The sequence below is a fragment of the Aeromonas sp. s7(2024) genome (assembly GCF_040907825.1).
GTDB lineage: Bacteria > Pseudomonadota > Gammaproteobacteria > Enterobacterales > Aeromonadaceae > Aeromonas > Aeromonas veronii.
On sequence record NZ_JBFOCM010000036.1, the window covers coordinates 130,579 to 178,902 of the forward strand.

General features: G+C 59.6%; 45 protein-coding genes and 4 tRNA genes (1 of these 49 only partly in view). 30 read left to right on the plus strand and 19 right to left on the minus strand.

The window, feature by feature from the left end; all coding sequences use genetic code 11:
- The 3 genes from AB5Y73_RS16345 to AB5Y73_RS16355 all read right to left on the minus strand — a co-directional run.
- Positions 1 to 679, minus strand: partial view of a PAS domain-containing methyl-accepting chemotaxis protein gene (locus tag AB5Y73_RS16345; RefSeq protein ID WP_107682783.1) — the 5' end (the start) only. The gene continues 881 nt to the left of window position 1, outside the view; the window shows 679 of its 1,560 coding nt (coding positions 1–679); its start codon is at positions 677 to 679; its stop codon lies beyond the left edge, outside the window.
- Between the two features lie 136 nt (positions 680 to 815).
- Positions 816 to 1,115 (minus strand): hypothetical protein, encoded by a 300-nt coding sequence (locus tag AB5Y73_RS16350; protein ID WP_005335795.1) that lies wholly within the window; start codon positions 1,113 to 1,115, stop codon positions 816 to 818.
- Between the two features lie 118 nt (positions 1,116 to 1,233).
- Positions 1,234 to 2,838 (minus strand): ABC transporter substrate-binding protein, encoded by a 1,605-nt coding sequence (locus AB5Y73_RS16355; protein ID WP_107682782.1) that lies wholly within the window; start codon positions 2,836 to 2,838, stop codon positions 1,234 to 1,236.
- 184 nt (positions 2,839 to 3,022) lie between these two features.
- On the opposite strand from AB5Y73_RS16355, the gene AB5Y73_RS16360 reads away from it, so the two are divergent.
- The gene (locus tag AB5Y73_RS16360) at positions 3,023 to 3,730 is read left to right on the plus strand and encodes a ParB-like protein (protein WP_075115998.1); all 708 of its coding nucleotides are present in this window, start codon (positions 3,023 to 3,025) and stop codon (positions 3,728 to 3,730) included.
- Positions 3,731 to 3,824: 94 nt separating this feature from the next.
- Here AB5Y73_RS16360 and AB5Y73_RS16365 read toward each other — a convergent pair whose 3' ends face one another.
- A complete protein-coding gene (locus tag AB5Y73_RS16365) occupies positions 3,825 to 4,484 on the minus strand; it encodes a CatB-related O-acetyltransferase (protein ID WP_019445722.1) in 660 nt (219 codons plus the stop codon).
- 282 nt (positions 4,485 to 4,766) lie between these two features.
- On the opposite strand from AB5Y73_RS16365, the gene AB5Y73_RS16370 reads away from it, so the two are divergent.
- The gene (locus AB5Y73_RS16370) at positions 4,767 to 5,195 is read left to right on the plus strand and encodes a DUF2753 family protein (protein WP_005335785.1); all 429 of its coding nucleotides are present in this window, start codon (positions 4,767 to 4,769) and stop codon (positions 5,193 to 5,195) included.
- Between the two features lie 18 nt (positions 5,196 to 5,213).
- On the opposite strand, the gene AB5Y73_RS16375 is transcribed toward AB5Y73_RS16370, so the two are convergent.
- The gene (locus AB5Y73_RS16375) at positions 5,214 to 5,963 is read right to left on the minus strand and encodes an enoyl-CoA hydratase-related protein (protein ID WP_005354812.1); all 750 of its coding nucleotides are present in this window, start codon (positions 5,961 to 5,963) and stop codon (positions 5,214 to 5,216) included.
- A gap of 90 nt (positions 5,964 to 6,053) precedes the next feature.
- Here AB5Y73_RS16375 and AB5Y73_RS16380 point away from each other — a divergent pair, with 90 nt between their 5' ends.
- From AB5Y73_RS16380 to AB5Y73_RS16390, 3 genes are all read left to right on the plus strand, one after another.
- Positions 6,054 to 6,503: a copper chaperone PCu(A)C gene (locus tag AB5Y73_RS16380; protein ID WP_005335782.1), complete on the plus strand. Its 450-nt coding sequence runs from the start codon at positions 6,054 to 6,056 to the stop codon at positions 6,501 to 6,503.
- A 95-nt stretch (positions 6,504 to 6,598) separates the two neighbouring features.
- Positions 6,599 to 7,231: a TIGR04219 family outer membrane beta-barrel protein gene (locus AB5Y73_RS16385; protein WP_005354809.1), complete on the plus strand. Its 633-nt coding sequence runs from the start codon at positions 6,599 to 6,601 to the stop codon at positions 7,229 to 7,231.
- Positions 7,232 to 7,262: 31 nt separating this feature from the next.
- Positions 7,263 to 7,943, plus strand: a complete 681-nt coding sequence (locus AB5Y73_RS16390) for an SDR family oxidoreductase (protein ID WP_100652769.1) — start codon at positions 7,263 to 7,265, stop codon at positions 7,941 to 7,943.
- Between the two features lie 92 nt (positions 7,944 to 8,035).
- Here the strand turns inward: AB5Y73_RS16390 and AB5Y73_RS16395 are convergent, their stop codons facing one another.
- On the minus strand, positions 8,036 to 9,760 hold the full coding sequence (locus AB5Y73_RS16395) for a proline--tRNA ligase (RefSeq protein ID WP_107682781.1): 1,725 nt from the start codon (positions 9,758 to 9,760) through the stop codon (positions 8,036 to 8,038).
- A gap of 274 nt (positions 9,761 to 10,034) precedes the next feature.
- Between AB5Y73_RS16395 and rlmD the strand changes: the two genes are divergently transcribed.
- A complete protein-coding gene (gene rlmD / locus AB5Y73_RS16400) occupies positions 10,035 to 11,387 on the plus strand; it encodes a 23S rRNA (uracil(1939)-C(5))-methyltransferase RlmD (protein WP_107682780.1) in 1,353 nt (450 codons plus the stop codon).
- A gap of 195 nt (positions 11,388 to 11,582) precedes the next feature.
- On the opposite strand, the gene araA is transcribed toward rlmD, so the two are convergent.
- Genes araA through AB5Y73_RS16415 form a run of 3 tightly spaced genes read right to left on the minus strand, consistent with a single transcriptional unit; the run spans position 11,583 to position 15,484 of the window.
- Positions 11,583 to 13,082, minus strand: coding sequence for an L-arabinose isomerase (gene araA / locus AB5Y73_RS16405; RefSeq protein WP_107682779.1), 1,500 nt, complete (start codon positions 13,080 to 13,082; stop codon positions 11,583 to 11,585).
- 15 nt (positions 13,083 to 13,097) lie between these two features.
- Positions 13,098 to 13,796 carry an L-ribulose-5-phosphate 4-epimerase gene (locus AB5Y73_RS16410; protein ID WP_107682778.1) on the minus strand — a complete coding sequence of 233 codons (699 nt, stop codon included), beginning with the start codon at positions 13,794 to 13,796 and terminating at the stop codon, positions 13,098 to 13,100.
- Complete coding sequence (locus tag AB5Y73_RS16415; protein ID WP_107682777.1) at positions 13,793 to 15,484, minus strand: ribulokinase; 1,692 nt, start codon at positions 15,482 to 15,484, stop codon at positions 13,793 to 13,795. Before AB5Y73_RS16415 ends, AB5Y73_RS16410 begins: the two co-directional genes overlap by 4 nt.
- Positions 15,485 to 15,845: 361 nt before the next feature.
- Here AB5Y73_RS16415 and AB5Y73_RS16420 point away from each other — a divergent pair, with 361 nt between their 5' ends.
- The 4 genes from AB5Y73_RS16420 to araC all read left to right on the plus strand — a co-directional run bounded on the left by AB5Y73_RS16420 (position 15,846) and on the right by araC (position 20,507).
- Complete coding sequence (locus AB5Y73_RS16420; protein WP_107682776.1) at positions 15,846 to 16,829, plus strand: arabinose ABC transporter substrate-binding protein; 984 nt, start codon at positions 15,846 to 15,848, stop codon at positions 16,827 to 16,829.
- A 72-nt stretch (positions 16,830 to 16,901) separates the two neighbouring features.
- Positions 16,902 to 18,401 (plus strand): L-arabinose ABC transporter ATP-binding protein AraG, encoded by a 1,500-nt coding sequence (gene araG / locus AB5Y73_RS16425; protein WP_107682775.1) that lies wholly within the window; start codon positions 16,902 to 16,904, stop codon positions 18,399 to 18,401.
- A gap of 48 nt (positions 18,402 to 18,449) precedes the next feature.
- Entirely contained in the window at positions 18,450 to 19,451 is a 1,002-nt protein-coding gene (araH, locus tag AB5Y73_RS16430) for an L-arabinose ABC transporter permease AraH (RefSeq protein WP_107682774.1), read from the plus strand.
- 144 nt (positions 19,452 to 19,595) lie between these two features.
- Positions 19,596 to 20,507, plus strand: a complete 912-nt coding sequence (gene araC, locus AB5Y73_RS16435; RefSeq protein WP_042081551.1) for an arabinose operon transcriptional regulator AraC — start codon at positions 19,596 to 19,598, stop codon at positions 20,505 to 20,507.
- Positions 20,508 to 20,635: 128 nt separating this feature from the next.
- Here the strand turns inward: araC and AB5Y73_RS16440 are convergent, their stop codons facing one another.
- The 3 genes from AB5Y73_RS16440 to AB5Y73_RS16450 are packed head-to-tail and all read right to left on the minus strand — an operon-like array spanning position 20,636 to position 24,115.
- Positions 20,636 to 21,205 carry a membrane integrity-associated transporter subunit PqiC gene (locus AB5Y73_RS16440; RefSeq protein WP_042656389.1) on the minus strand — a complete coding sequence of 190 codons (570 nt, stop codon included), beginning with the start codon at positions 21,203 to 21,205 and terminating at the stop codon, positions 20,636 to 20,638.
- Positions 21,202 to 22,851, minus strand: coding sequence for an intermembrane transport protein PqiB (gene pqiB / locus AB5Y73_RS16445; protein ID WP_005335774.1), 1,650 nt, complete (start codon positions 22,849 to 22,851; stop codon positions 21,202 to 21,204). Before pqiB ends, AB5Y73_RS16440 begins: the two co-directional genes overlap by 4 nt.
- Complete coding sequence (locus tag AB5Y73_RS16450) at positions 22,844 to 24,115, minus strand: paraquat-inducible protein A (RefSeq protein WP_058059687.1); 1,272 nt, start codon at positions 24,113 to 24,115, stop codon at positions 22,844 to 22,846. The genes pqiB and AB5Y73_RS16450 overlap by 8 nt, the downstream gene beginning before the upstream one ends.
- Before the next feature lie 176 nt (positions 24,116 to 24,291).
- Here AB5Y73_RS16450 and hfq point away from each other — a divergent pair, with 176 nt between their 5' ends.
- Positions 24,292 to 24,651: an RNA chaperone Hfq gene (gene hfq / locus AB5Y73_RS16455; protein ID WP_005335772.1), complete on the plus strand. Its 360-nt coding sequence runs from the start codon at positions 24,292 to 24,294 to the stop codon at positions 24,649 to 24,651.
- Between the two features lie 132 nt (positions 24,652 to 24,783).
- Here hfq and AB5Y73_RS16460 read toward each other — a convergent pair whose 3' ends face one another.
- The 6 genes from AB5Y73_RS16460 to AB5Y73_RS16485 all read right to left on the minus strand — a co-directional run bounded on the left by AB5Y73_RS16460 (position 24,784) and on the right by AB5Y73_RS16485 (position 32,330).
- Positions 24,784 to 25,374 (minus strand): HAD family phosphatase, encoded by a 591-nt coding sequence (locus AB5Y73_RS16460; protein WP_162895446.1) that lies wholly within the window; start codon positions 25,372 to 25,374, stop codon positions 24,784 to 24,786.
- Between the two features lie 65 nt (positions 25,375 to 25,439).
- On the minus strand, positions 25,440 to 26,543 hold the full coding sequence (locus AB5Y73_RS16465) for an EAL and HDOD domain-containing protein (protein WP_107682772.1): 1,104 nt from the start codon (positions 26,541 to 26,543) through the stop codon (positions 25,440 to 25,442).
- A gap of 4 nt (positions 26,544 to 26,547) precedes the next feature.
- Positions 26,548 to 28,188 (minus strand): sensor domain-containing diguanylate cyclase, encoded by a 1,641-nt coding sequence (locus tag AB5Y73_RS16470; RefSeq protein ID WP_107682771.1) that lies wholly within the window; start codon positions 28,186 to 28,188, stop codon positions 26,548 to 26,550.
- Between the two features lie 254 nt (positions 28,189 to 28,442).
- The gene (locus AB5Y73_RS16475; RefSeq protein ID WP_181497074.1) at positions 28,443 to 30,479 is read right to left on the minus strand and encodes an exoribonuclease II; all 2,037 of its coding nucleotides are present in this window, start codon (positions 30,477 to 30,479) and stop codon (positions 28,443 to 28,445) included.
- Between the two features lie 99 nt (positions 30,480 to 30,578).
- Positions 30,579 to 31,478: a LysR family transcriptional regulator ArgP gene (locus AB5Y73_RS16480; protein WP_118854582.1), complete on the minus strand. Its 900-nt coding sequence runs from the start codon at positions 31,476 to 31,478 to the stop codon at positions 30,579 to 30,581.
- A 201-nt stretch (positions 31,479 to 31,679) separates the two neighbouring features.
- Positions 31,680 to 32,330, minus strand: coding sequence for an acyl-homoserine-lactone synthase (locus AB5Y73_RS16485; RefSeq protein WP_042081537.1), 651 nt, complete (start codon positions 32,328 to 32,330; stop codon positions 31,680 to 31,682).
- A gap of 62 nt (positions 32,331 to 32,392) precedes the next feature.
- On the opposite strand from AB5Y73_RS16485, the gene AB5Y73_RS16490 reads away from it, so the two are divergent.
- Together AB5Y73_RS16490 and lysE are read left to right on the plus strand one after the other, a co-directional pair.
- Positions 32,393 to 33,175, plus strand: a complete 783-nt coding sequence (locus AB5Y73_RS16490) for a LuxR family transcriptional regulator (protein ID WP_005335753.1) — start codon at positions 32,393 to 32,395, stop codon at positions 33,173 to 33,175.
- A 206-nt stretch (positions 33,176 to 33,381) separates the two neighbouring features.
- Complete coding sequence (lysE, locus tag AB5Y73_RS16495; RefSeq protein WP_107682860.1) at positions 33,382 to 33,990, plus strand: L-lysine exporter; 609 nt, start codon at positions 33,382 to 33,384, stop codon at positions 33,988 to 33,990.
- 81 nt (positions 33,991 to 34,071) lie between these two features.
- On the opposite strand, the gene AB5Y73_RS16500 is transcribed toward lysE, so the two are convergent.
- Complete coding sequence (locus tag AB5Y73_RS16500; protein WP_107682767.1) at positions 34,072 to 36,081, minus strand: methyl-accepting chemotaxis protein; 2,010 nt, start codon at positions 36,079 to 36,081, stop codon at positions 34,072 to 34,074.
- 260 nt (positions 36,082 to 36,341) lie between these two features.
- Between AB5Y73_RS16500 and ruvA the strand changes: the two genes are divergently transcribed.
- From ruvA to AB5Y73_RS16585, 17 genes are all read left to right on the plus strand, one after another.
- Positions 36,342 to 36,956, plus strand: a complete 615-nt coding sequence (ruvA, locus tag AB5Y73_RS16505) for a Holliday junction branch migration protein RuvA (RefSeq protein ID WP_005335746.1) — start codon at positions 36,342 to 36,344, stop codon at positions 36,954 to 36,956.
- Positions 36,957 to 36,964: 8 nt separating this feature from the next.
- Positions 36,965 to 37,975 carry a Holliday junction branch migration DNA helicase RuvB gene (ruvB, locus tag AB5Y73_RS16510; RefSeq protein WP_005335744.1) on the plus strand — a complete coding sequence of 337 codons (1,011 nt, stop codon included), beginning with the start codon at positions 36,965 to 36,967 and terminating at the stop codon, positions 37,973 to 37,975.
- A gap of 934 nt (positions 37,976 to 38,909) precedes the next feature.
- Positions 38,910 to 40,466 carry a cytochrome ubiquinol oxidase subunit I gene (locus AB5Y73_RS16515; protein WP_005335743.1) on the plus strand — a complete coding sequence of 519 codons (1,557 nt, stop codon included), beginning with the start codon at positions 38,910 to 38,912 and terminating at the stop codon, positions 40,464 to 40,466.
- An 11-nt stretch (positions 40,467 to 40,477) separates the two neighbouring features.
- A complete protein-coding gene (gene cydB, locus AB5Y73_RS16520; RefSeq protein ID WP_019446890.1) occupies positions 40,478 to 41,614 on the plus strand; it encodes a cytochrome d ubiquinol oxidase subunit II in 1,137 nt (378 codons plus the stop codon).
- A gap of 14 nt (positions 41,615 to 41,628) precedes the next feature.
- Complete coding sequence (gene cydX, locus AB5Y73_RS16525; RefSeq protein WP_005304933.1) at positions 41,629 to 41,745, plus strand: cytochrome bd-I oxidase subunit CydX; 117 nt, start codon at positions 41,629 to 41,631, stop codon at positions 41,743 to 41,745.
- On the plus strand, positions 41,732 to 42,043 hold the full coding sequence (locus AB5Y73_RS16530) for a cyd operon YbgE family protein (protein WP_041202810.1): 312 nt from the start codon (positions 41,732 to 41,734) through the stop codon (positions 42,041 to 42,043). Before cydX ends, AB5Y73_RS16530 begins: the two co-directional genes overlap by 14 nt.
- Before the next feature lie 105 nt (positions 42,044 to 42,148).
- Positions 42,149 to 42,556: a tol-pal system-associated acyl-CoA thioesterase gene (gene ybgC / locus AB5Y73_RS16535; RefSeq protein ID WP_005335737.1), complete on the plus strand. Its 408-nt coding sequence runs from the start codon at positions 42,149 to 42,151 to the stop codon at positions 42,554 to 42,556.
- Entirely contained in the window at positions 42,546 to 43,235 is a 690-nt protein-coding gene (gene tolQ, locus AB5Y73_RS16540; RefSeq protein WP_005335735.1) for a protein TolQ, read from the plus strand. Before ybgC ends, tolQ begins: the two co-directional genes overlap by 11 nt.
- The gene (tolR, locus tag AB5Y73_RS16545; protein ID WP_005335733.1) at positions 43,235 to 43,681 is read left to right on the plus strand and encodes a protein TolR; all 447 of its coding nucleotides are present in this window, start codon (positions 43,235 to 43,237) and stop codon (positions 43,679 to 43,681) included. Before tolQ ends, tolR begins: the two co-directional genes overlap by 1 nt.
- Positions 43,682 to 43,686: 5 nt before the next feature.
- Positions 43,687 to 44,820 carry a cell envelope integrity protein TolA gene (gene tolA, locus AB5Y73_RS16550; protein WP_013723471.1) on the plus strand — a complete coding sequence of 378 codons (1,134 nt, stop codon included), beginning with the start codon at positions 43,687 to 43,689 and terminating at the stop codon, positions 44,818 to 44,820.
- A gap of 95 nt (positions 44,821 to 44,915) precedes the next feature.
- Complete coding sequence (gene tolB, locus AB5Y73_RS16555; protein ID WP_005335728.1) at positions 44,916 to 46,241, plus strand: Tol-Pal system beta propeller repeat protein TolB; 1,326 nt, start codon at positions 44,916 to 44,918, stop codon at positions 46,239 to 46,241.
- 49 nt (positions 46,242 to 46,290) lie between these two features.
- Positions 46,291 to 46,815: a peptidoglycan-associated lipoprotein Pal gene (gene pal / locus AB5Y73_RS16560; RefSeq protein WP_005304908.1), complete on the plus strand. Its 525-nt coding sequence runs from the start codon at positions 46,291 to 46,293 to the stop codon at positions 46,813 to 46,815.
- Positions 46,816 to 46,973: 158 nt separating this feature from the next.
- Positions 46,974 to 47,774, plus strand: coding sequence for a tol-pal system protein YbgF (ybgF, locus tag AB5Y73_RS16565; protein ID WP_064339412.1), 801 nt, complete (start codon positions 46,974 to 46,976; stop codon positions 47,772 to 47,774).
- Positions 47,775 to 47,948: 174 nt separating this feature from the next.
- Positions 47,949 to 48,024, plus strand: a tRNA-Lys gene (locus AB5Y73_RS16570).
- A gap of 31 nt (positions 48,025 to 48,055) precedes the next feature.
- Positions 48,056 to 48,131 (plus strand) — tRNA-Val (locus AB5Y73_RS16575).
- 24 nt (positions 48,132 to 48,155) lie between these two features.
- Positions 48,156 to 48,231 (plus strand) — tRNA-Lys (locus AB5Y73_RS16580).
- A 17-nt stretch (positions 48,232 to 48,248) separates the two neighbouring features.
- Positions 48,249 to 48,324: transfer RNA gene (locus AB5Y73_RS16585), tRNA-Val, on the plus strand.

A 48,324-nucleotide genomic window follows, 5' to 3' on the forward strand; every position in this document is an offset into this window, starting at 1 on the left:
CGACGGCCGCCAAGGTGTCGCGCCGTCGGGTGTAGAGCACCTGACAGAGGCGGGTTCCCTTGTCTTGATCGGCAAGGGTGAGCAGATGAGCCAGCCGCTGTTGCAATCGCCAGCCGTGGATTGCCTGTGCCAACAGCAACAGGGCGGTGGGTAGCAGCCATAACAGGTTGCCGGTGGCAAAGGTAGCAAGAGTGGTGAGCAAGGCAGAAGCGGAGAGCCAGAGGGTCAGCTGACCCGGTTCAATGTGAAAGCGGCTCAGCCAGGGAAGCGCCTTGCCGCTGCGCAGCAGGCCATAGAGCTGCTCGGCCCAGGCCACATCGCTGGCGGCGGGTTTGGTGCGCACCGACTGGAACTCGACGATCTCCTTCTGCGCATTGAGGATCGGGGTGACGTAAGCGTTTACCCAATAGAACTGACCGCTTTTGGCGCGGTTCTTGACCAGCCCCATCCAGCTTTTTCCCTGTCGCAGCCGCTGCCACATGTCGGCGAAGGCCACCTTGGGCATGTCGGGGTGTCGCACCAGATTGTGGGGTACCCCTTCCATTTCGGCCGCACCATACCCGGCCACATCACAGAAGTGCTGGTTGGCATAGGTAATATGACTGGCGGGATCCGTGGTTGAGATGAGTGCGATGTTGTCGGGGAAGTGTATCTCCCCCTCCTGATGGAGTTTGGTCATGTGTCGTTCCTGAAAAAGCCAACTAACTGATAACTATGTTTTTATTGTCGTTCTCAGTTAATCATTCTAAGGCTCTTCAGTGCCCCGAACTTGGCTTGGGTCAATTAATCAACACAATGAATTGATGAAGTGAGGGTTAGCTGGCCGGTGTGAAATCGTGAACTTCGCCGCTTCTCGGTTTAAAGCGCGGATCGCTATCTTTGTAGCTGCGCACCAGCTCCATCGTCTTGCAAAAGCTGGTCTGCTTGTCGTACTCCTGACGAGCCAACTCGATGGCCCGCTCGGCCCGGCGCCGCTCCATCTTGTCAGACTTGCGATCGCTGAACTGTTGCTGCTGATGCAGCATCCAGCCGACAAACTCTTGCTGGCATTGGGATTCGCTGTTGGCCTGTGCAGGCAGGGTCCACAACAACGAGAGCAGTATCAAATAACGCATGTCTGACTGGGTATTGAAGATTAATTGAACAGAAGGGGCGGCATTTTAGGCTGGAAATCGAGGTGTGAACAGTATCAATAGCGAGGCCCTGCGGGGCCTCGCATCGTTGTGGCCGGTCTCAGTGTTTGACGAGGTACAGCTGGCGGCTGTAGGCCACATCTTCCGGGTTGTTGATGGGGTAGCCCTTGAGCCATGGCTTGATGAGGCGGGCATTGGTGTACTGGTAGATGGGGGCGATGGGGGCTTGAGCCAGCAGGATCGCCTCCGCCTCGCCAAACAGCTTGCTGCGGCTGGCGGCATCCTGAGTGCTGGCCGCCTCTGCCAGCAGCTGGTCATAACGGGCATTGGCAAAGCCAGCCATATTGCCGCTGTGACGGGAGCCCCACAGGCCGAGGAACGCTGACGGGTCGTTGTAATCTGCGACCCAGGAGGAGCGGATCACCTCGAACTGACCGCTCTGGCGACTGTCGAGATAGGTTTTCCACTCCTGATTGGTCAGCTCGACCTCGGCGCCCAGCTTTTGCTTCCACATGCTGGCAATCGCCAGTGCCATCTTCTTGTGAATTTCCGCGGTGTTGTAGAGCAGGGTCAGCTTGAGCGGCTTGCCCGGGCCGTAACCGGCCTCCTTGAGCAGGGCCTTGGCCTTGCTGTCCAGCGCCGGCTGGCTGCTGGTGGAGAGCAAGTTGGCGGCCGGGGTAAAGCTGGCGGTCACATCCGGAGTGAAGTGATAAGCCGGTTTCTCGCCGGTGCCGAGCACCTTGTCGGCGATCAGGGCTCGGTCGATGGTGTAGGAGAGCGCCTTGCGCACCCGCACATCGTTCAGTGGCGCCTGACGGGTATTGAAAGCGTAGTAGTAGGTGCCGAGCTGCTCCGGGGTGTAGACCTCATTCGGGATCTGCTGCTTCAGCTTGTCGTACTGCTCTTTGGGGAAGGATTCTGTGATATGCAGATCGCCCGCCAGATAGCGGTTGGTCGCCGCGCTCTCCTGATTGATCGGCATGAAGATCACCTTGGTCAATACGGTATGGGCCCGATCCCAGTAATAAGGGTTGGGGGTCAGCTCCAGCTTCTCGTTGACTACCCGGTTATTCAGCACAAAGGCACCATTGCCCACCAGTTTGCCGGGTTGGGTCCACAGGTTGCCGTACTGCTCGATGCTGGCTTGATGGAGCGGCGACAGGCTGGGGTGGCTCAGCAGGTTCAAGAAGTAGGGCACCGGCTGGGAGAGGGTCACCTGCAGGGTGTGGTCATCGAGGGCCTTGACCCCCAGCTCGCTGGCAGGCAATTTGCCAGCGACTATCTCGTCCACCTTGTCGAAACGGGCCAGTTGGGCAAACCAGGCGAAGGTGGCCGCCTCTTTCGGGTCGACCAGCTTGCGCCAGCCGTAGACGAAGTCGCCAGCCTTGACCGGATCGCCGTTGGACCAGCGCGCATCCGGGCGCAGATGGAAGGTAAAGAACTGGTTGCCCTTGTTCTCCCAGCTGGCCGCCACCCCGGCAACCGGTTTGCCATCCGGCCCCTGGGTCAACAGCCCCTCGAACAGATCCCGCAGTACCTGCAACTCCGGCAGGCCGACCAGCTTGAGCGGGCTCAGGCTCGCAGGTTCATCCTTGAGGTGGCGAACGACAATCTGCTCGGCGGCGAGTTGTGTTCCGGCGGGAATATCGGCAGCCTGGACAGCAGCACAGCCCAGCAGGGCCAGCAAGGGGGTCCATCCTTTCATGGGTCGGATCCTTCAAATAGTGTGAAGCGGGGAGAAAACTCGGCGAGAAAATATCGCCGACAGATGGGAAATCATGATATCCCGTTTGCTGGTCTGACCGCCAGCATTCGACTCTCACTCCCAATCGGGGTAGAAGAGCGTTCCCGGCGTCTGTGCAGTTCAATGTGGTGAGGAGTGTCAAACGATGAAAGCATGGTTATTGCTGGCCTGTGTGTTGAGCCAGGGTGCCTGGGCGTTGGCCCCGTGCCAGAGCGACACGGCGGTGGGCAACTGGTGCGAGATCGGCATCGATGCCTTGCACCCGACTCAGGGGGGCGTCGGCCAGATCCAGGTCGATGAGACCCAGGCCACATTGGCGGGCATGAGCGCAAAGCAGCTCGACAAGTTGATGAAAAAGAAAGAGATCCCCGTGGTGATTGCGCCGGATGGCAGCTACTGGCTGGTGGACAGGCACCATCTCACCAAGGCGTTGTGGCAGCAGGGCGTCAAGGATGCCCGGGTCAAGGTGATTGGCCGCCTGCAGGACAAAGCCAACTTCTGGAGCCAGATGCAGAACAACCATTGGGCCTGGCTCAAGGATGAGAAGGGGCAACCGCTGACCCCGGAGCAGTTGCCGACCAGCATCGACAAGCTGCCTGATTACCCCTATCGCACCCTCGCCGGACTGCTGCAGAATGCGGGCTACTTTCGCAAGGACAAACAGGTCTATTTCGTCGAGTTTGCCTGGGCCAGCTGGCTCGGCAAGCAGATGCAGTGGATGCCGGTGGACAGCGCCAATCTGGCGGCCCGCCTGCAACAGGCCAAACGGCTCGCCTGCGGCAGCGATGCCAAGGATCTACCCGGTTATCCCGGCAAGCAGTGCAGCCTCAACCAGTCCAAAAGCGCGCAGTGAGTGGATGTGCGATGACGGCGTCCAGAGCATGCCGGAGATAACAGAGGGCGACCCTGGGGTCGCCCTTCTGCTGTCAGCTACTGGTTAGCGGTGGTCACTCATGGCGCTCCGCCCAGCGGGCAGCCGCCTGTTCAAGCAGGGCGACGTCACCTTGCTGGATCAGCGGTAGCAGATCGTTGACCTGTTGATCCGGCCAATCCCACCAGGCGAGGGCCTGTAGCCGGGCTATCTCCTCCTCGCCAAAGCGCATTCGCAGCATCCTGGCCGGGGTGCCCGCCACCATGGCATAGGGCGGCACATCCTGATTGACCAGCGAGCGGGCGGCGATGATGGCGCCGTCGCCGATGGTGACGCCGGGCATGATCATCGCCTCCATGCCGATCCAGACATCGTTGCCGATGCGGGTATCGCCGACAGGGCGGTAGCTGCGCTTGAGCGCCTCCAGATCAGCAAACGGATAGGTGCTGATGAAGGCAGTGTTGTGGGTGTGGTTGCCCCCCATGATGATCTTTACCCCGGCGGCAATTTGCACATAGTCGCCGATATGGAGCCGGTCGATATGCCAGAGCGGCTCCCAGCCGGTTTCCGGGCTGCGGCTGAAGGGATCGCCATGGAGGTAGCGCACCGCCACCTCTTCGAAGGGGCCATCCCAGGCACCCGAGTAGTAGCTGTGCTGCCCCTTGAGGCAGATATTGGGATTGGTCACCGTCAGGTGCAGGTATTCGACCTGCGACCAGTGTTGGCAGGTGTTCATGCTGGTACTCCTTTGCTGAATGGATCGGATGGGTTGCGTTCGCGTGAGCGAAGCTAATAGATCCAGACCAGCATGCGGGGCACGCAGAGCAGGGAGCAGCCCAGCATCTGCGGGAGGCGTGGTCGCATTGTGGGGCTCCAAACAAGGGGGAAGGGCACGATCATAAGGTCGGGCACCGGGTTTGCCAAGGTTGCGCAGAGATCCTGCACTAACCCTCTGGTTGATATTTATTCTCAATTAGCCATGATAACACTCCCACCATGACGGACTCGGGAGAGCGAGATGACACCGCAAAGTTGGCAACGATACATGCTGGAGGCGGAGCGTGCCTGGCAGGCCGGTTCGCTGGGGGCGGCGATCTGCTTTTATCAGCAGGCGCTGGGTGATGTTTACGAGATGACCCAGGTCGAGTTGACCGAGCTGGCCACCATGCGAGTCGCCACCTGTCATCGGCTGGCCGACTTCTGGCGGGCGATGGATGAGCCGACTTACGAGCTGCGCTACCTGAAGCTTGCCTCCGAGCTGGTGACGGCGCTGGTGCCACAATGCCCGAACCGGGAATGCGAGGCGCTGATCAGCGAGCTGGGTTGCTGTCGTGGTGCCCTGCTCGCCTTTCTCAAGCGCCACCCCAATCCGGAAATTGCCCGGCTGATCCAGTTGCAGGACAAGGTACAGGGCTGCGAGCTGATCGGCCGTTTTCGCCTCAACTGACTGGCGTTGAGCGGCAGCTCAGCCTCGCCGTTTGAGTTTCTGGGCGATGCGCTGCTGCGCCTCTTCCCCTTGCAGTGCCTGTGCGAAGGCGCGCGCCTCCAGATCGATGACAAAGTGCACCGCCTGTTTAAGCTCCTGTTTCAGCAGCGCCTTGCTCTTTTGCAGCGCTCTGGGCGGTTTGGCCGCCAGCTTCAGCCCCTGCTCGCGGGCAAAGGAGAGCAATCCATCGGCCGCCACCACCTTGTTGGCGAGCCCGAGTCGCAGCGCCTCCTCGGCATCCATCGCCTCGGCCAGCAGCAACAGCTCGGCCGCCTTGAGGTGCCCCACCAGACGCGGCAGCAGCAGGCTGGAGGCGAACTCCGGCACCAGCCCCAACTCGACGAAAGGAAGCAGCAAGCGGGCGTTATCCCCCAGATAGACCAGATCGCAGTGCAGCAGAATGGTGGTGCCAATCCCCACAGCCGGGCCTGCAACAGCGGCGATCACGGGTTTGGGGAAATCGGCCAGAGTGTGGAGGAACTGCAGTATGGGGTCGTCGGGCTCCAGCGCGCTCTTGCCCATAAAGTCGGCCAGATCATTGCCCGCGGTAAAGCAATCCTGCTGCCCCTGCAACAGCAGGACATGCACCTCCTCATCGGCTGCCGCCTCTCGCAGCGCTGCCACCAGTTGTTGATACAACTCGGTATTGAGAGCGTTGCGCTTGTCGGGGCGGTTGAGGGTCAGGGTGAGCAAGCCATCCTGCTGCTCGGCAATGAGAATGGGGGCCATGTCTAAATCCTTGTTATTGAAAGGTGCAAAAAAGGTTGCTGCTGGGGTAACCTTGGCGCCGTTTAACAACATCATAAAAGGATTTCAACCATGTTTAAACGTGCGTTTTATTCTCTGCTGGTTCTGGGTATGACGGCGCCTGCACTGGCCAAGGTCGAGGCTGTCGACGGTTATGTGCGGCTGCTGCCGCCGGGCTCCCCCAACACTGCCGCCTTTATGGTGCTGAAGAATGACGCCGACCAGCCGGTCAAGCTGGTGGCGGCGGCTTCTGCTGCGGCCGGGCGTGCCGAGCTGCACACCCACCTGCACGAAAATGGTGTGATGAAGATGCGTCAGGTCGAGAATATCGAGATCCCGGCCAAGGGCGAAGCGGTGCTGAAACCGGGCAGCCTGCACATCATGCTGTTCGAGGTGGGCACGCTCTCCGAGCAGACTCCTTTCCCGCTCACCCTCACCATGGATGATGGTCAGAAGCTGGATCTGTCACTGCCGGTGAAGCCGATTGAGCCGATGGCAGAGATGAAGCATATGAAGCACTGACATTTGTCGTCGTTTGTTCAGGATTGACGCTGGGTATTTTGGCTGCACCGAGTAAAATAGTGCTCTTTTCCATGTATGCAAGAGGAAGTGACGTAATGAAAAAGACGCTGATTGCCGGTTTTGTGCTGGCTCTGTGCAGCCAGAGTGCCATGGCCGCTGACGACTGGCGTTTTGCCGCCGGTGCCGACGTATGGGCCGCCAAGGGCAGTGGTCAGGCTTATGGCACCAGTGCTGATGGCAGCTATGACGACAGCTACAACTGGAACGGCTATCTGCAACTGGAACACGGCATCATCTTCCTGCCGAACGCCAAGTTTGAAGTCTCCGATTTCAGCACCTCCGGCGGCAACTTCAAGAACGATCTGACTGCCTACGATCTGAGCCTCTACTACCGTCTGTTCAACAACGATCTGTTCAAGATCGATCTGGGGATGACCGGCCGTCACTACGATGGCGAGCAGGTCTACTTCGGTCGCAAGGGTTATGACGAAGATACCCTGATGGCCTATGCCGGCAGCGAAGTGAAGATCCCGGGCACCGGCATCGCCTTCTTCGGCGATCTGCGCACTCACGATGCGGACAACTATGACTACCGTCTGGGCGGTTCTTACAAGTTTTCCTCCATGCCGATCAAGCTGCGTGCCGGCTGGCGTGAAGCCAAGGTCGACTTCGCCAATATCGATCAGTCTGTTGATGGCTGGTTCATGGGCGGCGAATTCACTTTCTAATCTGCCCGTCGACTGACGACGAGGAGCGATAATGGGCCACATCATAGTGACAGGTGCCGGTTCTGGTCTCGGCCGGGCGCTGACCATAGGTCTGGTTGAGCGGGGCCATCAGGTCTCCATGATGGGGCGCCGTTATCAGCGACTGCAGGAGCAGGAACAACTGCTCGGCAGCGCGGTGATCGGCATCGCGGCCGATCTGGCGCACCATGAAGAGGTTGACGTCGCCTTCGCTGCAGCGGTGGAGTGGGGCGGGCAGCCCGATATGGTGATCCACTGCGCCGGGGTGGGCGAGTTTGGCCCGGTCGGTGTCTACACCGCTGAACAGATCCGCCGGGTGGTGGAGAGCAATCTCATCTCCACCATTCTGGTGGCCCAGCAGACGGTGCGGCTTATCGGGGAGAAAGGCGGAGTGCTGGCCAATGTGCTCTCCTCCGCCGCGCAGGTGGGCAAGGCCAACGAGAGCCTCTACTGCGCCTCCAAATGGGGAATGCGCGGCTTTCTCGAATCCTTGCGCGCCGAGCTGAAAGGCTCGCAGCTACGGCTGGTCAACCTCTACCCGAGCGGGATCCGCAGCGAATTCTGGGACAACTCGGATCACGTGGACCCGAGCGGCTTCATGACCCCGGAAGATGCGGCGGCCTATATGCTCGACGCGCTGGAAGCCAGAAGCAGCTGCCACGTGACCGACCTCTTTATCGGTCGCAATCCCTGAGGCTAAGCCAGCCATCCGGTTGCCGTCGTCCGCACACAGAAACAAAAAGCGCGCCAAATGGCGCGCTTTTTTATATCGGGAAGAGGGCGGAATTAACGGCCCAGCTTGGCCTTGAGCATGGCGATGATATCGCTGATGGCCACTTCCTGCTTCTCGCCGGTGCGGCGGCACTTGTACTCCACCACGCCGTTGTCCAGACCACGATCGCCGATGACGATGGCGTGCGGGATGCCCAGCAGCTCCATGTCGGCGAACATCACGCCCGGGCGCTCTTTACGGTCGTCGAACAGCACGTCCACACCAGCGGCTTTCAGCTCGGCGTAGAACTGTTGTGCCTGCTCGGCCACGCGCTCGGACTTGTGCATGTTCATCGGCACGATGGCCACTTCGAACGGGGCGATGGCGTCCGGCCAGATGATGCCGTACTGGTCGTTGTTCTGCTCGATGGCGGCAGCCACCAGACGGGAAACCCCGATACCGTAGCAACCCATCTCCATGGTGACGGACTTGCCAGCTTCGTTCAGCACGCTCGCCTTCATCGCTTCGGAGTACTTGGTACCCAGCTGGAAGATGTGGCCCACTTCGATACCGCGCTTGAGCAGCAGCTTGCCCTGGCCGCACGGGCTCGGGTCGCCTTCCACCACGTTGCGCAGGTCGGCAACTTCGTAGGTAGCGATGTCGCGATCCCAGTTGGCACCGGTCAGGTGGAAGCCGGTTTCGTTGGCGCCGCAGACGAAGTCCGCCAGATGGGCAGCGCTGCGATCGACGATGATGCGACCGGCAAAGCCGACCGGACCGATGGAACCTGCATCGCAACCGGCGGCTGCATTAATCTGCTCGTCGTTGGCGAAGGTCAGCGGATTGGCAACGCCAGAGAGCTTCTCGGCTTTGATTTCGTTCAGCTCGTGGTCGCCACGCAGTACCAGCGCGATAACGGCCTGCTTGCCGTGCTCATCTTCCTCTGCCAGTACCAGCAGGGTCTTGGCGATGGCGGTCGGAGCCACGTTCAGGAAGGCAGCCACTTCGTCAATGGTGTGTACGTTCGGGGTGGCAACCTTGGTCAGGGCTGCGGTGGCGGTAGCGCGCTCACCAGCCGGTGCCAGCGCTTCGGCCATCTCGATGTTGGCGGCGTAATCGGAGCTATCGGAGAAGGCGATCAAGTCTTCACCGCTCTCGGCCAGCACCTGGAATTCGTGGGAACCGGTACCACCGATGGAGCCGGTATCGGCCTGCACCGGACGGAAGTTCAGGCCCATGCGGGTGAACGCCTTGCAGTAGGCTGCGTGCATCTTCTCGTAGGTATCGACCAGAGATTCCTTGTCGATGTGGAAGGAGTAGGCATCCTTCATCAGGAATTCGCGGCCACGCATGACACCGAAGCGGGGGCGCACTTCGTCGCGGAACTTGGTCTGGATCTGGTAGAGGTTGAGCGGCAGCTGTTTGTAGCTGTTCACTTCGTAACGCACCAGCGCAGTGATCACCTCTTCGTGGGTCGGGCCCAGTACGAAGGGGCGGTTGTGGCGGTCGGTCAGACGGCACAGCTCGGGACCGTAGTCATCCCAGCGGCCGGACTCCTGCCACAGCTCGGCGGGTTGTACCACCGGCATGGAGACTTCGACGGCACCAGCATTGTTCATCTCTTCGCGAACAATGTTCTCGATTTTCTTCAGTACCCGCAGACCGGTTGGCAACCAGGCATACATGCCGGAGGCCAGTTTACGGATCATCCCGGCGCGCAGCATCAGCTGGTGGCTGACAACTTCAGCGTCGGAGGGGGTTTCCTTGAGAGTGGAAAGCAGATATTGGCTGGTACGCATCGCGGTAGACCTTAGCTAGAACGGGCGCGGGGCCCAGGATAATTTCAAGGGCGGAATTTTAACAGGCTGGGCGTTATGGCCCAAGGGCTAAATTTGCCGCAACCCGAAAGGTGGCAACGCCAAGCAGATGGTCAGGGCAATGACCATTGCAACAAGCAGGCTTTTTATGCCTGCAATTTGGCCGGATCTCCGCTAAACTCTGCCACCTTTTCTCGATGGGCATGGCTCTGCCGCGTTCATCACCCCCCCATTTTTAGTACTTTTGGAGCCGCTCATGCCGTTAGTGGGACATCAACACCAGATCGAGATCCTGGAACTGACCGACAAAGGAGATGGCAAAGGACGCCTGTTCGATCGCCCCCTGTTTGTCGAAGGTCTGCTGCCCGGTGAGCAGGCGCTGGTGGAGCTGACCGAGGTCAAGCCGAACTATCTGCACGGCAAGGTTGCCGAGCTGCTCCAGCCCTCTGCCGATCGGGTTGCCGATTTCTGCCCCAACACCGAGTGTGGTGGCTGTCAGGTACGTCCGCTGGCCTATCCGGCCCAGCTCAAGCTCAAGCAAGCACTGGTGCAAAGCGCACTGGAGCAGGCCGGGCTGGGTGACACGCCGGTCAAGGATATCCTTGGCATGGAAAGCCCGTTCGCCTATCGCAACAAGGCGCAATATGCGGTGCGTGGCTGTGACGCCGGTGCCGAGATCGGTTTTTATCGCAAGCACTCTCACGATCTCATCACCGCCGATGACTGTGCGGTGCAGGATCCGCTGCACGTCGAGCTCAACGCCCGGGTGCGCAACTGGATGCGCGAGCACGACATCGCCGCCTATGACGAAGTAAACCACAGCGGCTGCGTGCGCAACCTGATGACCCGCAAGGGCTTCAAGAGCGGCGAGCTGATGGTGGTGCTGGTAACCCTGGGTGATGCGTTGCCGTTCGAAGCCGAACTGTTGGCGGCCCTGAGCGATCTGCCGGTCACCACCCTGGTGCAGAACATCAACAACGAGCGTACCAACCGCATTCTGGGCGCGACCAACCGGGTGCTGCTCGGCGAAGGGGTGATCCGCGACAAGATCCACGAACTAGAGTTCGAGATCTCACCGCTCTCCTTCTTCCAGAACAACCCGACCCAGACCGATGTGCTCTACTCCAGTGCCCTCGAGTACGCCGAGCTGACCGGCAACGAGACAGTGTTCGACATCTATTGCGGTATCGGCACCATCTCCCTGTTCCTGGCTGGCAAGGCCGCCAAGGTCGTCGGGATCGAGTCGGTGGAGAGCGCCATCAGCGATGCCCGCCGCAACGCCGCCCTCAACGGCATCGAGCACACCGAATTCCACGTTGGCAAGGCCGAGCAGCTGATGCCCGAGCTGCACGCCCAAGGCGTGACCGCTGACGTGGTGGTAATGGATCCGCCCCGCAAAGGCTGTGACAAGGCGGTGCTGCAGACCCTGGTCGCCATGGCGCCCCGTCGTCTGGTCTATGTCTCCTGCAACCCGCAGACCCTGGCTCGCGATCTTGCCTGGCTGGTCAAGCAGGGCTTCGTGCTGGATGAGGTGCAACCGGTCGATATGTTCCCGCACTCCATGCATGTGGAAGCGGTTGCCCGCCTGAGCCTGCCAGTGAAAGCGTGATCGGACATTGGCGCGGAGCGATTGACATGTTCCTCCTCCACGCCATGCACGTCGAAGCGGTTGCTCGCCTGAGCCAGCCCGCCAAGGCGTGAGTCATCGCCTGACACTCGCCCATAAAAAACGACGCCAGCTGGCGTCGTTTTTTTATATGGGCAGAGATCCACGGTGACAAATCGTGAGTCATCCACTGGTTAATTAGTTGCACACTTTGTAGTACACCTCATTCCACAGCAGCGTCTGCTTGAGCTCGGGGATGCGAGTGTGCTCGTCAATCACCACGAACTCGATACCCATGATGTCGGCGAAGGTGCGCAGCTGCGCTATGTCCACCGATTGGGTGAATACAGAGTGGTGGGCGGCCCCGGCCAGGATCCAGGCCTCGGCGCTGGTCTGCAGGTCCGGCATGGGCTGCCACAGGGCGCTCGCCACCGGCAGTTTGGGCATGGCTTCTGGCAAGTCCACCACTTCCAGCTGATTGACCACCAGCCGGAAGCGGTTGCCCAGATCGATCAGGCTGGCGTTGACCGCCTTACCGGCGGGGGCGGCAAACAGCAGGCGTGCCGGGTCGGCCTTCTTGCCTATGCCCAGATGCTGGGCATCCAGCACGGGTTTACCGGCGGCGATGGAGGGGCACACCTCCAGCATGTGGGCCCCCAGCACCAGGTTGTTGCCTGCCTCCAGGTGGTAGGTGTAGTCCTCCATGAAGGAGGTGCCGCCCACAAGACCGGCCCCCATCACCTTGAGGGTGCGCAGCAGGGCCGCGGTCTTCCAGTCCCCTTCCGCGCCGAAACCGAAGCCTTGCTGCATCAGGCGCTGGCAGGCGAGCCCCGGCAGCTGGTGCAGGCCGTGAAGGTCTTCAAAGGTGGTGGTAAAGGCGCCAAAACCGCCGTCGGTGAGGAATTTCTTCATCCCCAGCTCCTGGCGCGCCGCCTCATAGAGGGAGGCGCGCAGAGGCCCGCCCGCTTGCACCGCCTCAGTGAGGGTATAGGTTTCTTCGTATTCGACCAGCAGCGCCTCGATGTCGCTTGCGGGAATGGCGTCGATCACCTTCACCAGATCGCCGACCGGGTGGTAGTTCACCTGATAGCCGAACTGGATCTGGGCCTCAATCTTGTCGCCCTCGGTGACCGCCACGTTGCGCATGTTGTCGCCAAAGCGGGCGATCTTCAGGTGGCGACTGTCGTGAATGGCGGCGACGACCCGCATCCAGTTGCCCAGCTTGCGGTGGGCCTCTTCATCCTGCCAGTGACCGACTACCACGGTGCGCGGCAGCCGCAGCCGGGCCCCCATGAAACCGAACTCGCGGCCGCCGTGGGCGGTCTGGTTCAGGTTCATGAAGTCCATATCGATTTCGCTCCACGGTAGATCCCGGTTGAACTGGGTGTGGAACTGCAACAGGGGTTTTTGCAACTGGCTGAGTGCCGGGATCCACATCTTGGCGGGGGAGAAGGTGTGCATCCACACCATGAGCCCGATGCAGTGCTGGTCGTGATTGGCATCGCGGGCTACCGCGCTTATCTCGTCGAGGGTGGTGCCGGTGGGCTTGAGCACGATCTTGACCGGCAGGCCGGCGCGCTCGTTGAGCTGGCTGGTGATGGTGTGGGCGTGATCGGCCACCTGCTTCAGGGTGGCGGCGCCATACAGGTGCTGGCTGCCGACCAGGAACCACACTTCCAGCTGTTTCATCAATTCCATCTTGGTGTCCTCTGTTTATGCTTTTGTCTGGCCGTAATAGGCGTGCTTGCCATGCTTGCGCTGGTAGTGCTTCTCCAGCAGGTAATCGGGCAGGGGGCGTGCCCCCGGGTTTATCTGGCCGGTGAGCCAGGCCATGCGCGCCACCTCCTCCAGCACCACGGCGTTGTGCACCGCGTCTTCGGCACTCTTGCCCCAGCTGAAGGGGCCGTGGTTGGCCACCAGCACCCCCGGCATGGTGAGAATGGGGGTCTGCTTGAGGGTCTCGACGATGAGGTGACCGGTCAGCCCTTCGTAGTCCTCCTCCACTTCGCCCGGGGTGAGCAGGCGCGAGCAGGGGATCTCGCCGTGAAAGTAGTCGGCCTGGGTGGTGCCGAAAATGGGAATAGGGCGCCCCGCCTGGGCCCAGGCGGTGGCATGGGTGGAGTGGGTGTGCACCACGCCGCCAAGCTCCGGATAGGCGCGATAGAGCACCAGGTGGGTGGCGGTGTCGGAGGAGGGGCGCAAGGCACCTTCCACCTGCTTGCCAGCCAGATCCAGCACTACCATGTCTTCGAGCAGCATCCGCTCATAACTGACGCCGCTTGGCTTTATCACCACCAGATTGCGCTCTCGGTCGATGCCGCTCACGTTGCCCCAGGTGAAGGTCACCAGCTCGTGGCGCGGCAGATCCAGGTTGGCGACGAGCACCTGCTCCTTGAGCATCTTGAGGTTCATGCCGGTACCCCCCAGTTGTAGAGCGGCTCGGCGGCGGCGCCCCAGGCGAGGTAGCGCTGGTAGAGGCGCTCATATTCGGCAACCCGTTCAGGGTCAGGCTGGTGGGTGCGTTCCACGGCGCTCGCCATGTGGTGCTGGGCCTTGGCCACATCGGCGTGGATCCCGGCCGCCACGGCGGCAAAGATGGCCGCCCCCAGGGCGCAGCATTGATCCGAGGCCACCACCTGGATGGGCCTGTTCATCACGTCGGCGCAGGTCTGCATCACGGTGGCCGACTTGCGGGCGATGCCGCCGAGGGCGATCACCTGCTCCACCGGCACCTGCTGACTGGTCATGCACTCCATGATGCTGCGGGCCCCGAAGGCGGTGGAGGCCACCAGGGCACCGAACAGATCGGGCGCATCGGTGCCGAGGTTGAGCCCGGTGACGGTGCCCTGCAGGCGCTGGTTGGCATAAGGGGTACGGCGACCGTTGAACCAGTCGAGCACCACCGGCAGGTGGGCCAGATCGCGCTGTTGCTCCCAGGCGGCGGCGAGGCTTGGCAGCAGCTCCCGCTTGTGGGCCTCGATGGCGGTGCGCAGCTCCGGATACTGGGCGGCGAGGCTCTCCAGTGGCCAGCCGAGCTGGCGCTGATACCAGGCATAGATGTCGCCGAACGCCGATTGTCCCGCCTCCAGCCCCACCATGCCCGGCACCACGCTGCCGTCCACCTGGCCGCAGATCCCGGCAATGGCGCGATCACCGATGGTGGCTTCGTCGGCGATCAGGATGTCGCAGGTGGAGGTACCGATCACCTTGACCAGCGCATTGTTGCCGGCCCCGGCCCCCACCGCGCCCATGTGGCAGTCAAAGGCGCCGCCGGCGATCACCACCTCGCAGGAGAGGTGCAGTCGCTCCGCCCACTCGGGGGTCAGGGTGCCGACCGGCAGATCGGCGGTCCAGCTGTCGGTAAAGAGCGGGGTGTCGAGATCCTCGGTCAACAGCGGATCCAGCGCGTTGAGAAACTCGGCGGGGGGCAGGCCGCCCCAGCTCGGGTGCCAGAGGGACTTGTGGCCGGCGGAGCAGCGTCCGCGCCGGATGTCGGCCGGGGCCTGGGTGCCGCTCAGGATGGCGGGGACCCAGTCGCACAGTTCGACCCAGTTGCAGGCAGCGGCGCGCACCGCTGCGTCACTGCGGGAGACGTGCAGGATCTTGGCCCAGAACCACTCGGAGGAGTAGACCCCGCCGATGTAGCGGCTGTAGTCGGGGAACTGGCCGCCGTGGCACAGGGCGGTGATGGCCTCGGCCTCCTCGATGGCGGTGTGATCCTTCCACAGCACGAACATGGCGTTGGGGTTGTCTGCAAACTCCGGGCGCAGGGCCAGCACACGCCCTTCCTTGTCGATGGGGGCTGGCGTGGAGCCGGTGCTATCCACCCCGATGCCGCGCACGGCGGCGCGCTGACTCGGGGTGAGCTGGCTCACCACCGCCACCACTGCCTGCTCCATGGACTCCAGATAGTCGAGGGGGTGGTGGCGAAACTGGTTGGTGACTGGCTGGCAGTAACGACCGGCCTGCCAGCGCGGGTAATAGACGACCTGGGTTGCCAGCTCGGCGCCGTCGTGGCAGCGCACGGCGAGTGCCCTGACCGAATCGCTGCCGAAATCGAGTCCGATGGTGATCTGCTCGGACCTGGGGTGCTCAGACATAAGTGCTCCTGACCATCAATGAGGGGTGACTGGTGAGGAACCATAGGAGATGGACCGGACGGGCGGTTAGCCATTGGCTGCTAGAAATATGGATTTAAACGCTATGCCGGCAAGAGGGTGACGGCCATCGAAGATCCGCTATGTGATTATTTTGCTGAAAACATAGACAAAACGGCTGCAATTTCATGGCGTGATCCTGCTCTCCATTTTTCCATGTGAAAACGATTACAACTTGGTTCGCTCAACTAGCAACAACAATAACGTCCTGTTTAAGCATGTTTTTATATGGCTGCGACTTGATTGACTCAACCAGCAGCACTGCGTGGATACATGGATTGATAGAACACCTGGAGACACTCGCATGAACAAAATCGTTAACAGCATGATCGCAATGGGGTTTGCCCTTGGTATGGCAAATTCTGCTTTCTCGGCCGAGGCGCTGAAGCTGGGTTATCTGGTCAAGCAACCGGAGGAGCCCTGGTTCCAGACCGAATGGAACTTCGCCGACAAGGCGGGCAAGGATCTCGGCTTCGAGGTGATCAAGATAGCCGTCCCCGATGGCGAGAAGACCCTCAATGCCATCGACAGCCTGGCAGCCAACGGCGCCAAGGGCTTCGTCATCTGCACCCCTGATCCCAAACTCGGGGCCGCCATCATGGCCAAGGCCAACAGCATGGATCTGAAGGTCATCACGGTGGACGACCAGTTCGTCAATGCCAAGGGGCAGCCCATGGAGCAGGTGCCGCTGGTGATGATGGCCGCCACCAAGATTGGTGAACGCCAGGGCCAGGAGCTCTACAAGGAGATGCAAAAACGCCAGTGGGATGTGAAGGCGACCGGGGTGCTCGCCATCACCGCCGACGAGCTCGACACCGCCCGTCGCCGGGTCGAAGGCTCCTTGAGCGCGCTCAAGGCCGCCGGTTTCCCCGAGGGGCAGATCTACCGCTCGCCGACCAAGGCCAACGACATTCCGGGGGCGCTGGATGCCGCCAACTCCATGCTGGTGCAGCATCCCGAGGTGAAGAACTGGCTCATCGTCGGCATGAATGACAACACAGTGCTCGGCGGCGTACGTGCCACCGAAGGGCAGGGCTTCAAGGCCGAGAACGTCATCGGCATCGGTATCAACGGGGTGGATGCGGTGAACGAGCTCTCCAAGTCCAGTGCCACCGGCTTCCTCGGCTCCCTGCTACCAAGCCCGGACGTGCACGGCTACAAGAGCATCCAGATGCTGCATGACTGGGTGATCAACGGCGCCGAACCGGCCAAGTTCACCGAGGTGACCGACGTGGTGCTCATCACCCGCGACAACTTCAAGGTCGAGCTGCAGAAGAAAGGTCTGTGATTGACGCCATCTAAACCCTGACACCGAGACCGGCATGGCGCAGTGCGCCATGCCGGTCGGCTGGAGTGAAACATGAATCAGTCAGTTCCTTATCTGGAGTTTTGCGGCATCAGCAAGGAGTTTCCCGGCGTCAAGGCGCTGAAGAACGTCTCCTTCTGCTGCCAGCAGGGCACGGTGCACGCGCTGATGGGGGAGAACGGCGCGGGCAAATCCACCCTGCTCAAGATCCTGAGCGGTTTTCAGTCGCCCACCACCGGGGTGGTGAAGCTGGCCGGCCAGGAGCGGGTCTTTCAGAGCACGGTCGATGCGCTGGAGTGCGGGATCGCCATCATCTATCAGGAGTTGCACCTGGTGCCCGAGATGACGGTGGCCGAGAACATCTACCTCGGTCAGCTGCCGACCCGGCGCGGGCTCATCGATCGGGAGAAGCTCTATCAGGATGCGGCCAGGCAGCTGGCGCGCCTCGGCATGGACGTCTCCCCCGAGACGCCGCTCAAGTATCTGTCGCTGGGGCAGTGGCAGATGGTGGAGATCGCCAAGGCGCTGACCCGGGATGCCAGCGTCATTGCCTTCGACGAGCCGACCAGCAGCCTGTCGTCCCGCGAGATCGAGCAGCTGTTTCGGGTCATCCGTCAGCTGCGTGACGAGGGCAAGGTCATTCTCTACGTTTCCCACCGCATGGACGAGATCTTCGCCCTGTGCGACGCCATCACGGTCTTCAAGGACGGCCAGTTCGTACGCACCTTCGGCTCCATGGCCGAGGTGGACCGGGATCTGCTGGTCAAGACCATGGTGGGGCGCGAGCTGACCGACATCTATGGCTACAGCCCAAGGCCGCTCGGCGAGGCTGGCCTCAAGGTAGATAACCTGATGGGGCCTGGGCTCAAGGCGCCGGTATCGTTCGAGGTCAAGCGCGGGGAGATCCTCGGCATCTTCGGGCTGGTGGGGGCCGGGCGCAGCGAGCTGATGAAGCTCATCTTCGGCGCCGACAAGATGCACAGTGGCGAGATAGCGGTGTTTGGCAAGCCGGTGGTCATCGGCAGCCCCATCAATGCCATTCGCAGCGGCATCATGCTCTGTACCGAAGATCGCAAGGCGCTTGGCATCATCCCCATCCACTCGGTGCAGGAGAACATCAACATCAGTGCCCGCCGTCACCATGCGTGGGGGGGCTTCTGGATCAACCAGCGGTGGGAAGACGAGAACGCGAGGCTGCGGATCCGCGACATGCGGGTCAAGACCCCGTCTCCCCAGCAGGCCATCATGAACCTCTCCGGCGGCAACCAGCAGAAGGCCATTCTGGGGCGCTGGCTCTCCGAGGACATGAAGGTCATCTTGCTCGACGAGCCGACCCGCGGCATCGACGTCGGGGCAAAGAACGAGATTTACAACGTGATTTACGATCTGGCCAAGGTGGGCATCGCCGTGGTGGTGGTATCAAGCGAGCTGCCGGAAGTGCTGGGCATCGCGGACCGGATCATGGTCATGCGGGAGGGGGAGATCGTCGGCGAGCTCTCCCACGATGAGGCCAACGAGGTCAAGGCGCTCAATCTGGCCATGCCGGCCCGTTGATCTGCTGACCGCAACGAGATAGCACCCGGAATTTTCAGGAGAAATACCATGACAACTACTACCTCAGTCGGCCAGGCCGCCAGCGCCGCGGCAGCCAGCGGCTCCCGCCTGCAACTGGCCCGCGTCTGGGATCAATACGGCATGCTGGTGATCTTCGCCATCCTGTTCCTGCTGGCCTGCGTGCTGGTGCCCAACTTTGCCAGCCTGATCAACATGCGCGGGCTCGGGCTCGCCGTCTCCATGTCGGGCATGGTGGCGTGCGGCATGCTGTTCTGCCTCGCCTCCGGCGAGTTCGACATGTCGGTCGGCTCAGTGGTGGCCTGCTCCGGCGTCGCTTGCGCGGTCGGCATCAACGCCACCGAGAGCATCACGGTCGGCATCCTGGCCGGCATGTCGGTGGGAGTGCTGTTTGGCCTCATCAACGGCATCGTGGTGGCCAAATTCAAGATCAACGCCCTCATCACCACCCTCGCCACCATGCAGATGGCGCGCGGGGTGGGCTACATCATCTCCGACGGCAAGGCGGTCGGCATCGTCGAGGAGCGTTTCTTCGAGCTCGGCAACTCCGCCCTGCTCGGCATCCCGACCCCGGTCTGGCTGACCGCTGTCTGCTTCGTGCTGTTTGGCCTGCTGCTCAACAAGACCACCTTCGGCCGCAACACCCTGGCCATGGGGGGTAATGAGGAGGCGGCGCGCCTGGCCGGGGTCAACGTGGTGCGTACCAAGATCATCATCTTCACCATGACCGGGCTGATTGCCTCCATCGCCGGCATCATACTCTCCTCGCGCATGACCTCGGGTCAGCCGATGACCTCCATCGGCTTCGAGCTGGTGGTGATCTCCGCCTGCGTGCTGGGGGGCGTCTCCATGAAGGGGGGGATCGGCAAGATCTCCTACATCATCGCCGGGGTGCTGATCCTGGGGCTGATGGAGAACGCCATGAACCTGCTCAACATCTCCCCCTTCGCCCAGTACGTAGTGCGTGGCCTCATCCTGCTCGCCGCCGTGCTGTTCGACCGCTACAAGCAGGTACGCAAGGCGCGCATCTGATCCCTGTCCAACCATGCAGGCCCGCGCGCAGCGGGCCTGTTGAGGGTTATCCTATGGCGCACGAAACATCCCGTTGTGAGCCAGTTCACCAATTTCACACGGCGCCGAGCGTCAGATAGCGCGTTCCCAAGGTGAGTCTTTACAATGGCCCAAGCCGATTTTTTTACCCAAGCGCTGTTTTCCGCCATGTCCTCGATGCAAAAAGAGAAGCCGAAACAACTCAACCCCCTGCTGCCGGGCTATGCCTTCGACGTCTTCCTGGTCTCGGGCATGACCCCCATCGAGCAGGGGAGTGCGCTCGACTTCATCATCGACCGGCCCCTGGGGATGAAGGGCTTCATCGTCAATCTGACCATCAGGGGCAAGGGGCTGATCTTTCAGGGGGAGCAGGCCTTCACCGTGGAGCCCGGCGACCTGCTGTTGTTTCCGCCGGCGGCGGTGCATTATTACGGCCGGGCGCCGGATGCGCGGGAGTGGTATCACCGCTGGGTCTATTTCCGGCCGCGGGCCTACTGGGCTGATTGGCTCAAGTGGCCGCAGGTCACTGAGCGGGTGGGGCGCCTGCAACTAGCGGACGCCGCCTTGCTCGCCGAGTTTGACGCCCTGTTCCTCGACATCGAAGAGACCCATCAGCAGCTGCGCCCCATGTCGGAACAGCTGGCCATGAACCTGCTAGAGCGGCTGCTTATTCGCTGCTATGAAGCCTCCTCCCTAAGTGCCTACCCCACCATAGATCACCGGGTGCACCAGGCGTGCCAGATCCTGAGCGAGTCGCTCTGCGCCGAGATCTCGGTGGAGGCGCTGGCCGAGCAGGTGTTTTTGTCCCCGTCACGGCTGGCCCACCTGTTTCGCGAGCAGGTGGGGGTGAGCATAGTGCGCTGGCGGGAAGATCAGCGGATCATGCGGGCCAAGCTGCTGCTGCAGACCACGCCGCTGTCGGTGGCCACCATAGGCCAGCAAGTGGGCTATGACGATCAGCTCTACTTCTCGCGGGTGTTCAAAAAACGGGTGGGGGTCAGTCCCTCGGAATATCGGAAATGTGCTACTCCACTATGACATCAGATTTCAGCTAGCTTGCGAAGATTCAAAAAATAGACTCAACACTCTCTTTCACGGGGTGGCTGCAATGTGAAACGACGCCAGCTGGCGTCGTTTTTTTATCTCTGCAATCGGCGGATGGGCGATTAGCTGGCGCTCTGGCGCACCTCGGCGGCGATCTGGTCGAGCAGCTGTTGCCAGCCCTGACCCAGCTCGTTCACCAGTGCGTTGTAGCCATCGGCTGGCAGTACCCGCTCCTGACGGAAGGGGGCATCGCGCAGCACGGTGCCATCTTCTGCCAGCAGGCGCCAGCGGCCGCTCAGCACGGCGCTGCCGTCATGACGGCCCTGAAAGCGCTCCACCAGAATGGTCAGCACCGGCCCCTTGCGGGCGCCATCCTGCCGTACCACCCAGCCCGGCAGGCGGGTGGAGAGGCCATTGAGGGTGAGCTGGTTGAGTTGATCGTCCAGCGCACCGGCCCAGCGATGGTACTCGGTGAAGTGGAGCTCTTGCCCTTCCAGCTGATAGACCAGGCTGATCCGGTCGAGCTGGCTGGCCAGCGCCACCGGGCGCAGCACCAACTGGTGCTGCGGTTGGGCCGGGGCAGTCACGGGTTGCTGACTATCGGCATCGAGCGAGTAGTAGTGCAGGCTTGGTTGGCTGCTGCAACCCGCCAGCAGGCCCAGCAGGGCCAGCGTCAGGATCTCTTTTTTCATTGTTTGCCTCGCTTGGGCTCAGGGTCCGATGGATGCGCGCGATCGAAGATCAGCGAGCTGGGCTGCTCGTTGAGGGAGTGCACCAGCGGCTGCAGTTCGCGCATCAACTGATTGAGGGTCTGCACCGACTGGCGCAGGTCCTGATTGGTCTGCGACTGGGCATCATAGGCCTGCAAGGTCTCCTGCAACTGCTTGAGGCTCTCGTTGAGCGAGGCGGGCAGCTGCTGGGTGGAATCCTTGGCAGTGAGCTTGTTCAGGTTGGCGCTGACTGCACTGATGTTCTTCAGGGTGCCATCCAGGGTGGTGAGTGACCCGTTGACCTTGGTCAGGGTGGTCGCCATGTCCATGTCGACAAACTTGTCGAGGATGAGGTTCACCTTGCGCTCGATCTGATCCAGCCCGCCCTGCACGGTGGGGAAGACCTGATAACCGGCCAGCTTGGCCTGCTCGAAGCGTGGCGCGTCCGGATAGAAGTTGAGGTCGATGATCTTGCCGCCGGTCAGCAGGCTTGAGGTCTTGAGGCTGGCACGCAACCCCTCCTTGAACTGCTTGCCGAACAGGGCGCGCCATTGATCCTTCTCCGCCTTGGCATAGCGGTGGGAGAGGCGCTGTACCTCGATGCGAGCCAGCACCGGGATCTGGCGGCTCTTGAAGATCTGCACGCCCTTGTCCTCGATGAGGTAGGGGGCGGAGATGACGGTACCGACCCGAATGCCGCGATACTGCACCGCAGCGCCCGGGTGCAGGCCACCCACGTTGTCATCGAACAGGAAGACGTAGTCGATGAACTGATCCAGACTACCGGCCAGCACGCTCGCCTCATCTTGGAACAGGGTGAACCCTTCCATCTGTTTGACCGGTTCGCCAGGCGCCCAGCCGGGTGGCAGACCCATGGTAATGCCGCCATCGATCAGGCTCTCCAGCGAATCCATCTTCACCTTCATCCCCTCGCTGCTCATGGAGACCTCGAAGCCCGGGGTCATCCAGAAGCGGGAGTTGCTGCTCACCAGAATGTCATAGGGGGCGTGGATGAAGATTTGATACTGCATCTCGCTCTTTTCCGGCAGGAACTTCGCCTCTTCCACCTGACCTATGGTGAAGCCCTGATAGTTGATGGGGGAGCCTTCCCCGAGCGCGCGGGTGTCGCGACTGCTGAGGGTTAGACGCAGCCCCTTGGCATCGAGGGAGGCGAGCGGCGGTTTGTCGAGCATGGCGTATTCGTCCCGCGCCCGACCTTTCTTGCCGGGGGCGAGCTCGATATAGGCGCCGGAGAGCAGGGTGCTCAGACCCGATACCCCTTCACGGCCCACTCTGGGCTTGACCACCCAGAACTGGCTGTCACCGCGCAGCATGCCGGAGGCGGCATTGGTCAGCCGTCCTTTCAGCACGGCATGGCTATAGTCATCGCTCAGCTCGACGGCCTCGATGCGGCCGACGTCCACTTCGCGGGAGCGGATCACCGTCTTGCCGGCGACTATGCCCTCGGCAGTGGCGACTGTCAGGGTGAAACTGGGGCCCTGGGAGTACCAGTGCTGGAACAGCATCCAGAGACCGATGAACAGCGCCAGCAGGGGCACCATCCAGATTGCGGCGGCAGAGCTCAGAAAGTCAGAGCCCGGTTTCCACCTTTTTTTACGCTCACTCACGTTCGCGTTCTCCTTGTTGTAAATCCCAGATCAGGCGGGAGTCGAAACTCATGGCGGCGACCATGGTGATCAGTACCACACCTGCAAATGCGACGGCCGCAGGGCCGGGGTAGATGGTCATCAGATTGTCGAGCCGGATCAGGCCCGCCAGAATGGCCACCACGAAGACGTCGATCATCGACCAGCGTCCGACAAATTCGGTCATGCGATAGAGTTTGAGCTTGCCGAGGGGGGAGGTGACATTGCCGCGCTGCACCATATAGCAAAGCCAGAATAGCGCCAGTATTTTCACCAGCGGCACCACCACGCTGGCGAAAAAAATCACCGCCGCTATGGGGTAGGAGCCCATGGCCCAGAGCAGCACCACACCGCCTAGGATGGTGGAGGGGCTGTCATCACCGAGAAACACCGTATCCATGATGGGATAGACGTTGGCCGGAATGTAGAGAATGGCGGAGGTAAACAGCAGCGCCCAGGTGCGGTTCAGGCCGCCCGGCTTGCGCGCATGCAGCTTGCCGCCGCAGCGGGAGCAGCTGTGGCTGCCCACCTCGCTCAGGGCGCCACAGATGTGGCAGCCAACCAGACCTGATTCCAGCGCGCCCGCTTCCGGGTCGATCTCCCGCGCCTCGGTCGGGCCGAACAGCCGCTGCCACAGCCACATCTGATCCAGCGAGGAGATCATCTTGATGAGCAGCACGGTGTAACCGACGAAAGCCCAGAATGACAGCCCCATCTTGATGTCGGCCATCCCCATCAGCTTGACCAGCGAGATGAGCACCCCCACCAGAAAGACATCCACCATCAGCCAGGGTTTGATCCGGCAGAGCAGACGGCCGAGGGAGCGCAGGGCATTGCTGTGCAGATCTTTATCGACCCGCCACAGCACCAGCATGATGGAGCCCATATAAACCAGCGGCAGGCCGATCAGGGTCAGGCTCAGTACCGCGCCGAGAAACAGATAGCCCTCATCCACCAGGGTGGTGATGCTCTGCAGAAAAGTCATCTCCTGGCCCACCCCTTTGGCCGAGAAGGACATAAAGGTAAAGGCATTGGCGAGCACGAACATGATGAGTGCTGCGAACCCGTAGGAGATCGGCCGCAACTCCTGCTGTGGCAGGTGGCGACTCAGGGTGTGTCCGCAACGGGGGCAGCAGCTGGCCTGTCCCACCTCGAGCGGTGTTGCCGGTATCAGCAGGTCACACTCTTCGCAGGCAGTGGCATCATGGACATAGGTGGTGTGGTGTTGGTGTGAAACCGGATGCAAGATAAAACCCCAGATAAGGCCCGTGGTAGAGCCAGAGCTGGCGATTATCGCAGTTGTGCTGGTCAGCGACCAGCCCCCGGAGGCCGCTATTGCTGGCGGGAGTGAGAATGACTTTGACAAGCCAGTGCCCATTTAGCACAATCAAACGCCACTTTTTTTCCGCGGGACAATAATTTATGACAACTGAATCCCCCAGCTACTCCACGATTGAGCAAGCCTTCTCCCTCGGGAACGGGCAAGATTCTGCCCTCAACTGGTTGCGCAAGAACCGCAGTCAGGTCGCTATTTTTCTGGTGAGCGGCATCAAGCTGGAAGGCACCATCAGCGGGTTCGACCAGTACAGCGTGCTGCTGACCGATGCTCATGGTAACCAGCAGCTGGTCTACAAGGCCAAGATCTCCACCATCGCCATGCACACCGGCCGTCCGCAGGTGAATATCCAGCGTGCTCGCAAGCCGCGTGTCTCCATGGCGCCGCGCCCCCACGGTGCGCCGGGTCGTTATGACGACAATCAGGGCGGCGGCAACAACGAGTAATCGTCTGCCCCGTACGCCCCGTTGACGCGCCCTGCGTCAGCGGCTGACGGAACCTGCTCTCATTTTCATTCATGTCCCGTATGAGAGCCGGTTCCGGTTATCGCCCCTTGCAGGGCGATATTTTTTTCTGCACTACGCCGTTATGCCGACTGGTTGACCCTCTTTGACCATGCAGGTCTGCATACCCGCCGCCTCTCCGGCCTGAACCCCGATACCGGTATCTTCAAACACCAGACAGCCTGATGGCTCGACCCCCAGCTTGCTGGCGACCAGCAGGAAGGTGTCCGGATTGGGCTTGTGCAGCTCCACATCGTCTGCGGTGACCACCACGGAGAAGTAGCGATCCAGCCCGGTGTTGCGCAGCACCGCTTCGGCGTTGACGCGGGGCGAGCCGGTGCCGATCCCCATCGGGATGACGCCATGATAGCGCTCGACCAGCGCCTGCATGGCCGGAAAGACGGTCGCCTTGTGCAGGTTGGCCACATAGTGGGCGGTCTTGCAGCGGGTGACTTCGAGCGGATCGAGGGGGATCTGCTGCTCCTGTGCGACCTGCAGGGCTATCTTGCGGCTCGGCATGCCACCAAGCTCGTAGAACCAGTCGGCGTCGAAGTGAAAGCCAAACTCGCGGGCGGTATGTTCCCAAGCGGCGAGGTGCAGCGGCATGGAGTCGACCAGGGTGCCATCAAGGTCAAAGACCAGGCCTTGGAATCCGGAAAGCGTCATGGTGCGGGTCAGTCTCTGAAAAAAGGGAACCCATTCTAGCCAGTGGTTCTCTGCCTCGCCATCACCTAGCTGGTGAGAAACGCTTGCCCCCACATTTGTGACTGAAAATAGACGGGGGTGAGCTGGGCCGGATCGAGTTGATATTTGGGGGCAAGCTGTTCCAGCAGGGCCCAGTTACCCTGTTCATAGGTGCTGACCAGCTGAAACAGATGAAAGAGTGGCCCTTCGTGCAGTTCGATGGCGCGCTGCACGCTCTTGGGCAGGTGGGCCATCAGCGGCTCCGACAGCAGGGAACCATCGAGCACCAGTCCCACCAGAAAGGCCCAGCTTGCCTCCGTTTTACCGAGGGCGGTGAGGGCAATCAACTCGCAGAAGCGGCCGCGGGCGATGGCCATGCGGGTGCAGGCCTCCGGCATGTGCTGGCTCACCCGGGCCAGACCGTTGATCAGCACGAACTTACGGATCTCCTGCTCCCCCAGATAGGAGAGGGCGCGGGGTACCGAGGTGATGGGGGCGGCATGGTCGAAGCCGGGGGCGTTGACGTAGGTGAGCAGCAGGCCGGGCAGCCAGGCATCCTGCTCCAGCAGGCGGGCTACCTGGGCGAAGGAAAACTCTTCGTGGCAGATGAGCTGGAGGATCTGCTGTACCAGCGCCATATCGGGCTGGTTAGCCCGCTGATTGACCAGCTCGGGACGGGCGAGAAAGCCGCCGGCAAAGAAGTCGACCCCCGCCTCCCGCAGCGGGAGAAAATCCGCCCAGGTTTCGATGTTCAGCGCCATCCGCTTGTGTTCGGTGGGCTGGCAGATCCCCTCTTCCCCCATCCAGTACACCAGCAGGCGGCTGGCGCCGAGCCAGCGTGCATCGCGATGGGCGCCATGCACGGCGAGCCGGCGCCGGCTGTCGCGCCACTGCTCCAGCACCGGGAACGAGTTGGGCTGGCGTTCGCTGGAGGCTTCAACCAGCGGGATCGCGTCCTGATCCAGCAGCATGGGACGCTGTTCATCGAGCTGTTCGTGGGTGAAGGGCACCAGATATTGACGCCCCTGCGCCAGCAGGCGGCAATGTTGCGCCAGTGAAGGCCATTCGGCCGGTGAACTGAGCTGATAGTCGATGCCGTAGGCCACCAGAGCCAGGCGACGATTGAAGATGGGGTAGCGACGCAACAGCATGGGATCACCGATAGGCCAGAGTGCGCGCCCTCCCTTGTGACTTGGCATGGTAGAGCGCCTGGTCAGCCTGTTCGGTCAGGGTCTGCCATGCTCCGTCCAGGGAGGGAACCAGATAGCTAAAGCCTATGCTAACCGTAATGAAATCAGCAACCCGCGAGGCGGGATGGGGCATTTTCAAGCGGGCAAGACCATCGTGGATCCGTCCGGCCAGCTGTTCGGCCTCACCGGGTTGGGGGGCGCAAAGCAGAATGACGAACTCCTCCCCGCCGTAACGGGCTACCAGATTGGTGCAGCGCCGCTCTGCATCCCGCAGCACATGGGCCACCTGTTGCAGGCAAAGATCCCCCTTGGCATGGCCGAAGTGGTCGTTGTAGGCCTTGAACTCGTCGACGTCGATCATCAATACCGCCAGCAGGTTCTGGGTGCGCCGTGCCCACTCCCACTCCCGCTGCATGGTGATGTCCCACTGGCGCCGGTTGGCGATGCCGGTGAGGGGATCTTCCAGCGACAGCAGGGAGAGGCGGTGATTGGCCTCCTCCAGCGCACGGTTGGTCTCGGCCAGCTGCATGGTGCGTTCGGCGACCCGGGCCTCCAGCTGGCGGTTGAGGGTTTCCAGCTGCTCCTGAGTACGCTGGCGGATCAGCAGTTGTGACAGGATGGCGGCGTACTGTTTGAAGATCTCGCTCTGATAGGCTTTGAGCGGACGGTGCCAGAGCAGGTTGTCGGCGGCGATCCAGCCGATGGGGGTAGTGCCATCCCATAGCGATACCATGGCGTTCCAGCCACGGCCCACCTGCTGCTTCTCGTAGTAGAGGGGGGTATCTTCCATCACCAGCACGTAGTCCTTGCGCCTGAGCGCCTCTTGCACCGTGGGGTGATCCGGAATGGGGCTGATGAAGTTATGTTCATCCATCAGCTCGCCCTCTTCGCTGGTGCCCCAGGTGCCGCGCATGGTTTTGCCATCGGGTTCGATCAGGAAGATGGCGACCCGATCGAATTGCAGCTCCTTGCGGGCCAGCAGCACGGCATCCCGCAGCAGATCGTTCTCGCTGCGACTGCGGGAGAGGGTGACGCTGACCATGTGCAGCGCCTGCAACATGGTGAGGAAGGAGCCCTGCAGTGCCTGACTCTGTACCAGATCGGTCTGGGTATGGAGCCGCTGGTCCCGCTCCTGATTGACCTGGCTGGAGAGCAGGTGATTGCTGAGCTCGGCAGTCAGATAGTGGATAAGGAGCTGGATGCCCTGACGCTGGTGGGAGGAGAGGCGATCGATGCGGCGGCGGGTCTCCAGATAGATGACCCCTTCCAGTTTCATGTGACGCTTGAGAGGGAAACAGGCGCGTAACTGCGGCTGGGCGGGCTCCACATTTTCGCCGGGATCCGGCGGAGGCTGGAGTTGTTCGATCACCAGTTGTCCCTTCTCCATCGCCTTGTCGATCAGGTGGTGGGGCAGGGTCAGTTGACCGAGATGGGCGAGATCAAGCGTGGTCAGCCCCTGATCGAGCTGAAAGCTGTAGAGCTGCGGTTCGGGGGCTTTTAGCCAGAGGTAGAGGCGTTCGGCATCGGTCTTTTCACGGATGGTGGCGAGGCTCACTTCGCATAACTGAGCGAAGTTGGTGAAGTGTTCCGGGTCCCATTCCTGCATACCAATATCCCTTGGATTGTACCCAAGCGAGTATAGACATATTTCTCCTTGATTAATATGTCAGAAAGGAGAGATGGCGCACATAATGGTTGCTTTAAGCCATTCCGGTGGAGACATTCACTGCGTTCTCTGCCAATCGTGGCTAGAACTGTGTGCCATAGCGGTATATATGGCAGCTTGTAGGGCGGGGTGTTTGGCAAAAAAGAGCCCGCACGATGGCGGGCTCTCTGATAGATCAGACGATTCTGCGTGGCTTATTCTGCCTTGGGGGCAGCCTCAGCGGGTGTTTCACTGCTATCGGCTGGCGCACTCTCGGCCGCCGGGGCTTCCGGTGCCGGACCCGGCACCAGATCCACTGCCGGTTTGGCGATAAGGGAACGGGTCTCTTCCACCGCTTCGGTTAGTTTGACCTCGATGATCTGGCCGAGCTCATAAACCACCTCGGTCTTGTCCAGATAGACGCGGCCGTTGTCCCAGTTGCACTCCAGCCGATCCTTGTTGTCGAGAATATGGCGGGCAGGCAGGAAGACCACGGCGCCGTTCTCCTGCAGACGCAGCTTGAGACCGGCACGCATCACGTCGATGATCTCGGCGTTGAACACCTGATCGGTGCCAGCGGCGGCTTTCAGGTAACGGACATAGAGCCAGTCGCCGATATCACGCTCCACCATGCGGTGCAGACGGCGGCAGGCGGTCAGATGCTCGGTGAGCTCGGTGCTCGGGCGCTCACCCGGGGTCTTGCCGGCGATAACCGCTTTGAGCAGACGATGGTTGACCATATCGCCGTATTTACGGATCGGGGAGGTCCAGGTGGCGTAGGCATCCAGACCCAGACCGTAATGGGCGCCCGGTTCGGAGGACATCAGCGCATAGCTCTGGAAGCGGCGGATCTTGCCGTCCAGCCAGCGGGTGTCGAGGTTGTCGATCCAGCGGCGCAGGGCGCAGAAGCCGGAGAGGCTGGCGATCTCGTCGCGCTCGAACGGGGCTTCGGCACTTTTCAGCAGGTCGATGGCGCCGTCGAGGGACTCTTCGTCAAAGCCGGTGTGAACGTTGAAGATGCCGTAACCGACGCTCTTGCCCAGCACGCGACCGGCGCAGATGTTGGCGGCGATCATCGACTCTTCCACCATGCGGTTGGCGATGCGGCGCGGCTCGACTTGGATAGCCAGCACTTCGCCATTCTCGCCCAGCTCGAAGTCGTAGTCGGGACGATCCGGGAATACCAGCGCATGCTCGGTGCGCCACGCGATGCGTGCTTCGGTCATCGCCTTCATCAGCGGCAGCTGGGCCAGTACGCCTGCGTCGATAGCCAGCTCTTTGCCATGCTCGGCCCAGTCGGAGACGTCGTCATAGTTGAGACGGGCGTGGGAGCAGATGCGGGCGGCGAAGAACTCGGTCTCCTCCAGCAGCAGACCATCTTCGGCGATCAGCAGACGGGCGCACAGAGTGTTGCGCTCCTCACCCTCTTTCAGGGAGCAGAGCTCGTCGGAGAGGGTGCGCGGGATCATCGGCACGTTGCGGCCCGGCATGTAGACGGTAAAGGCGCGCTGGGCCGCCTCTTTGTCCAGCTCGCTCCCTTCGGCCACATAGGCGGTCGGGTCAGCGATGGCGACCAGCAGCTCCCAGCCGTTGTCCAGCTTGGTGATGGCCAGCGCATCGTCCATATCCTTGGTCTTGGCACCGTCGATGGTGAAGAAGGGCACCTTGGTCAGGTCACGACGGGGCAGTTCTTCCTCTTCGATCACCTTCCACTCCGGCAAATCAGCCGGCTCGACCTGGGCCAGATTGTGGCGCGCCAGCACCACCCACCAGGGCACATTGTGATCTTCCTGGGCGGCGATCTTCTGGATGATCTCGGCAGAAAAGTTGCCGTCGACCAGCGCATGGCGCTTGAGAGTAGCCACCACCCAGTCACCTTCCTTGAACTCTTTCTCATCCAGGCCCTTCTTGACGCGGGCCTTGATGGCATCCTTGATCAGCGGGTGGTCGGCGACCACGTTGAGGCGGTCACGGAACATCTTGACCCGGGCCACGAAGCGGGTGACGGACTGCTCCAGCAGGGTATCCGGCTCGGCCACTTCCTTCTCTTTTTCGGTACGGATCAGGGCGGTCACCCGGTCACCGTGCATCACCTTCTTCATGTAGGGAGGCGGCACGAAATAGCTGGTCTTCTCATCGACTTCCAGAAAGCCGAAGCCCCGGTCCGAGGCGCGGATCACACCCTCTTTCTTCGGGATGTTTTCGCGGATTTGTTGCTTGAGCTGGGCCAGCAGCGGATTGTCTTGGAACATAAGTGAGGAACCTGAAGTGAAAACCTGGGTGGAGACCTGATGAAGGATCGCCCAGCACTATACGTTTTTAGCCCTGCAAAGCCAAGGTGAATGGCCTGCTCAGCGTGCTTTCAACTGCGATCTGGCATGCTCGATGAGACGCTGGGAGAGCTGCTTGTGAACCCCTTTTTCCAGTACCCAGCGGTGCCAGTAGAGGCGTTCCGTCAGGACGTGGTCGGGACTGAGGTTGAGCAGTGACCCGCCTGCGAGCTGGCCTCTTATCTGCAATTCGGGAATGAGACAGTAGGCCAACCCCTGCTCGGCCATGGCGACGAAGGCCTCTGAGGAGTGGACCGTATGGCAGGGATAACCGCCGGGCTCCAGCCCGAAGTGTTCCCTCATAAAGCTCACATGCATGTCATCGCGCTGATCGAACGCCACCGCCGGTGCCTTGGCCAGCGCCTCACGAGTCAGGCCGCGAGGGAAGTGGCGGGCTACGAAGGCGGGGCTGGCGGTAAGCAGATAGTTCATCTCACCGAGCTCGTCGACGCAGCAACCCGCCAGCGGTTGGGGATGCAGGCTGACCGCACCAAAGGCCTGGCCCTCGCGGACCTTGTCGAGGGTGCGGTTCTCGTCATCGACCAGCAGGTTGAGTTCGATGGGGTGCTGTTTCAACAAGGGGGCAATGGCGGGCAAAAACCAGGTGGCCAGGCTGTCGGCGTTGACGGCGATGCTGATCCGGATTGGCCCCTGCGGTTCATCGGGAGCCAGCTCCCCCGCCAGTTCGAGCTCAAGCTGATGTACTTGCCGATAGTGGGCCAGCAGCTTCTGGCCGAGTTGCGTGGCCTGCAGCGGTTGGCTGCGAATGAGCAGCGGCTCGGCAAATTGCTGCTCCAGCTGCTTGATCCGCTGGGAGATGGCCGACTGGGTGATATGGAGCGACTTGGCCGCCCGATCGAAGTTCTGCTCCTGCAGTACTGCATCCAGCGCCCGCAGCAGTTTGTAGTCCAGCTCTTTCATCTTCTCCCCCTTCCGTTGCCCAAGGGCTGACTCTACGTCACTCGGCAGGGGACAACAATGGGCGGCGGAAGGGGCGTTGCGCTGTGATTTTTGACAGTAGTGGTCAGGCCATTGAGGGAGGATACTCTCTGGTGCCGCATGGGGTAGCCCTGCGCAGATCGTAGCGACATCTTTATCCCGGGTCTGTTTTCCCGGGATTTTTTATGAGTGAACTGCTAACACCGGTGACGGTTGCTGCAGTGGATAATGGCTGGTTTGATAATGGCCCAGCAGCGGTTGGGAGACCGCCTGCGCGAAGCGCTCATCCAGATGGAAGCGGATGCCAACGCCCCTTACCGCCCCCAGATCGACCGCCTGCCGATGACCGAGCCGCTCGATGGGCAGGCCAAGTCGGCGGAAGATGCGCTCCACCGGCAGGCTGACGACGGCGACCAGCTCCCGGATCCCGTGGGCATGGGCGAAGGCATAGACCTCGCGGAAGATGACGCAAGTGAGTTCGCTGACGCCATTGCTCATGCGCGGTGCGCGCTGGGCATCGATAGCCAGACGGGTGAGTTCCCAGACATCGGGGGTGCGTGGCGCGCTTTCACCGGCAAGGGCGGTGGGGAAGATGGTGGGCAGCATATAGGCATCGGCACAGTTGAGTAGACGAATACAGCCACACAGCCCTTGTTCGTCCTCGATCAGAACCCAATGGGTGTCTGGCGTGTCGAAGCTGTCACGCTCCAGGCCCCGATGAGACTCGACATCCCAGCCTAGCCGGTCGGAAAAGACGCGATTTCGAAAGCGATAGAGTTCATTCTCCACCTCGTTTCGTGGATGTTCTCTCAATTTTCCTTTAAAAACCAACATTATGGACCCTCTATCTTGCTATTCGCCGTTATAATCACATGTCTGGCCAAGGGGGCTTTCATATGAACAGAGACCAACTGCTTGAGTACCTCGAACATTTCACTTCGGTGACGGACGGCAATCGTCTGGCCGAACTGATCGGTCGCTTTACGCTCGGGATGGGCTATGACTACTATCGCTTCGCCCTGATCCTGCCGATGTCGATGCAAAGGCCCAAGGTGGTGCTGTTCAACCAGTGCCCTGATTCCTGGGTGCAGGCCTATACCGAAAACAACATGCTGGCGTGCGATCCGGTGATCCGGCTGGCACGCAAGCAGACGCTGCCCATTTACTGGAACCGCCTCGATGAGCGGGCCAGTTTTCTGCAGGAGGGAACCATGGACGTGATGGGGTTGGCAGCCGAGTTCGGGTTGCGTAACGGCATCTCCTTCCCTCTGCACGGCGCAGCCGGGGAGAACGGTATTCTCTCCTTCATCACCTCCGAGCGGGCCTCGAGCGACCTGCTGCTGGAGTCCTCGCCGATCCTCTCCTGGATGTCCAATTACATCTTCGAGGCGGCCATTCGGGTGGTGCGTTTCAGCATGATGGACAGTGCGGGGAAAGACCCCTTGACCGAGCGCGAGACCGAGTGCCTGTTCTGGGCCAGCGAAGGGAAGACCTCTAGCGAGATCGCCTGCATCCTCGGGATCACGGAGCGCACGGTCAATTACCATCTCAATCAGGTCACCCGCAAAACCGGCTCAATGAACCGCTATCAGGCCATTGCCAAAGGGGTTAGTACGGGGCTGTTGCTGCCCAATCTGGAGCAAGTTGTGGTTACCAACTTCCCCAGATTGCTGCAGTAGGCTGAGCCCACAGGCGCAACAGATTCTCCTGCCGCACTCTGAGGGTCACAATTGTCAGATCCGGTAATTGACAAGGGCTGGAACAGCGGCAGGTATGCCGTTTTTTATTAGCAAAATGAATCAATCAGTAAATCAATGAATTTCTAAGAAGGAACCGCCATCGCTATAGTGCCGCTCATTCATCATTTCGAACGGTACTCTCCATGATGCTCGCAACGACACTGCAAGGCTTCACCATCGGTCTGGCCATGATCATCCCTATCGGCGCCCAGAATGCCTTTGTGCTGAGTCGGGGCATCCATCGCAATCACCATCTGCTGACGGCCACGCTCTGCAGTTTCTGCGATCTCACCCTGATTGCTATCGGCGTATTTGGCGGGGCCAATGTGCTGGCCGCCAGCCCCTTCGGCATGGCGCTGCTCACCTGGGGTGGTGTGCTGTTTCTCGGCTGGTTTGGTGGCCGTTCCCTGCTCAGTGCCTGGCGTGGTAAAGGGGAGGGGCTTGCCGAGTCTGCTCAGCAGATGGGTGCCAAAAGCGTGCTGGCGATGACGCTGGGTGTTACGCTGCTCAATCCTCACGTCTATCTCGATACTTTGATGCTGCTCGGCTCCCTTGGCAGTCAGGTGAGCGAGTCCCTGCGTCCGGCCTTTGCTGCGGGGGCCATGCTGGCCTCGTTGGTGTGGTTCTACTCGCTGGCGCTGGGTGCTGCGGCAGTGGCGCCCTGGCTGGCCCGCTGCCGGGTGCAGCAGGGGATCGATCTGCTGGTAGGCATCATCATGTTGAGCCTGGCTGTTCAACTGGCCATAGGACGTTGAGGAAGTTAAGGCGGCAGGAATGAGCGACCGGTAACAAAAAGATGCCACTCACATGAGTGGCATCTTTACTATTGGAGGGGCTCAGACTCTGAACTGGGAGAGCAGGCGCTGTTGCAGCAGGCTGGCTTGATGGAGCGAGGAGGCGAGCTGCAGGCACTCCTGTGCCTCCTGTTCGCCGGTTCTGGCTTGCAGACTGATGCCGGAGACCTTGTCAGAGGAGTGGCTCAGGGTGTGTGACAGTTGCCCTGTGGCTACGGCCACCTGCTGCACCATGTCGGCCAGCTGGTCGATGGCGCCTTCCACCTTGAACAGGATCTGCTTGGTGTTCTCGGAGTCCTGCATGCCGGACTCTACCGTCTTGAGGTTGCGCTGCATCATCAGATAGGCGGTTTCGGTCTGCTGCTGGATGCTGCTGATCACCTGGCTAATTTCAGCGCTCGATGTTGCGGTGCGATTGGCCAGGGTGCGCACCTCGTCCGCGACCACCGCAAAGCCACGCCCCATCTCCCCCGCGCGGGCCGCTTCTATGGCCGCATTGAGGGCCAGAAGGTTGGTCTGTTCCGAGATGCCGCTGATGGTGGAGATGATCTGGCCAATTTGACCCGCCTGCTCCTTGAGGGAGTTGATGGCGATGGCACACTCGCTCACCTCCTGTACCACCCGCTGCATGCCCGCGCTGGCGGAGGCGACATACTGGCTGCTCTCGGTGGTCAGCTGGCGCACCTCATTGGCATTGTGGGCCGCCATGCTGCAGTTGTCCGAGATACCTGTGGCGACTTGCACCATCTGTTCACTGTCGTGGTGCAGGGCCAGCGCATGTTCGGCGGTCTGGCGGCTGCTCTGGCTGATTGCCTCCACCCGGTTGACCGAGGTGTGAACGTGTTCGCTGATGTGCTGGTTGTTGTCCATGGTGGAGCTGATCATCTTCTGCAATTTCTCGATGAAACGATCCACGCTGTTGGCCAGCGAGCCTATCTCATCATCACGTTGCAGGTTGATGCGGGCGTTGAGGTCCCCCTCGCCGGCGGCGATATCCTGCATTCGTTTGTCCACTTGCAGCAGCGGGGTTACCAGTTTGCGGGTCAGCCAGAAGCCGCAGAGGGTGACCATGATCAGGCTCAGCAACAGGCCACCCAGCAGCAGGGTTCGGATCTGGCTGATGATGCCGTTGAGCTGGGCCACCTGATCCTCGACGGTGGCATCGCCGCTCTCCTCGATGGCAACCAGCTGTTGTCGCAGCTCATCGGCACTGACCTCATAGGCGGACTGCTGGGCCTGATAGCTGCCGAGCGCATCGACCCACTGTCCCATCAGTTGCTGATGCCGGGCCAACAGGGCGCGATACTCTGCCGACAGTGTCTTGCCGGCAAATTCGCCGATTCCCTCGATATCGAACAGCCCGGTGCCGAGCATGCTGTCGACCGCTTCGTGGTAGAAATCAGTCGCCTCTTTCAGCTCGGCCTTGATCGCCTCTGTGACTCCTTGTCTGCGCATCTTCTCCAGCGCATAGAGCTGGCGCAAAAAGCCTATGTTGGATTCCATCCCCCCATCGGCCGCTTCCCAGCGAGTGGAGAGGCCGCTGTTCCAGCTGATGGTCTGGTCGGGGGATTGGGTCAGCGCCTCGACCGCGCCATCGCCAATCACCTCCAGCTGGGTCGAGAGGCGAGCCATCAGATCGGCGTTGTGATGCAGGGCCTGATCCACCTCGGTATAGGCGTGATAGAGCGCCAGCAGCTTCTCTTGTTGCTGTTGATAGTCCTGCTTGTGCTGTTCCATGGTGGCAAGGGCTGCACCATCAATGAGCTGCCCCTGGCTGACCCGGGCCAGCGCATCATCGGTCGCCGCCTTGGCAGCATCGAGTTCGGCGCGATTGAGCGGGGTTCCGTTTTGCATCTTCTGAATCTGTAGCTGTTGGTTGCCCAGCTCTATGGAGCCCTCCATGGCACCGTCGGCGGTCTGCCAGGCGGCGCCCAGGACATAGGAGAGCAGATTGGCTAGCCGCTGGCTGCCATACCAGCCAACGACCCCCATGCCCAGCGTACAGCCGAGCAATATGGCAAGACCCAGATTGGAGGTGGTAACAATTTTCATGTGATGGCCTTCCTTGGTATCGACATTGGCACCAGTTTCGGTTCCGAACGGGTTTAGTGTAGTGGTTTATCCCCCGCTCGGGGACCGGTGCGGCGCTGAAACATCCCGTGCACTGGCTGCACCCGATCAAGCATGGTGGAAAATTGGATAAAAAGCCTCTCTGACCACAAGGGTGTTGCTGCCCTATGCTGGATACTTATCCAGTTATTCTTTATGCTATGAGCCAATTTACGAATAGTTGTATTGGTGAGGAGAGAGCCGTGATTGGTCGCTTGAGAGGCATTGTCATTGAAAAGCAGCCCCCCGAGGTCCTGCTGGAAGTGGGCGGGGTTGGCTATGAGGTGCAGATGCCGATGAGCTGCTTCTATGATTTGCCGGAGATCGGCAAGGAAGCGACCATCCATACTCACTTCGTGGTGCGGGAAGATGCCCAGTTGCTCTATGGTTTCAACCACAAACAGGAGCGGGCGCTGTTCCGCGAGCTGATCAAGACCAACGGAGTCGGCCCCAAGCTGGCGCTGGCTATTCTCTCCGGCATGACAGCTACCCAATTCGTGCTGAGTGTCGAACGTGAAGAGATAAGCTCTTTGGTCAAACTGCCGGGAGTCGGCAAGAAGACCGCCGAGCGTCTGGTGGTGGAGATGAAGGATCGCCTCAAGGGGTGGGTCAGTCACGACCTCTTCTCCCCGGCCATGGTCACCCTGCCAGCCAGTGAGCCCGAATTGCGGGCACCGGATGTGACCGAGGAGGCGGCCAGTGCGCTGGTGGCCCTCGGTTACAAGCCGCAGCAGGCGAGTCAGATTGTCAGCAAGATCGCCAAAGAGGGGATGTCGGTGGAAGATATCATCCGTGAATCCCTGCGTAGCCTGGTATGAGGTAGTTGATGATTGAAGCAGACCGCCTCATTTCGGCCAGTGCCGCCCGTGAGGATGACATTATTGACCGGGCGATCCGCCCCAAGAAGCTGGCTGACTACACCGGTCAGGATACCGTCTGCGAACAGATGGAGATCTTTATCGAAGCGGCCCGTCAGCGGGGTGAAGCGCTCGATCACCTGCTGATCTTCGGCCCGCCGGGTCTGGGCAAGACTACCCTTGCCAACATCGTCGCCAACGAGATGGGGGTCAATATCAAGACCACCTCCGGCCCGGTGCTGGAGAAAGCGGGGGATCTGGCGGCGCTGCTCACCAACCTCGAACCGAACGATGTGCTGTTCATCGATGAAATCCACCGTCTCAGCCCGGTGGTGGAGGAGGTGCTCTATCCGGCGATGGAGGATTATCAGCTCGACATCATGATCGGGGAGGGGCCAGCGGCTCGCTCCATCAAGCTGGATCTGCCTCCCTTCACCCTGATTGGCGCCACCACCCGGGCAGGTTCACTCACCAGCCCGCTGCGGGATCGCTTCGGTATCGTCCAGCGGCTGGAGTTCTACAACGTCAAGGACCTGACCGATATCGTCTCCCGCAGTGCCCGTTGTCTGGGGCTCGACATGACGGAAGATGGTGCCATTGAGGTCGCTCGTCGCTCTCGCGGCACGCCGCGGATTGCTAACCGTTTGTTAAGGCGGGTGCGCGACTTTGCCCAGGTGAAATCCGATGGCCGGATCGACGGCCCCATTGCTGCTCGCGCCATGGACATGCTGGATGTCGATAACGAAGGTTTTGACTTCATGGACCGCAAGTTATTGTTGGCTGTGATAGACAAGTTTATGGGGGGCCCGGTGGGTCTCGATAATCTGGCCGCCGCGATCGGGGAAGAGAAAGATACTATCGAAGATGTGCTGGAGCCTTATCTGATCCAGCAAGGGTATCTGCAACGTACACCCAGAGGACGGATTGCGACCACACGAGCCTACGCTCATTTCGGTCTTCAGCGACCAGATGAGAAGTAAAAACAGTCGTTTGAACATGAAACCGCCGTCAAAGGCGGTTTTTTATTATCCGGGCAAAAAAAAGCCCACGGCGGATGCGGTGGGCAAAGACAATTCAGGATGGATGTTCACAGACAGTGAGTGCGTCTGGACACAGACCGGAAAATAAACAGGTGAGCCGTCGCGAGCTCTCAGAGTCGGTTCAGTTGATAGAGCTGAACAAAGGAAAGCTTGTAGTAACGGATGGTTTTAGCAACAAACTTTTTCATCTTCGATTCCAATAGACAGGTTCAAATTGATCGTCGAATACGTACCGTGAACCCGGATTAACCGGCCTGTATCCAAGGGTATGCCCTCACTGCGAGGCGCATTGTAGGAGTTCGAATCGACCCCGGCAAACAAGAAAAATTGCACTCTTCAAATTAGTTTATCTAATGTCTTTGTTGATGAAATTGGTTCGCATGAGTATGCATTCTTTGCAATTTTAAATTGAGTTTTCGAATCAGATTGCCTGACTCGGATAACATGGAAAAAGGCGCGTCATTCACGCTTTTCAAATTAAACCGAGCGGCGGGATGTTAAATTCTTAAATTGATTTAAATCAATGTTTTACGCTTTGTCGTGTTTTGTGATCTGGCTCGCGTCAATAATCGTGAAATAGATTAAAAATGCCTTTCAAAGCCATGTATGGCGGGTCCTTTTACATTGATTTCAATCAAATAAAGGTGATATAAAAACTCGGTCATCATGGGCGAGAATAAATTTAGGCTGATTGTTTTGTAATTGTTAAACATTAGCTTTGTTTGTGTTCTCGTATTGCCTTGTTGTTAATGCTAGTGGTTACTGAACGCGTTTTGTTGTGACACGTCCCAATAAGGCTCATTCGCTAACCTCCAACGGAAGCTTTGTGCTTAAAACTTAAAATAGCCGTGCCAATAATCGGTGAGGAAACATCATGATTGCTGAGCATGTGGTAGACCTATCGCGGTTCCAGTTCGCTGCGACGGCCCTTTATCACTTTTTGTTTGTACCCCTGACGCTGGGAATGGCCTTTCTCCTGGCGATCATGGAATCCGTCTATGTGATGACCAACAACACCATCTACCGGGACATGACCAAATTCTGGGGTAAGTTGTTTGGTATCAACTTTGCCTTGGGGGTCACCACAGGTCTGGCCATGGAGTTCCAGTTTGGGACGAACTGGGCTTACTACTCCCATTATGTCGGCGATATCTTCGGGGCCCCGCTGGCTATCGAAGGGCTGATGGCCTTCTTCCTGGAGTCCACCTTCGTCGGTATGTTCTTCTTTGGTTGGGATCGTCTGAGCAAGCATCAGCACCTGGCTGCCACCTGGTTGATGGCGCTGGGTACCAACCTCTCCGCCCTCTGGATCCTGGTCGCCAACGGCTGGATGCAGAACCCGGTCGGTGCCGAGTTCAACTTCGAATCCATGCGGATGGAGATGATGAGCTTCGCTGACGTGGTGCTCAACCCGGTTGCTCAGGTCAAGTTCGTCCACACTGTGGCGGCTGGTTATACCTGTGGCGCCATGTTTGTGCTGGGTATCTCCTCCTACTACCTGCTGAAGAATCGTGATGTGGCCTTTGCCCGTCGCTCCTTCGCCATTGCCGCCGCGTTCGGTATGGCTTCCATCGTGTCCGTGCTGATCCTCGGTGACGAATCCGGTTACGAGACCGGTGAAGTGCAGAAGGTGAAACTGGCCGCTATCGAAGCTGAGTGGGAGACTGAACCTGCTCCGGCCGCCTTTACCCTGTTCGGTATTCCGAATCAGGAAGAGATGCGCACCGACTACGCCATCAAGATCCCCTATGCACTGGGCATTATCGCGACCCGTTCTCTGGACGGTCAGGTAACCGGTCTGAAGGATCTGAAGAGCGAGCACGAACTGCGCGTCCGCAACGGTATGACCGCTTACGACCTGCTGACCAAGCTGCAATCCGGTGACAAGTCTGACGAGACCCGCGCTCGTTTCGACGAAGTGAAGCAGGATCTGGGCTACGGTCTGCTGCTCAAGCGCTACACCAGCAACGTGACCGATGCTACCGACGAGCAGATCAAGGCCGCCGTGGATGACTCCATCCCGCAGGTACTGCCGCTGTTCTTCGCCTTCCGCATCATGGTTGCCGTCGGCATGCTGATGCTGGTGCTGATTGGTATGGCCTTCTATGACAGTGCCCGCCACCAGATCGGCAAGCGCAAGTGGCTGCTCAAGGGTCTGCTGTGGGGTATTCCGCTGCCGTGGATCGCTATCGAAGCTGGCTGGTTTGTTGCTGAATATGGTCGCCAACCGTGGACCATTGCAGAGGTGTTGCCGACTTCCCTCTCTGCATCCAATTTGCCTGCAGCCGAGATCTGGTTCTCTCTGATCGGTATCTGCCTGTTCTATACCGTACTTCTGGTTATCGAGATGTACCTGATGTTCAAGTATGCCCGTCTTGGCCCCAGCAGCCTGAAGACAGGCAAGTATCACTTTGAACAGATCAAGGCATAAGGAGAGCGACCATGTTTGATTACGAAACTCTGCGTGTCATCTGGTGGGCTCTGGTCGGCGTACTGCTGATCGGTTTTGCCATCACTGACGGCTTCGACATGGGGGTAGGCGCACTGCTCCCGTTCGTCGGCAAGAAAGATGTCGAGCGCCGCGTGATGCTCAACACCATGGGGCCGCACTGGGAAGGTAACCAGGTGTGGCTGGTCACTGCCGGTGGTGCCTTGTTCGCCGCCTGGCCGATGGTGTATGCCGCGACCTTCTCCGGCTTCTACATCGCCATGATCCTGACGCTGATGGCGCTGTTCCTGCGTCCGGTCGGTTTCAAGTACCGCTCCCTGCGTGCTGATGCCAAATGGCGCAGCAACTGGGACTGGGCCTTGTTCGCCGGTAGCGCCGTACCGCCCATCGTCTTTGGTGTGGCCTTTGGCAACCTGCTGCAAGGCGTTCCGTTCGAGTTTAACCAGTTCATGATGTTGACCTATCACGGCAACTTCTTTGGTCTGCTTAACCCGTTCGGCATTCTGGCTGGTCTGGTGAGCCTGTTCATGCTGCTCACCCAGGGCGCAACCTGGTTGATGATGAAGACCGACGGTGAAGTGCTGGCGCGTTCCCGCACTGCCGCCATGGTCTGCTCACTGCTGACTCTGGTGCTGTTTGCTGCCGCGGGTTGGTGGGTAAGCGGTATGGAAGGGTATGTCATCGTCAAGGCTGCCGCGACAGACGCAGTATCCAACCCGATGAACAAGGAAGTTGTCCTGCAGGCTGGTGCCTGGATGAACAACTACACCCTCTATCCGTGGATGGTGGCCGCCCCTGTACTGGGCCTGGCCATGAGCCTGCTGACTGCGCTGTTTGCCCGCATGAACATCGGCTGGCTGGCGTTTACCAGCTCCTCGCTGGCGATTGCCGGGGTCATCCTCACTGCCGGTTTCTCCATGTTCCCGTTCGTGATGCCCTCAAGCCTTGAGCCGTCACTGAGCCTGACCATGTGGGATGCTACCGCCTCTTTCAACACCTTGCAGGTGATGACTGTGGCTGCAGCGATCTTCGTACCGATTGTGCTGGGTTACACCATCTGGACTTACATCAAGATGTTTGGCCGGGTAACCAACAAGCACATCGAAGATAACCAACAATCTCTCTATTAAGAGGTGCGCTGACAATGTGGTATTTCACCTGGATCCTGGGACTGTTGCTGGCCTGTGCATTTGGCATCATCAATGCGCTGTGGCTGGAACACACCGAGAACATGGATCGTCAGATCGATGAAAACAAGTGATCGACTCGCCAGGCTGGCCGCTCCACTGGAGCGGCAGCCGTGGCAGGGGTTGATGTTACTCGCGGCGGCCTTGTTGGCCGTCGCTATTTTACAGGCCCCCAATCTGATCGCGGCCAACACCAGCGAGCATGGTCTCTGGCTTGCTCCCTGGCTGATGTGGGCCGTCTGTTGTGGCGTACTTAACGGGCTTGGCTTTCATCTGAAAAGCCTGCCCGGACGTGTGCTGTTCAACCCCTGGCTCGCCTGGCCCAGTTTGTTGTATGGCCTCTGGCTGACACATTCATATTTCCTTTCATAAAAAACGGGGGGAGGCAGGATTTCCCTGTCTCCCCCTGCTTCTTTCCTATTCAGCCCTGCGCTATGATAGCCCCCCATCTGACTGTCGAATGGATCACAGATTGTTATGGGGGAAGTCTTTGAGTTTCCGGTGCGTGTCTACTACGAAGACACTGACGCCGGGGGCATCGTCTACAACGCCAATTATCTCAAGTTTATGGAACGTGCTCGCACCGAGTTTCTTCGTGCCAAAGGGGTCGAACAGGACGTCTGGCTGCAGGAGGGATATGCCTTCGTGGTGAGCCGAACTGAGATCGATTTCCGCTCGGCGGCCCGTTTTAATGAACTATTGAATGTATTAACGCAAGTGATTGAAGTGAAACGCGCATCCCTGCGCTTTTCGCAGCAGATCCTGGCGGCTGATGGACGACTGATCACCCAGGCGATGGTACAGATAGCCTGTGTCAGTCATCCGCAAATGAAACCTGTAGCTATACCTGAAAAAATCAAGGGAGTGCTGTTAAGTGCACGCTGAAATTTCGTTTATTGGCCTGTTTTGGCAAGCCAGCCTGTTGGTAAAACTGGTCATGATGACCCTGATGAGCATGTCTATTGTCTCGTGGGCGCTGATTATCCAGCGTTCAAAGGCGATCAAGGCGGCCAATCTCGCATCGGAACAGTTTGAAGATCGCTTCTGGTCAGGGGTCGATCTCAATCGCCTCTATCAGGAGTCCTCTTCCCGCCGCGATGATATCGAAGGCATGGAAGATATCTTCTACTCCGGCTTCAAGGAGTATGCCCGCTTGCTCAAGGCCGGTGCCCGTGGTCAGGATGCGGTGATGGATGGTACCTACCGCGCCATGCGCGTCTCCCTCTCCCGCGCGGTGGATGATCTGGAATCCAACTTGCCGGTGCTGGCGACCATCGGCTCCATCAGCCCCTATATCGGTCTGTTTGGTACTGTATGGGGGATCATGAACGCCTTTATCGCCCTGGGTCAGGTGCAGCAGGCTACCTTGCAGATGGTGGCACCGGGTATCGCGGAAGCGCTGATCGCTACCGCCATGGGTCTGTTTGCCGCTATCCCGGCGGTTATCTTCTACAACCGCTTCTCCAACAAGGTCGAGCGGCTGGAGAACGCCTACGCCAACTTCATGGACGAGTTCACCACAATTCTGAACCGTCAAATTGCACAGCAGCAGGGTGATCAGTAATGCAAACCTATCAGCGGATCCGGCGCAAGAAGGTGGCCGAGATCAACGTGGTTCCCTATATCGACGTCATGCTGGTGCTGCTTATCATCTTTATGGCGGTCACGCCGGTGATCACGCAAGGGGTCAAGGTGGATCTGCCACAGGCTGAGTCCGAGCAGTTGCCGGAAGATGCCAAGCCGCCCTTCATCGTCAGCGTCAATACCGAAGGCGAGTATGTCATCAAGGCTGGCGAAGCCGATGACGAGCCGGTGCCAAGCGGCACGCCAGAGGCGATGCAGCAATACATCACCGAAAAAGCCATGGGCTATCTGGCGATCAACCAGAATGCCCCCGTGGTGGTCGCGGGTGACAAGGCCGTGCGCTACGAAGAGGTGATCCTGTTGATGGTGGCCCTCAAGAATGCGGGTGTGCCTCAGGTTGGCCTGATGACAGATCCGGTGAACTAACGGAGATGGATGTGAAGCGTGGTATTTCCGGTTATCTCATCGCGTCGTTTCTGCTGCACCTGATCATCGGCATCATCCTGTTTGTCGGGCTCGATTTCAGCAAACCGAAACGACCCGAATCGAAGGGGCAGATCGTCAATGCCGTCATGCTCGATGAGAACTTCCTCAACGAACAGGCCAAGCAGATCCAGCAGCAGAAATCTCAGCCCAAGCCTCAAAAGGTAGAGAAAGAGAAGGATAAGGAAGACACGGATCTCGCCAAGCGCGAGCTGGCTCAGAAACAGGAGCAGCTTCGCATCGCCGAGACCAAGCGCAAGCAGGCCGAAGAGGCGACTCGCAAGGCCGAGGCCGAGAAGCAGAAGAAGGTTGCCGAGCAGAAGCAGGCGGAAGAGAAGGCCCAAAAAGCCGAGGAAGCCCGCAAGCTGGAAGAACAGAAGGCCAAGAAGGCTGAAGCCGAGCGTAAAGCGGCGGAAGCCGAGAGCAAGGCGTTGGCGCTGAAGAAGAAAAAGGAACAAGAGAAGAAAGAGGCTGAAGAGAAGGCCAAGGCGGCAGAAGCCAAGGCCAAGAAAGCGGAAGCTGACAAGAAGGCCAAAGCTGAAGCCGAGAAGAAAGCCAAGGCAGAAGCAGAGAAAAAAGCCAAAGCCGAGGCCGAGAAGAAGGCCAAGGAAGAGGCTGAGAAAAAGGCAAAAGCTGACGCAGAGAAGAAAGCCAAGGCAGAGGCCGAAAAGCAGGCCAAGATCGCGGCTGAGCGCAAGCGTAAAGCAGCCGAGCAGGCCAAGCTGCAAAAAGAGATGGAAGAGATGATGCAGCAGCAGCTGTCGGCTGAGGCCAATGCCCGCAGTCAGGCTGCATCGGCAGCAGCCCAGGGCGAAGTCGACAAATATGCGGCGCTCATCAAGGCCACTGTTGAGCGGTATATGATTTTGGATCCCACCATGCGGGGCAAAACATGTACTATCGGCGTACGTCTTGCGAGCAGTGGCTTTGTCATATCGGTAGATAACGGCCAGGGTGACCCGGCGGTCTGTCGTTCCGGTAAGGCGGCTGTTCTGAAAGCCAATCAACTGCCTGTGCCCAAGGATCCTGCGGCATTCGAGATGTTGAAGGAATTTAACCTGAAGTTAGAACCGAGTATCTAAGCGTGATAAAACGAGGTTGCTTGCCTCCGGTTGGCAACCTCTCGCCGAGAAAGGAATTTAACCTCTCATCTATATTGGAACCGAGTATTTAAGCCATGATCAGAAAAGTATTTTTTGCTTTGGTTGGCTGTTTGTTGCTGGGCCAGAGTGCCCAGGCGGCCTTGGACATCGTCATCACCGGCGGTATTGATAGCGCACGCCCCATCGCCGTTGCTCCCTTCAAGTGGGAAGGCAACGGACAGTTGCCGCAGGACATCGCGGAAGTGGTCTCCAACGACCTGATGCGCAGCGGCAAGTTCAAGCCGCTGGCCCGTGGCCAGATGCCGCAAACCCCGAGCAGCAGCAGCGAGATCAACTTCGCGCCCTGGGCCTCCCAAGGGGTTGAAGCCGTGGTGGTGGGTTCCATTTCGGCAGTCGGTGACGGCACCTACAAGGTGAACTTCGAGCTGGTCGATGTGCTGAAAGGCCAGCTGGCCAAGGCACAAGGTGGCGAGAGCAACGGTTACATTCTGGATAGCCGTATGGCGACCATCCCGGGTGCCCAGATGCGCCAGTTTGCCCACCGTATCTCCGACATCGTCTATGAGCGTTTGACTGGCGAGCGCGGTGCCTTCCTGACCCGTCTGGCTTACGTCTCCGTACAGCAGGGTACCCAGTTCCCTTACCAGCTGCGTATTTCTGACTACGACGGTTACAACGAGAAGACCCTGCTGCGCTCCCGCGAGCCCTTGATGTCTCCAGCCTGGTCGCCGGATGGCAGCAAGCTGGCTTACGTGAGCTTCGAGAACCAGAAGTCCGAAATCTACGTGCAGGATATCTACACCCAGCAGCGCAGCCTGATCACCAGTTTCCGCGGTATTAACGGGGCGCCGGAGTGGTCTCCGGATGGTCGTCGTCTGGCTATCGTTCTCTCCAAAGATGGTTCACCGAACCTCTATGTAGTTGATGTCGCTAGCAAGCAGCTGACCCGCGTCACAACCAGCCGTGTGATCGACACAGAACCCTCCTGGATGCCGGATGGGCAAAATTTGTTGTTCACCTCTGAACGTGGTGGCAAACCCCAGATTTATAGCGTAAATTTGGCGACTGGTATGACTCGCCGGATGACTTGGGAAGGTGAATCCAACCAGGGTGCATCCATCACTCCTGATGGCAAAATCATGGTGATGGTGACCCGTGTTCAGGGACAGTATCGTATTGCCCGTCAGGACATGGAAAACAATGCCCTGTTGGTCCTTACCCAGAGTGCTCTGGATGAGTCGCCAAGTGTGGCTCCCAATGGCAGCATGATCATTTATGCCACCATCTATCAGGGTCGTAAGAGTCTCGCGTTGGTGTCGACTGATGGTCGCTTCAAGGCTGTGCTTCCGACCAGTAGCGGTGAAATTCGTGCACCAGCTTGGTCGCCCTTCTTGAATTGATAAAAATCCAATTGTTTTTTGTTTTGTTATAAAGGTTTAAGGAAATAGCATGCAACTCAATAAACTGCTCAAGGGTTTGGCCATCGCACTGCCACTGTTCACCCTGGCCGCTTGTAGTTCTTCTTCTGATTCCGACGCCGCTGGCGCTGAATCAGGTATGACCGACGGCATGGGCGGTGTACAAACCGGCGGCGCCAACGGCATGTTGTCCCCGGAAGAGCAGATGCGTCAGAAATTCGAAGCACTGCAGCGTGACAACGTGATCTACTTCCCGTTCGACGGTTACGATATCCAGGGTCAGTACGCTGATCTGCTGGATGCCCACGCCAGCTACCTGCGCGAGCGCCCGAGCGTTAAAGTCCTGATCGAAGGTCACGCCGATGAGCGCGGTACTCCGGAGTACAACATCGCCCTGGGCGAGCGTCGTGCCAAGGCTGTTGCCAAGTATCTGCAAACCCTGGGTGTGCAGGCCGAGCAGCTCTCTATCGTCAGCTATGGCGAAGAGAAGCCGCTGGACATGTCCCACACCGAGGATGCCTTTGCCAAAAACCGCCGCGCGGTTCTGGTTTACTAAGGTTTAAACCGGACGAAGTTCGTTTATATGCAAGCGGCCATTTCGATGGCCGTTTTATTTGCACTAAACGCCAAGGTTTGATCCGAATGAAATCTGCATATGCGAGCGACGATGGCGCTGGCCGTTTTATCTGTACTAAACGCTAAGGTTTGATCCGAATGAAATCTGTGTACAAGCAAGCTGTCGTTGCGCTGGCCGTAATGGTTGCTCTGAATGCGCAAGCTGCGGCACCGGTCAGCGATCTGGGCGGTGACTCAAGTGGTGGGGTTGTCCTTAGCGGCAACAACGGCGCCATCGTGCCCACCGGTAGCCTGGAAGATCGGGTTGCCCTGCTGGAGCGCACCCTCAATGCCCGTCTGCGACTGCAAGCTGAATTGCAGCAACAGGTCGACTCCCTGCAAGGGGAGGTTTCCGAGCTTCGTGGTCAGCTGGAGCAGCAGACCTACCAGATGGAACAGTCGCAAGAGCGCCAGCGTCAGCTCTACCAGGAGCTCGACAAGGTTGCCAGCAGCCAGCAAGCTGCGCCAGCCGCCCCGGCCCCTGCTGCTGCCACACCGGCTGCTGCCGCCAATTACTCAACCAATCAGGATGAGAACCAGGCCTACGACGCAGCGGTCAACATGGTGCTCAAAGAGAAGAACTACGACAAAGCCATCCCGGCTTTCCAGGGCTTTATCAAGCAGTACCCCAATTCGGGCTATGTTCCCAATGCACACTACTGGCTCGGCCAGTTGCTGTTCAACAAGGGTGACAGAGCCGGTGCCTCGGCCCAGTTTTCGACCGTGGCCAACAAATACAGCAAATCCCCCAAGCGAGCCGATGCGCTGCTGAAGCTGGGTATGCTGGCGCAGCTGGATGGCAAGAAGGCGGAAGCCAAATCCTTCTATGAGCAGGTGATCAAGGGCTACCCCAACACCTCGCCGGCCCAGTTGGCCAAACAGAGTCTGGCCAAGCTGTAACATTGCTGTATGTCACTGTTTTCGTAACGCTACTGTAAAAACAGCCTGCATTTGTACGCACAGTGAGCAAACGGATTTAAATTACGAATTTTCTGTTGCACCGGAAATTTAAATCCGTAATATAGGCCGCCGTCAGAGCCGAAGCAGTAATGCAGTCGGAACTGGTCGTGGTGAGGGTCGTTAGCTCAGTCGGTAGAGCAGTTGACTTTTAATCAATTGGTCGCTGGTTCGAATCCAGCACGACCCACCATTTTCTCCACTCGGTGGAGACAGAATTCCCAGGTCGTTTAGCTCAGCTGGGAGAGCACCTCCCTTACAAGGAGGGGGTCACTGGTTCGATCCCAGTAACGACCACCAGTTTGTAAAAAAAATGATTTAGATGGGTCGTTAGCTCAGTCGGTAGAGCAGTTGACTTTTAATCAATTGGTCGCTGGTTCGAATCCAGCACGACCCACCATCATTTCAAGAATCCCAGGTCGTTTAGCTCAGCTGGGAGAGCACCTCCCTTACAAGGAGGGGGTCACTGGTTCGATCCCAGTAACGACCACCA

Excerpts from the sequence above, each read along its gene's own strand:
- AB5Y73_RS16350 (WP_005335795.1), bottom strand. The coding sequence starts at position 1,115 with ATGCGTTATTTGATACTGCTCTCGTTGTTGTGGACCCTGCCTGCACAG.
- AB5Y73_RS16355 (WP_107682782.1), bottom strand. The coding sequence starts at position 2,838 with ATGAAAGGATGGACCCCCTTGCTGGCCCTGCTGGGCTGTGCTGCTGTC.
- AB5Y73_RS16360 (WP_075115998.1), top strand. The coding sequence starts at position 3,023 with ATGAAAGCATGGTTATTGCTGGCCTGTGTGTTGAGCCAGGGTGCCTGG.
- AB5Y73_RS16365 (WP_019445722.1), bottom strand. The coding sequence starts at position 4,484 with ATGAACACCTGCCAACACTGGTCGCAGGTCGAATACCTGCACCTGACG.
- AB5Y73_RS16370 (WP_005335785.1), top strand. The coding sequence starts at position 4,767 with ATGACACCGCAAAGTTGGCAACGATACATGCTGGAGGCGGAGCGTGCC.
- AB5Y73_RS16375 (WP_005354812.1), bottom strand. The coding sequence starts at position 5,963 with ATGGCCCCCATTCTCATTGCCGAGCAGCAGGATGGCTTGCTCACCCTG.
- AB5Y73_RS16380 (WP_005335782.1), top strand. The coding sequence starts at position 6,054 with ATGTTTAAACGTGCGTTTTATTCTCTGCTGGTTCTGGGTATGACGGCG.
- AB5Y73_RS16385 (WP_005354809.1), top strand. The coding sequence starts at position 6,599 with ATGAAAAAGACGCTGATTGCCGGTTTTGTGCTGGCTCTGTGCAGCCAG.
- AB5Y73_RS16390 (WP_100652769.1), top strand. The coding sequence starts at position 7,263 with ATGGGCCACATCATAGTGACAGGTGCCGGTTCTGGTCTCGGCCGGGCG.
- AB5Y73_RS16395 (WP_107682781.1), bottom strand. The coding sequence starts at position 9,760 with ATGCGTACCAGCCAATATCTGCTTTCCACTCTCAAGGAAACCCCCTCC.
- rlmD (WP_107682780.1), top strand. The coding sequence starts at position 10,035 with ATGCCGTTAGTGGGACATCAACACCAGATCGAGATCCTGGAACTGACC.
- araA (WP_107682779.1), bottom strand. The coding sequence starts at position 13,082 with ATGGAATTGATGAAACAGCTGGAAGTGTGGTTCCTGGTCGGCAGCCAG.
- AB5Y73_RS16410 (WP_107682778.1), bottom strand. The coding sequence starts at position 13,796 with ATGAACCTCAAGATGCTCAAGGAGCAGGTGCTCGTCGCCAACCTGGAT.
- AB5Y73_RS16415 (WP_107682777.1), bottom strand. The coding sequence starts at position 15,484 with ATGTCTGAGCACCCCAGGTCCGAGCAGATCACCATCGGACTCGATTTC.
- AB5Y73_RS16420 (WP_107682776.1), top strand. The coding sequence starts at position 15,846 with ATGAACAAAATCGTTAACAGCATGATCGCAATGGGGTTTGCCCTTGGT.
- araG (WP_107682775.1), top strand. The coding sequence starts at position 16,902 with ATGAATCAGTCAGTTCCTTATCTGGAGTTTTGCGGCATCAGCAAGGAG.
- araH (WP_107682774.1), top strand. The coding sequence starts at position 18,450 with ATGACAACTACTACCTCAGTCGGCCAGGCCGCCAGCGCCGCGGCAGCC.
- araC (WP_042081551.1), top strand. The coding sequence starts at position 19,596 with ATGGCCCAAGCCGATTTTTTTACCCAAGCGCTGTTTTCCGCCATGTCC.
- AB5Y73_RS16440 (WP_042656389.1), bottom strand. The coding sequence starts at position 21,205 with ATGAAAAAAGAGATCCTGACGCTGGCCCTGCTGGGCCTGCTGGCGGGT.
- hfq (WP_005335772.1), top strand. The coding sequence starts at position 24,292 with ATGACAACTGAATCCCCCAGCTACTCCACGATTGAGCAAGCCTTCTCC.
- AB5Y73_RS16460 (WP_162895446.1), bottom strand. The coding sequence starts at position 25,374 with ATGACGCTTTCCGGATTCCAAGGCCTGGTCTTTGACCTTGATGGCACC.
- AB5Y73_RS16465 (WP_107682772.1), bottom strand. The coding sequence starts at position 26,543 with ATGCTGTTGCGTCGCTACCCCATCTTCAATCGTCGCCTGGCTCTGGTG.
- AB5Y73_RS16470 (WP_107682771.1), bottom strand. The coding sequence starts at position 28,188 with ATGCAGGAATGGGACCCGGAACACTTCACCAACTTCGCTCAGTTATGC.
- AB5Y73_RS16475 (WP_181497074.1), bottom strand. The coding sequence starts at position 30,479 with ATGTTCCAAGACAATCCGCTGCTGGCCCAGCTCAAGCAACAAATCCGC.
- AB5Y73_RS16480 (WP_118854582.1), bottom strand. The coding sequence starts at position 31,478 with ATGAAAGAGCTGGACTACAAACTGCTGCGGGCGCTGGATGCAGTACTG.
- AB5Y73_RS16485 (WP_042081537.1), bottom strand. The coding sequence starts at position 32,330 with ATGTTGGTTTTTAAAGGAAAATTGAGAGAACATCCACGAAACGAGGTG.
- AB5Y73_RS16490 (WP_005335753.1), top strand. The coding sequence starts at position 32,393 with ATGAACAGAGACCAACTGCTTGAGTACCTCGAACATTTCACTTCGGTG.
- lysE (WP_107682860.1), top strand. The coding sequence starts at position 33,382 with ATGCTCGCAACGACACTGCAAGGCTTCACCATCGGTCTGGCCATGATC.
- AB5Y73_RS16500 (WP_107682767.1), bottom strand. The coding sequence starts at position 36,081 with ATGAAAATTGTTACCACCTCCAATCTGGGTCTTGCCATATTGCTCGGC.
- ruvB (WP_005335744.1), top strand. The coding sequence starts at position 36,965 with ATGATTGAAGCAGACCGCCTCATTTCGGCCAGTGCCGCCCGTGAGGAT.
- AB5Y73_RS16515 (WP_005335743.1), top strand. The coding sequence starts at position 38,910 with ATGATTGCTGAGCATGTGGTAGACCTATCGCGGTTCCAGTTCGCTGCG.
- cydB (WP_019446890.1), top strand. The coding sequence starts at position 40,478 with ATGTTTGATTACGAAACTCTGCGTGTCATCTGGTGGGCTCTGGTCGGC.
- cydX (WP_005304933.1), top strand. The coding sequence starts at position 41,629 with ATGTGGTATTTCACCTGGATCCTGGGACTGTTGCTGGCCTGTGCATTT.
- AB5Y73_RS16530 (WP_041202810.1), top strand. The coding sequence starts at position 41,732 with ATGAAAACAAGTGATCGACTCGCCAGGCTGGCCGCTCCACTGGAGCGG.
- ybgC (WP_005335737.1), top strand. The coding sequence starts at position 42,149 with ATGGGGGAAGTCTTTGAGTTTCCGGTGCGTGTCTACTACGAAGACACT.
- tolR (WP_005335733.1), top strand. The coding sequence starts at position 43,235 with ATGCAAACCTATCAGCGGATCCGGCGCAAGAAGGTGGCCGAGATCAAC.
- tolA (WP_013723471.1), top strand. The coding sequence starts at position 43,687 with ATGGATGTGAAGCGTGGTATTTCCGGTTATCTCATCGCGTCGTTTCTG.
- tolB (WP_005335728.1), top strand. The coding sequence starts at position 44,916 with ATGATCAGAAAAGTATTTTTTGCTTTGGTTGGCTGTTTGTTGCTGGGC.
- pal (WP_005304908.1), top strand. The coding sequence starts at position 46,291 with ATGCAACTCAATAAACTGCTCAAGGGTTTGGCCATCGCACTGCCACTG.
- ybgF (WP_064339412.1), top strand. The coding sequence starts at position 46,974 with ATGAAATCTGTGTACAAGCAAGCTGTCGTTGCGCTGGCCGTAATGGTT.